The organism is Streptomyces sp. NPDC050546 (assembly GCF_044457425.1).
Taxonomy (GTDB): Bacteria; Actinomycetota; Actinomycetes; order Streptomycetales; family Streptomycetaceae; genus Streptomyces.
Genome location: NZ_JBITGX010000019.1, coordinates 56104 through 112748, shown reverse-complemented (window position 1 = coordinate 112748; position 56645 = coordinate 56104). Strand labels below are relative to the sequence as shown.

General features: G+C 70.3%; 51 protein-coding genes (1 of these 51 running past the window's edge). 14 read left to right on the top strand and 37 right to left on the bottom strand.

All coding sequences use genetic code 11. From position 1 onward, the window contains the following. Positions 1 to 149: 149 nt before the first annotated feature. The 3 genes from ACIBK5_RS36095 to ACIBK5_RS36085 all read right to left on the bottom strand — a co-directional run bounded on the left by ACIBK5_RS36095 (position 150) and on the right by ACIBK5_RS36085 (position 2648). Positions 150 to 989: a hypothetical protein gene (locus ACIBK5_RS36095; RefSeq protein ID WP_399026452.1), complete on the bottom strand. Its 840-nt coding sequence runs from the start codon at positions 987 to 989 to the stop codon at positions 150 to 152. Between the two features lie 58 nt (positions 990 to 1047). Further along, positions 1048 to 1734, bottom strand: coding sequence for a hypothetical protein (locus ACIBK5_RS36090; RefSeq protein ID WP_399026450.1), 687 nt, complete (start codon positions 1732 to 1734; stop codon positions 1048 to 1050). A 173-nt stretch (positions 1735 to 1907) separates the two neighbouring features. Then, entirely contained in the window at positions 1908 to 2648 is a 741-nt protein-coding gene (locus ACIBK5_RS36085; RefSeq protein WP_399026449.1) for a hypothetical protein, read from the bottom strand. A gap of 1291 nt (positions 2649 to 3939) precedes the next feature. Between ACIBK5_RS36085 and ACIBK5_RS36080 the strand changes: the two genes are divergently transcribed. Next, positions 3940 to 4203 (top strand): hypothetical protein, encoded by a 264-nt coding sequence (locus tag ACIBK5_RS36080; protein ID WP_399026447.1) that lies wholly within the window; start codon positions 3940 to 3942, stop codon positions 4201 to 4203. Between the two features lie 88 nt (positions 4204 to 4291). On the opposite strand, the gene ACIBK5_RS36075 is transcribed toward ACIBK5_RS36080, so the two are convergent. The 15 genes from ACIBK5_RS36075 to ACIBK5_RS36005 all read right to left on the bottom strand — a co-directional run bounded on the left by ACIBK5_RS36075 (position 4292) and on the right by ACIBK5_RS36005 (position 18784). Further along, on the bottom strand, positions 4292 to 6733 hold the full coding sequence (locus tag ACIBK5_RS36075; RefSeq protein WP_399026445.1) for a Flp family type IVb pilin: 2442 nt from the start codon (positions 6731 to 6733) through the stop codon (positions 4292 to 4294). 292 nt (positions 6734 to 7025) lie between these two features. After that, positions 7026 to 7673, bottom strand: coding sequence for an OmpA family protein (locus ACIBK5_RS36070; RefSeq protein WP_399026443.1), 648 nt, complete (start codon positions 7671 to 7673; stop codon positions 7026 to 7028). 8 nt (positions 7674 to 7681) lie between these two features. Further along, positions 7682 to 8263, bottom strand: a complete 582-nt coding sequence (locus ACIBK5_RS36065; RefSeq protein ID WP_399026441.1) for a hypothetical protein — start codon at positions 8261 to 8263, stop codon at positions 7682 to 7684. A gap of 16 nt (positions 8264 to 8279) precedes the next feature. Further along, positions 8280 to 8903 carry a pilus assembly protein TadG-related protein gene (locus ACIBK5_RS36060; protein WP_399026439.1) on the bottom strand — a complete coding sequence of 208 codons (624 nt, stop codon included), beginning with the start codon at positions 8901 to 8903 and terminating at the stop codon, positions 8280 to 8282. Next, positions 8903 to 9136: a hypothetical protein gene (locus tag ACIBK5_RS36055; protein ID WP_399026437.1), complete on the bottom strand. Its 234-nt coding sequence runs from the start codon at positions 9134 to 9136 to the stop codon at positions 8903 to 8905. The genes ACIBK5_RS36060 and ACIBK5_RS36055 overlap by 1 nt, the downstream gene beginning before the upstream one ends. Before the next feature lie 145 nt (positions 9137 to 9281). After that, a complete protein-coding gene (locus ACIBK5_RS36050) occupies positions 9282 to 10250 on the bottom strand; it encodes a response regulator (RefSeq protein WP_399026435.1) in 969 nt (322 codons plus the stop codon). A gap of 25 nt (positions 10251 to 10275) precedes the next feature. Beyond that, the gene (locus ACIBK5_RS36045) at positions 10276 to 11856 is read right to left on the bottom strand and encodes a sensor histidine kinase (protein WP_399026433.1); all 1581 of its coding nucleotides are present in this window, start codon (positions 11854 to 11856) and stop codon (positions 10276 to 10278) included. A 10-nt stretch (positions 11857 to 11866) separates the two neighbouring features. Next, positions 11867 to 12754 carry a DUF5936 domain-containing protein gene (locus tag ACIBK5_RS36040; protein WP_399026431.1) on the bottom strand — a complete coding sequence of 296 codons (888 nt, stop codon included), beginning with the start codon at positions 12752 to 12754 and terminating at the stop codon, positions 11867 to 11869. 23 nt (positions 12755 to 12777) lie between these two features. Then, positions 12778 to 13722: a type II secretion system F family protein gene (locus ACIBK5_RS36035; RefSeq protein WP_399026429.1), complete on the bottom strand. Its 945-nt coding sequence runs from the start codon at positions 13720 to 13722 to the stop codon at positions 12778 to 12780. A gap of 9 nt (positions 13723 to 13731) precedes the next feature. Continuing rightward, complete coding sequence (locus ACIBK5_RS36030) at positions 13732 to 15069, bottom strand: CpaF family protein (protein ID WP_193481763.1); 1338 nt, start codon at positions 15067 to 15069, stop codon at positions 13732 to 13734. Between the two features lie 75 nt (positions 15070 to 15144). Further along, positions 15145 to 15498 carry a TadE/TadG family type IV pilus assembly protein gene (locus ACIBK5_RS36025; protein WP_399026427.1) on the bottom strand — a complete coding sequence of 118 codons (354 nt, stop codon included), beginning with the start codon at positions 15496 to 15498 and terminating at the stop codon, positions 15145 to 15147. Position 15499: 1 nt separating this feature from the next. Further along, positions 15500 to 15919: a pilus assembly protein gene (locus tag ACIBK5_RS36020; RefSeq protein WP_399026425.1), complete on the bottom strand. Its 420-nt coding sequence runs from the start codon at positions 15917 to 15919 to the stop codon at positions 15500 to 15502. Beyond that, positions 15916 to 17163: a CpaE family protein gene (locus tag ACIBK5_RS36015; protein WP_399026423.1), complete on the bottom strand. Its 1248-nt coding sequence runs from the start codon at positions 17161 to 17163 to the stop codon at positions 15916 to 15918. Before ACIBK5_RS36015 ends, ACIBK5_RS36020 begins: the two co-directional genes overlap by 4 nt. A 9-nt stretch (positions 17164 to 17172) precedes the next feature. Continuing rightward, positions 17173 to 17880 carry a Flp pilus assembly protein CpaB gene (gene cpaB, locus ACIBK5_RS36010; RefSeq protein ID WP_399026421.1) on the bottom strand — a complete coding sequence of 236 codons (708 nt, stop codon included), beginning with the start codon at positions 17878 to 17880 and terminating at the stop codon, positions 17173 to 17175. 70 nt (positions 17881 to 17950) lie between these two features. Then, positions 17951 to 18784: a hypothetical protein gene (locus tag ACIBK5_RS36005; RefSeq protein ID WP_399026573.1), complete on the bottom strand. Its 834-nt coding sequence runs from the start codon at positions 18782 to 18784 to the stop codon at positions 17951 to 17953. A 382-nt stretch (positions 18785 to 19166) separates the two neighbouring features. On the opposite strand from ACIBK5_RS36005, the gene ACIBK5_RS36000 reads away from it, so the two are divergent. From ACIBK5_RS36000 to ACIBK5_RS35980, 5 genes are read left to right on the top strand one after another with little or no spacing between them, the layout of a single operon-like run. Then, positions 19167 to 20726: a Flp family type IVb pilin gene (locus ACIBK5_RS36000; RefSeq protein ID WP_399026419.1), complete on the top strand. Its 1560-nt coding sequence runs from the start codon at positions 19167 to 19169 to the stop codon at positions 20724 to 20726. 20 nt (positions 20727 to 20746) lie between these two features. Continuing rightward, entirely contained in the window at positions 20747 to 21304 is a 558-nt protein-coding gene (locus ACIBK5_RS35995; RefSeq protein WP_399026417.1) for a hypothetical protein, read from the top strand. Positions 21305 to 21306: 2 nt separating this feature from the next. Next, the gene (locus ACIBK5_RS35990) at positions 21307 to 21741 is read left to right on the top strand and encodes a DUF3592 domain-containing protein (protein ID WP_399026415.1); all 435 of its coding nucleotides are present in this window, start codon (positions 21307 to 21309) and stop codon (positions 21739 to 21741) included. Continuing rightward, a complete protein-coding gene (locus tag ACIBK5_RS35985) occupies positions 21738 to 22127 on the top strand; it encodes a hypothetical protein (RefSeq protein ID WP_399026413.1) in 390 nt (129 codons plus the stop codon). The genes ACIBK5_RS35990 and ACIBK5_RS35985 overlap by 4 nt, the downstream gene beginning before the upstream one ends. A 31-nt stretch (positions 22128 to 22158) precedes the next feature. After that, complete coding sequence (locus tag ACIBK5_RS35980) at positions 22159 to 23847, top strand: chitinase (RefSeq protein WP_399026411.1); 1689 nt, start codon at positions 22159 to 22161, stop codon at positions 23845 to 23847. 12 nt (positions 23848 to 23859) lie between these two features. On the opposite strand, the gene ACIBK5_RS35975 is transcribed toward ACIBK5_RS35980, so the two are convergent. The 5 genes from ACIBK5_RS35975 to ACIBK5_RS35955 all read right to left on the bottom strand — a co-directional run bounded on the left by ACIBK5_RS35975 (position 23860) and on the right by ACIBK5_RS35955 (position 30308). Further along, on the bottom strand, positions 23860 to 24312 hold the full coding sequence (locus tag ACIBK5_RS35975; protein ID WP_399026408.1) for a hypothetical protein: 453 nt from the start codon (positions 24310 to 24312) through the stop codon (positions 23860 to 23862). A gap of 17 nt (positions 24313 to 24329) precedes the next feature. Continuing rightward, positions 24330 to 25634, bottom strand: a complete 1305-nt coding sequence (locus ACIBK5_RS35970) for an Nramp family divalent metal transporter (protein WP_399026406.1) — start codon at positions 25632 to 25634, stop codon at positions 24330 to 24332. Positions 25635 to 25794: 160 nt separating this feature from the next. Continuing rightward, positions 25795 to 26277, bottom strand: a complete 483-nt coding sequence (locus ACIBK5_RS35965) for an ATP-binding protein (RefSeq protein WP_399026403.1) — start codon at positions 26275 to 26277, stop codon at positions 25795 to 25797. Between the two features lie 97 nt (positions 26278 to 26374). Further along, positions 26375 to 27286 (bottom strand): anti-sigma factor RsbA family regulatory protein, encoded by a 912-nt coding sequence (locus tag ACIBK5_RS35960; RefSeq protein ID WP_399026401.1) that lies wholly within the window; start codon positions 27284 to 27286, stop codon positions 26375 to 26377. A gap of 43 nt (positions 27287 to 27329) precedes the next feature. After that, a complete protein-coding gene (locus ACIBK5_RS35955) occupies positions 27330 to 30308 on the bottom strand; it encodes a LuxR C-terminal-related transcriptional regulator (RefSeq protein ID WP_399026399.1) in 2979 nt (992 codons plus the stop codon). Between the two features lie 272 nt (positions 30309 to 30580). Between ACIBK5_RS35955 and ACIBK5_RS35950 the strand changes: the two genes are divergently transcribed. After that, positions 30581 to 31933, top strand: coding sequence for a M14 family metallopeptidase (locus ACIBK5_RS35950; RefSeq protein WP_399026397.1), 1353 nt, complete (start codon positions 30581 to 30583; stop codon positions 31931 to 31933). Between the two features lie 45 nt (positions 31934 to 31978). Here the strand turns inward: ACIBK5_RS35950 and ACIBK5_RS35945 are convergent, their stop codons facing one another. From ACIBK5_RS35945 to ACIBK5_RS35925, 5 genes are all read right to left on the bottom strand, one after another. Further along, positions 31979 to 32491 (bottom strand): hypothetical protein, encoded by a 513-nt coding sequence (locus tag ACIBK5_RS35945; RefSeq protein ID WP_399026395.1) that lies wholly within the window; start codon positions 32489 to 32491, stop codon positions 31979 to 31981. A gap of 65 nt (positions 32492 to 32556) precedes the next feature. Further along, positions 32557 to 34035, bottom strand: a complete 1479-nt coding sequence (locus ACIBK5_RS35940; RefSeq protein WP_399026393.1) for a GntP family permease — start codon at positions 34033 to 34035, stop codon at positions 32557 to 32559. Positions 34036 to 34133: 98 nt separating this feature from the next. Further along, positions 34134 to 34544 carry a RidA family protein gene (locus tag ACIBK5_RS35935; protein WP_184591008.1) on the bottom strand — a complete coding sequence of 137 codons (411 nt, stop codon included), beginning with the start codon at positions 34542 to 34544 and terminating at the stop codon, positions 34134 to 34136. After that, positions 34541 to 35302, bottom strand: coding sequence for an IclR family transcriptional regulator (locus ACIBK5_RS35930; RefSeq protein ID WP_399026390.1), 762 nt, complete (start codon positions 35300 to 35302; stop codon positions 34541 to 34543). Before ACIBK5_RS35930 ends, ACIBK5_RS35935 begins: the two co-directional genes overlap by 4 nt. After that, complete coding sequence (locus ACIBK5_RS35925; protein ID WP_399026388.1) at positions 35299 to 36333, bottom strand: sugar kinase; 1035 nt, start codon at positions 36331 to 36333, stop codon at positions 35299 to 35301. The genes ACIBK5_RS35930 and ACIBK5_RS35925 overlap by 4 nt, the downstream gene beginning before the upstream one ends. A gap of 148 nt (positions 36334 to 36481) precedes the next feature. On the opposite strand from ACIBK5_RS35925, the gene ACIBK5_RS35920 reads away from it, so the two are divergent. Further along, complete coding sequence (locus ACIBK5_RS35920) at positions 36482 to 37759, top strand: amino acid deaminase (RefSeq protein ID WP_399026386.1); 1278 nt, start codon at positions 36482 to 36484, stop codon at positions 37757 to 37759. A gap of 12 nt (positions 37760 to 37771) precedes the next feature. Continuing rightward, positions 37772 to 39385 carry an amidohydrolase family protein gene (locus tag ACIBK5_RS35915; protein ID WP_399026384.1) on the top strand — a complete coding sequence of 538 codons (1614 nt, stop codon included), beginning with the start codon at positions 37772 to 37774 and terminating at the stop codon, positions 39383 to 39385. A 22-nt stretch (positions 39386 to 39407) separates the two neighbouring features. Here ACIBK5_RS35915 and ACIBK5_RS35910 read toward each other — a convergent pair whose 3' ends face one another. Both ACIBK5_RS35910 and ACIBK5_RS35905 read right to left on the bottom strand, forming a co-directional pair. Beyond that, entirely contained in the window at positions 39408 to 40334 is a 927-nt protein-coding gene (locus ACIBK5_RS35910; RefSeq protein ID WP_399026382.1) for a serine protease, read from the bottom strand. 161 nt (positions 40335 to 40495) lie between these two features. Continuing rightward, on the bottom strand, positions 40496 to 41344 hold the full coding sequence (locus ACIBK5_RS35905; protein ID WP_399026379.1) for a hypothetical protein: 849 nt from the start codon (positions 41342 to 41344) through the stop codon (positions 40496 to 40498). A gap of 126 nt (positions 41345 to 41470) precedes the next feature. Between ACIBK5_RS35905 and ACIBK5_RS35900 the strand changes: the two genes are divergently transcribed. Continuing rightward, positions 41471 to 42682, top strand: a complete 1212-nt coding sequence (locus ACIBK5_RS35900; protein ID WP_399026377.1) for a pyridoxal phosphate-dependent aminotransferase — start codon at positions 41471 to 41473, stop codon at positions 42680 to 42682. A gap of 111 nt (positions 42683 to 42793) precedes the next feature. Next, a complete protein-coding gene (locus ACIBK5_RS35895; RefSeq protein WP_399026375.1) occupies positions 42794 to 43210 on the top strand; it encodes a hypothetical protein in 417 nt (138 codons plus the stop codon). 5 nt (positions 43211 to 43215) lie between these two features. Here the strand turns inward: ACIBK5_RS35895 and ACIBK5_RS35890 are convergent, their stop codons facing one another. From ACIBK5_RS35890 to ACIBK5_RS35880, 3 genes are all read right to left on the bottom strand, one after another. Next, on the bottom strand, positions 43216 to 43728 hold the full coding sequence (locus tag ACIBK5_RS35890) for a hypothetical protein (RefSeq protein WP_399026373.1): 513 nt from the start codon (positions 43726 to 43728) through the stop codon (positions 43216 to 43218). Between the two features lie 60 nt (positions 43729 to 43788). After that, a complete protein-coding gene (locus ACIBK5_RS35885) occupies positions 43789 to 45522 on the bottom strand; it encodes an Ig-like domain repeat protein (RefSeq protein ID WP_399026371.1) in 1734 nt (577 codons plus the stop codon). Positions 45523 to 45760: 238 nt separating this feature from the next. Next, positions 45761 to 47590, bottom strand: a complete 1830-nt coding sequence (locus ACIBK5_RS35880) for a phosphoenolpyruvate carboxykinase (GTP) (protein WP_399026369.1) — start codon at positions 47588 to 47590, stop codon at positions 45761 to 45763. Positions 47591 to 47917: 327 nt separating this feature from the next. Here ACIBK5_RS35880 and ACIBK5_RS35875 point away from each other — a divergent pair, with 327 nt between their 5' ends. Genes ACIBK5_RS35875 through ACIBK5_RS35865 form a run of 3 tightly spaced genes read left to right on the top strand, consistent with a single transcriptional unit; the run spans position 47918 to position 50057 of the window. Then, a complete protein-coding gene (locus ACIBK5_RS35875) occupies positions 47918 to 48631 on the top strand; it encodes a hemolysin III family protein (protein WP_399026367.1) in 714 nt (237 codons plus the stop codon). Between the two features lie 34 nt (positions 48632 to 48665). Next, the gene (locus ACIBK5_RS35870) at positions 48666 to 49292 is read left to right on the top strand and encodes a TetR/AcrR family transcriptional regulator (protein WP_399026365.1); all 627 of its coding nucleotides are present in this window, start codon (positions 48666 to 48668) and stop codon (positions 49290 to 49292) included. A gap of 33 nt (positions 49293 to 49325) precedes the next feature. Then, complete coding sequence (locus tag ACIBK5_RS35865) at positions 49326 to 50057, top strand: Mut7-C RNAse domain-containing protein (RefSeq protein ID WP_399026363.1); 732 nt, start codon at positions 49326 to 49328, stop codon at positions 50055 to 50057. Between the two features lie 72 nt (positions 50058 to 50129). Here ACIBK5_RS35865 and ACIBK5_RS35860 read toward each other — a convergent pair whose 3' ends face one another. The 4 genes in view from ACIBK5_RS35860 to ACIBK5_RS35845 are tightly spaced (each overlapping or abutting the next) and all read right to left on the bottom strand, a layout consistent with a single transcriptional unit that may run on beyond the window. Continuing rightward, complete coding sequence (locus tag ACIBK5_RS35860; protein ID WP_399026361.1) at positions 50130 to 52535, bottom strand: galactose oxidase-like domain-containing protein; 2406 nt, start codon at positions 52533 to 52535, stop codon at positions 50130 to 50132. After that, complete coding sequence (locus tag ACIBK5_RS35855) at positions 52519 to 53733, bottom strand: glycosyltransferase (protein ID WP_399026359.1); 1215 nt, start codon at positions 53731 to 53733, stop codon at positions 52519 to 52521. Before ACIBK5_RS35855 ends, ACIBK5_RS35860 begins: the two co-directional genes overlap by 17 nt. Continuing rightward, entirely contained in the window at positions 53730 to 55382 is a 1653-nt protein-coding gene (locus tag ACIBK5_RS35850) for an ArnT family glycosyltransferase (RefSeq protein WP_399026357.1), read from the bottom strand. The genes ACIBK5_RS35855 and ACIBK5_RS35850 overlap by 4 nt, the downstream gene beginning before the upstream one ends. Next, positions 55379 to 56645, bottom strand: partial view of a glycosyltransferase gene (locus ACIBK5_RS35845; RefSeq protein WP_399026355.1) — the 3' portion only. 53 nt of this gene lie beyond the right edge of the window; only the last 1267 of its 1320 coding nucleotides appear in the window; its start codon lies off the right edge, out of view; it ends in the stop codon at positions 55379 to 55381. Before ACIBK5_RS35845 ends, ACIBK5_RS35850 begins: the two co-directional genes overlap by 4 nt.

Here is a 56645-nt window from a genome sequence, read left to right as displayed (position 1 = left end):
CCGTGTCAGCTGCAGCGGACTTGCCATCGCCCGCGCTTCTGGAGCTGTCAGTGGGGCAAGGGTTCACGGTTGGCTCCCGGCGAGGTGGGGCCTCTCTTGAGCCCGCCAAAGGCATACAGCGGGGTGGAGGGAGGAGCGTCTCGAGCGTCTCACCAGGGCATGTGGCGAGGGACGCGGTTCTGCCACCAGGGGGCCGCTTCCACGTTGTCTTGTGTGGGCTTGGGCACGGTGTGCTCGCTGAACGTTTGGTCGAGGCGGGTGACCGCGTCACGGAGGGCATCCGCGTGCTCCTCGCCCAACTCCGGGACGACTCGTTCCAGGGAGTCTCTGGCCTCCAGGTCGCGGTGGAAAAGGTCAGCTCGGTAGCGATCCGACGGGGCCCAGTTCGAGGCGAGTCGATGGGTCAGCCTTTCCCACACGCGCAGGTAGCAGTGCACCTGGCCTTCTGCGCTCGCTGTCGCGCCTGGGGGGAGGGTGGCGAGGACGGTGTCGGAGAGGGGAGTGGGGATGGGCTCTCTGTCGAGGACCTCGGGGAGGACCTCGATGGTTGCCCGGGGCAGGCTGGGTACCTCCTCCTCAACCGCGTCGATCACGTGTACGGGTGGTTCGTCGTCCGAGGACAGCAGACGGGCGCGGACGGAGTGTCCCGAAGAGGTCGCCAGCCAGTACGCCGACGGCGGAAGGTCCTCCTCGGCTGGGTACAGGACGGGAACGCCCAGCGCTGCCGCCAGGCGTCGTGCGAGTTCGGGCTCGGGCGGCGCCTCGTTGACCAAGGCGTCCTCTACGTAGATGTCCAGGGCCAACGACAGGTCGCCGCGCAGTCTGATGTAGCCGCACAGGACAGGTGCGGCCCAGTCGCGTTGGCTCTGGTCGCCGTCCCGGTCGGCCACGTCCACATCGGCGCCCTCCGTCCGTACCGCCTCTGCCAGGGCCTCGGCGAGCGACGCGGGCGGAATGGACGCGCCGGCAAGGAGCAGGTCATAGATCATCGACAATCCCCGTTCGTACACCGTCTGCGCGGAAGAGCATGGCCTCGATCTGGTGCTGTCAGCGGCTCGTTCCGCCGCTCCCCAGGTCGAAGAGTGTGCTCTGTGCCGCTTCCGCGTTCTCCCAACTCGCCGGGCCGTCCGGCTTCACCGACAGCCGCTCCAGTGCCGTCCTGGCCTCCGGGCTGTCCATCGCGCCGAGCAGCTCGATGGCCGAGTCGGCGCCGATGTCCTCGGTCACGCAACGCTCGGCCAGTTCCACCGACCAGTCGGCGAAACGGCCCGGGGCAGGATCGAGAGTCAGCCAGCGGAACACCGAGTCGGTGATGTCGTCCCGCAGCGACGGGATCATGGCCAGCATCGCCGCTTCGACGTGCCGTACGACGTGCCGCTGCAGCGGATACAGCTGCGGTCGGTCCTGCCACGCACTGACCAGTGCGCCCACGCCGGACCATGTCACCGGGCTCGGGCGGGGCATGGCCTCCCCGACGGCCTGATGGAACTCCTCCCAGGCATGCCACAAGAGGCCGGGGGACGGGGGCTTCGGCACTCGCGGAGCCAGTTCCGGGTCTTCCAGGAGTACGGTCACCACTCGCCGGGCTTCCGCCAGTCGCTCGTCGGTGCGGGGCAGTTCCGCGATCCGGCTCCGGTCGCACTCGTCCCAGGGCTGTGGCAGGGAGCGCAGGGCGCGGGGCAGGACGTAGTCGCCCTCCGGATCGCGCCATCGTGCGACCTGCGGATCCCACATCTCCTCGGCATTCGGCTCCGTGCCCGGCTCACTTATCCGTGCGTCCCACCACCGTCCCGTCTCCGTCGTCCGCTCAGTCGTGGGGCATGGGTTCACGGCCGGCTCCCGGCCAGTGGAGAGGCTTCTCGACCTGCCCCTGGCGGCGGTCGAGATCCTCCCGCAGATCGGGGGTGTCATGGCACCCACTGCTGCGCGGTATTCCTCGTCGTGGCCGACAGGCTCGGGTCGAAGGCCAGTCGCGCCAGGGCTTCACGGCTGCCCGGCACGTCATGCGTGCGGTGGAGGAACCAGATGGCTTCCTGTACCGCGCTGCCGCGCCGGGCGCACCGCTCGGCGAGTTCCGCAGCCCAGAGGGCCGTTGCCGAGAGAACAGCCGGTTCCTTGTCACCTGCTGCTCCTCCGCCTTGTGGGAGGTCAGCGAGCCAGCGGAAGACGGCTGCGGTGACCCGGTCAGCGATCCTCTTGCACCAGACCTTGGGGAAGCACGCGGCGTCGATGCCTTGAAATTCGAACCCCAGCGACTGGCACTCGCGCCACGCCTCGTTCATTCGCTCGCGAGTGACCAGCCGCGGGTACGGCATCAGGGCGCGCACCACCTCGGCAATGGCACTGCAGTCCGCCGGAGCGTCACTGCACAACTGCGTGTCATCCGGCACCCGCTCGACAGTCAGACACCCCTCCAATGCTGAGCGCGCCTGGGCGAGGGTCTGTGAATCCGGGGCGGTGGTACCCCAGCCGAAGTCGTTCTGCCATGAATACGGAAGGTCCTGCAGCCCTTCGGGCAGCAGCGGCTCCTCTTCGCGGGTGTCTTCCCGGGCACGAACGTCGTACACCGAACGGCGTAGCCCGAGAAGCCTGGAACGCACATGCGGGCGGAAGTCCCGGACCTCGTCGTCGTTTACGAGTGCCCTCAAGGCTTGTTCACCGCGCGGACGACCGAGTGAGACAAGCAAGCGCACCGCCGCCTCGAGTGACCCGGGACGTGGTCGGCATGATTCGGGTCAACCAGGCGTCTGCCTCGTCCAGTATGTGGTCATCGCGGTCTTCGTAGAAGTCCCGTAGTTCTTCGTCCCAGTTGTGCACGCTCTGCCGTCGGTCCGGCAGGCAGGCGCGCAGCACGTGCCGAGCCTGCTCAAGTCCCTCGTCCGTGGGGGCAAGTTCCTCCAGAGCCTGAGACCTGCGGTATGTCAGATCGTTCCAAGGCGGTGGCAGCTCTCGCATGGCAGCGGGCAGCAGGTAGGTGTCCACAAGTCGCTCTCCGTCCGTGCCCCGGCAGCTTCCCGAGACGCTGGCGTCATGAGACGCCCAGGTAATCCATCGCTTCCTTCGTGGTCTTCCGCCTGCTCGGGACCCGCAAGGGAACTCGCGCACTGTGTGCGTCTTCAAGCAGGCCCTGCTCGTGCTGCGCTGGTGCATGAGGGACCCACCGTATTGGCCGCCCACGCGCCTGGTCTGTCCACCGCCCTGGTGAGGGCTGCGGCAGCCGGGACACCCACCTATAACGAGCGAACGGCCTGGTGGCGTTCTGGTGCTTCGGGCGGCACGCTCAGCTTCGCACCGTGGGTGCCGATCGAGAGAGCATCCCCTGAGCCGCTTCCGCGTTGTCGCCACTCGCCGGGCTGTCCGGCTTCACCGACAGACGCCCCCAAGCCACCCTGGCTTCCGAACTCCCCAGCGCGCGTCCAGCAGCCCAACGGTTGACTCTGCGCCGCTCTCCTCGACCACTCAACGTTCGGCCGACTCCACCGTCCAGTCGGCGAAGCAGCCGGGGTCGGGGTCGGGATCGGTGTCAATGGCCAGTCAATAGGCCCCTCAGCGGCCGTATTGGATAGAGTCGCTTTTATGAGTACCGACTTGTATGGATGGCTGGAATGCAGGCCCCAGCCTGGGCGCTATGGCACTGAACACGTGCTGTGGGAGCCCTTCTCCGAACTCCGGCACCTTCATTGGGCCCGTGATTACATGTCGTGGTCAGCGCTCTTTGACGTCCGGAGTGTGGAGCCTGTCAGAGCTCTCTTCCCTGAGCGCGGGGCCCCCGCAGATATCTCGGACACAGTACGAAGGGATGCGGACGATTTCGAAGGCCACAGTCATTCGTGGTTCTCGTGGCGTGAACTGTCGGCTGTCGACTGGAACGCCCCCTGCACCGACGGCCCGTCTCGGTACTGGGCCCGGCGCTGGTCCCGTACCCATGAAGGGTCCCTCGTGCCTGAGGGATTGGCCGCACTCCCCGATGAGCTGTACGACTCAGCCGCCGCCAAGTTCGGAGAAGGCAACATCGTTCCCTCCCGGTGGCCCGCCGACGGAGAGCTAATGCTCGGCAACGAGGTGTACCGACCTGTCGTCCCTGCCTATCGCGACCTGGTACCGACCGACGGACCATGGCAACCTGTGTGGAATGTGATGGGTACGCTGTCCGAACTCCATGGCGAGGACAACGTCCGCCTCGTCGTCTGGTTCGGCGGCTGAACGGAAACCTGGGGGGCGCCAGTCGTGCGTCACAGGGTGACGGCTTCCGAGCCGTCACCCTCCTCCTTGGCTTCGCCCCGGCCTACCGTCATTCCAGACCTAGGTATTCCAACGCCCCCTCGGGGTTGTCGTTCAACCGCTTCCAGTCGATTTCCTCACCTCGGCTGTACTTCGTCTCCAGCGCCCGCTGCATGTCACCCAACTGCTTGGCCGTGAAGCTCGCATCACCGATACGTGCGTCAACTCCCTTCTCGTTCATGAGCTGGGCAGGAGAGGCCTTCTGACCCTTGATGGGCCGGAAAACCTCAGTCCATTTATCGGGCTTGTCGATCTCAACACGAGCCGCTCTGTCCGGATTCGCCTTCTTCCACTCAGAGAGTGTGTTGATCTTCCCGACGAATTCCGGCTGACGCGTCGGGTTCACCGTGTTCTTCACTTCGACCAGGTGCACCCTGCCGTCCTGCCCCTTGTACAGGACATCGGCGTCCGGCACGTTCGACACATCCACGGTTTCTCCGGGCGCTACCTCGACCTGACGCCGATTGTGTTCCGAGCCGACCGCGGTGTGCACGATGCTGTCGGGTGCCGCGTCCTCCGAGGCTCGCCGCACACCGCGCACCTCAGCAAGCATCTCCTCGAGCCTGCTGGCGGTACGCGCGTTGGTCACCTCCGAGCCGAGCTTGCTCGCGCCCGCCCGGTCGACGTTCTTGCGTCGTGCGAGATCAGTGAGCTCGTCGAGCGCGGCCGCCGCCTGGTCCTTGCCGATCTCCTTCTTGCCAGGGTTCTTCTTGGCGTTCCTGACAAAGTCGTCAATGTTGCGCTCGTCAATACTGAGCCTGCCCTGCTTGATGGCGGCCTTCGCCGCCTCCGCCTGGGCCTCCAGCGCATGTTGCTGTGCCTCGTCCGCCTTCTCCCGGGCATCCTGGGCCCCCTCCTTGGCCTCCTCGTCGCAGCCGCCCTCGGCGAGGATGACGTACGGGGAGTCGGACGGGCCGGCGGCGAGGATCGTGGTGCCTGTGCCGGAGGAGCCGGCGAGGAGGCCAGTGGTGGTCCCGGGTGGGCTGCCGCCGAACGGGATCCGGTGGGCTGGCGCCGCGATGGTGCAGCCCGACTCGCGGGCCTGCTTCTCTGCCGCGTCCGCCGCCTCGTCGGCGTCCTTCGCCGCCTTCCGAGCATCCTCGGCGTCGCCCGCCTTCGCCGCCTTGCGCGCTCTCTCGGCTGCGTCGGCCGCCTTGTCGAGGGATTCACCGACCTCTGCCAGCTTCTTGAACTTGGTGAACTTCGTGATCGTCTTCGGGCTGAATATGCCGACGACGTTGACCACGGTGTTGCCGATGGAAGCGCCGTAGTTGCCCTTCTCCCAGTTCTCCTTGTCCACGAACGTGTCGATCGCCAGGTCGGACACGAAGTCCTCGGGCGAGTTGACCCAGCCCCATACGGAGGAGACGTAGTTCCCCTTGTCCCACTCCTTGCCCAGCTCGTCGGCCTTGTCGCCCCACCAGTCCGTGGTGTAGCCCTTCAGGCCGTTCCAGCTGTCCTTGATCGAGCCGACCGGGTCGCTGACGAAGTCCATCGTGCTGGCCAGGAAGCTCTTGGTCGGGGCCACGAAGAATCCACGGACATGGTCCATGAACGTTCTGTCGTGACGTTCCTGGTCATGTACGTCGTCCCAGAGCGACCTCTCCTCGAACGGTCCCGGAGCGAGTGGGACTGTGTCGTTCGTCCCCGCGCCCTCATAGGTGATGATCCGAGTCGACCACGCCGGACCGCCATCGCTGTCATTGTCGCCTGTACCACCGCCGGCACTCGTGCCTTCCTGGCCACCCGAACCGCCGTCGGTGCCCGAGTCGCCTTCGGACCCCGTCTCGCCGTTCGCGCCCGAACCACGGTCTGCCCCCGCGCCGCCGTCCGGGTACGCGCCGTTGCCTCCGTCGGTGCCGGCTCCCGAACCGCCATGCCGGGCACCGTCGTTGCCCCCCGCATCCGTCTCCGTACCATCGCCCTGCGGAGCGGCGCAGGCCGTACCCGTCACCGAGCAGACCGCCGACTGAATGCCGTCCGCGATGCGCCCGCCGAGGCCGCCCACCGAGAGCGCGAGGATGATCGCGGCGACGACCGCTACGAGCCCCGCGTACTCCACCGCGGTCTGGCCCTCGTCGCGGCGCCAGCGGATCATCCTCGCGATGCTGAACGCCCGCCGCTCCTCCCTGTCCTGAGGAGCGGCTTGGAACCACTCCCGCGACGTGGCCTGACGCAGCAGCACGATGACCGCCACCGGCATCGCCGCCTGCGTGAATCCCCGCAGATCACCGTGCATCAGCGTGCCGAAAGACAGCCACACGATCCACGCCTGTACGGCGATCAGTGCGCGGCTCGTCCAGACCCCGCCCCGCCACAGGCGCCGGGCCAGGTAGACCCCCGCCACACTGGGCAGCGAGTCGTACACCAGGATCCCGAAGATCTCCCCGGAGTAGTACGACACCACCGACAGCACGGTGATCACGTACAGCACCGTCAGCGCGAACTGCACCCACAGCAGTACCTGCGCCCAGCCCAGCTCCCGTGGTAACGGCGAACGCCGGTCCCAGGAGGGGGAGTTCTGCGCACCCCAAATGCCACTCGGGGGTATTGAGTTACCGGCACCGGACATGTGTGACCTCGGTTCGCGGGCGGGCATTCAAGGCGGGCGCCCGGCCGAGGCTAATGAGAATCGATCAGTGGCACATGGGCCCCCGGGCCCACCCTCGGCCCAACTTGAACCGCAGGGCCCGTTCCTGCCTGCCGTGGCGAGAGGCGGGCCCCGGCGAGTGGGTGCTGGTGACTCAGCTCTCCGTGCGCGGGAAGGAGACCTCGACCCGGCGGTTCTTCTTGCGGCCGGGTTCCGAGGAGTTGTCCGCGATCGGGTACTGCTCGCCGTAGCCGCGTACCTCGTAGGTGACGTCGGAGTCGGTCAGTTCCTGGTCCAGGACGTTCTGTACGGCGTCGGCGCGTTTCCGTGACAGGACGTCGCCGTGGGCGGAGGAGCCGAGGTTGTCAGTAAAGCCGAAGACGCGGATCTTCGTCGCGTTCTGCGTCTTGATCTCCTCGGCGATCGCGGAGATACGGGACTTCGCCTCGGCGCTGAGTTTCGCGCTGTCCTTGCCGAAGAGGACCTCGGCCTGGAGGGCGAACTTGACGTCGGCGTTGGTGTCCTCGCGGCGTTCGTCGCCGCTCTGGTCTTCTACGACCTGTTTGATGTCGAGGACCTTGGCGGAGGCCAGGGTGGCGCCTTCGGGGAGTTTGAGGTCGGGGTCGTTGGGGTCGACCTCGACTGGAGCGGAGGGGGAGGCCTCGGTGCCGGGGGGAACGCCGGGCGTTTCGTCGGCGTGGGCCGAGACGGCGCCGTAGATGTTCGTGGCGACCATGAGGGTGGCGGCGGTGAGGACCAGGGCGAGGCGTGGGGTCGCCGTTCGGGTACGCGTAGGGGTCATGGCGGGCCTCACCCGGAGATCTTGATGGTGCCGCTGGAGAACGTCGGCAGTTGCAGAGCGACATCGGTCGTGTCGGCCGGTGGGGCAGGGAACTGCATGAACACGGGGAGCGTCTGCCCGGCCTCGAGGGTTGTGAGACCCGTTGTCGTCAATGGGCGCCCGTCGGTGTCACGAAGGACGTAGTAACGCTTCTTGCCCTTGGAGTCCACGAGTGTGGCACCGCCGAGCGACTGACCGTGTTTGATGACCTCGGTCTCGTCGCCACTCGTCTGAGCGGGGATGGCCACCGACTCCCCTCCGTCGTTCTTCAGGCTGCCGCTCACCGTGACGAAGCCGCCCGCGTCCCTCTGGGCAGAAGTGATCTGCAGAAGCAGCCCGTCCGTCCCTTTGAGTTCAGCGAGAGGCGTCTTCGCCTCTCCCTCTTGAGCACTCGGCTTGGATCCACTGTCTTTGGATGCGGACGCCGACGGACTCGATTTGTCATCGTTGTCACCACCGCCGCCACAGCCGACCACGCCGAGGGCAAGTCCGGCCGCAGCGGTCAGTGCGACCATCCCCCTGCGGGCCTTCGCAGTGAACCGAATGCTCATCTCTCTGCTTCCTTCATCACTCGTCGTTCGCTTGTGGTTCGGCCAGGTGGACGTCGAAGAGGTCCTCGGGTTTCGGCAGAACATCGAGATCGTCCGGGTCCAGCTCCCACTTCTCGTCGCCGTCGCACAAGAGCTGCGGCAGTACGTCGGGGCCGGCGTCCTCGGCCGGGGGGTCGACATCGCAGCGTGCCTCGATCACAGCGTCGGCGGAAGCGCGCGCCTTTCGATTCGCCTCGCCGGGAACGATCGAGTCCCCCATGGGCTTGTTGGTCCGCACTTCGACCGAAAAGCGCAGAGGGCCCCCCGGATTCCCGCAGCCGAGCACTGTGGCGTCGTTCTGTGCGGCGAGCTGATGCGCACGCCAGCATGACTCACGGAGCACCTCGGCGTTGCCGTCGAAGATGGCCTGCCACTTGTTCGGGTCGAGTACGTCCTTCACCCACGCGCCCGCGAGTTGATCCCGCTTGTCCTGAGCCGCCGCGAGAGCCGCCGCGTCGGCGGCCGTCTGGGCGCCGTTCCTGTTCGCCGCGGCCTGGCCGACCGCGAAGTACGCGAACGCGAGAAAGAGCAGGCCCCCCACCACCGTGATGTAGATGGGGAAGGCCTGCCCTGCGTCGCCGTACCGGCGAGGTCGTCGCATCAAGGAGCGACCTTGGCGATCTGCGCTTGGATCTTGGTGAGGATCGTCTGCCCGATGTTCGTACCCGTAATAGCCAGCACGATCGCCACCACCACCGCGATGATGCCCAGGTACTCGACCGCCGTCTGCCCCTTGTCGCCGGCGCGGCGCTGCATCGCCTCGGCCGTGGTGTTCTTCCAGCCGTTCACGCGGACCTTGGTCGCGACGGCGGTCTTCAGCATCAGGTCGCTCATGGTGTTCCCCTCCGGTTTCGGCTGTGTCGCTTTCGACAGGAGGAACGTACGGCGGGGCACCCCGTCCGTCAGAGGGCCCCAGGGCCCAATTCCGGGCCCAATCGCGCGGGCCCGACCAGCTCTTCGCCCAGACCGTCACCGATGGTCACCCCAGTCCTCGGTGTGAGTCCGGTGCCGTGCCGATCCATTTCGCGGCGGCCTCGGAGCGGCTGGTGCTGTGGAGTTTGGCGAAGATGCGGTTGATGTGGTTCTTGACGGTCTTCTCGCTGATGAAGCACGTGGCGGCGATCTGCTGGTTGTTCATGCCGGACGCGATGAGGTCCATGATCTCCGCCTCCCTCGTGCTCAGTTGGAACCGCGACCTGTCCGGAGCGGCAGGACGACTACTCGTCGTCCATCCAGACGATGACTGTCCCACATGCGGTTGCACTTGCGAAAGGTTTTCTGGAGAAGTGGGTGGAGGCGAGACGGGAGGTGGATTGAAGTTTGCTGGTGGAGCGGGTGGTTGAGATTGAGTATGCGGATTTGCGGAGGCGGAAATTCCGTATGCAGTCGCATTTGATGACTGGCCAATGCCCTCGGGGAGGGCCTGCGTCGGCGCCTGCTCCTGGCGGAGCTGGGCCAGCAGGGCGCCCGCCGCCGTGGGGGTGAAGTGGGCCCTGCCCTCCTTGATGTCCCGTACGGCCTCGACCAGCTGGTCGGCCGTGAACTCGCCGTGGACCAGGTAGCCGCCCGCTCCTCGTCGCAGGGCCTCCTGGACGATCTCCGACTCCCTGCTGTACGTCAGCATCACGACCGGGGCGATCCCCACCAGGTACGGGAGTGCCGAGATGCCGTCCACGCCGGGCATGCGGACGTCCAGGAGGACTACGTCCGGGCGGTGCTGGTGGGCGGCCTCGTAGGCCTGGCGGCCGTCCGCGGCCTCCGCTACGACCGTGATGTCCGCGCGGCCGGAGAGGAGCGCGGTGAGACCCGCGCGGACCACGGGGTTGTCGTCCGCCACGACGACCCGGAGGGTGCGGCTCGGCTGGGCGGGCCGCGGGAGGTCGGCGAACGGGTTCTGCAGCGGCTGTGGTGCACCGGGGGGTGGGGGTGGGAGCGGCTGGTCCGGCATCGGGGGCCTCCTCTCGTGTCGTGGGTTATGCGGTGAGGGTGGTCAGGGCGGCCAGGGGGAGTTCCAGGCGGACTTCCGTGCCCTGGGGGTGGCCGCCGCGGCCGATGCGGATGCGGGCGCCCACCGAGGCGGCGCGTTCGACCATGCCGACCAGGCCGAAGTGGCCCGCTCGGCGGAGTTGTTCGAGCGTCGTGCCGGGCGGGAGGCCGCGTCCGTCGTCGTACACGCTGATGCGGAGCAGGTCGCCGTGGACGCCCGCGCTGACGTCGACGCGGCTCGGGTGTGCGTGGCGGTGGGCGTTCTCCATGGCTTCCGAGGCGATGGTGAGGAGCTGGCGAGCCACCGCGGGCGGGACGGGGGGTACGGAGTGCTCGCCGGTGGGGCGGTAGACGGCGGGGAAGCCGGTGCGGGTGCTGAAGTCGCGGGTGCGGGCGGCGAGTTCGACCAGGACGTCCGTGGCCTGGGCCGGGTCCGATTCGCGGCGCAGGTCCGCCAGGAGTTCGCGGGATTCGGCGGCTGCCCGGCGGGCCGAGCGGGCGACGAGTGCCGCCTGTTGTCTGATCAGGGTCGGGTTCATCCGGTCGGCGCCCGTGGAGCCTTCGAGGCCGTCGGCGGCCAGCGCCACGCCGTGCAGGGTCTTGGCGACCGAGTCGTGCATTTCGCGGGCCAGCCGGGCGCGTTCGGCGCTGACCGCTTCCGTCACGGCGAGCCTGGCCTGGACGGTGGTGAGGGCCTGGGTGGCCGCGCCGAAGCGGAGCATGAGGTTGCGGAGGCTGGAGCCGACGGCGCCGGCGACGACGCAGAGGCCGGGCAGGAGAGTCGCCTCCGCGAGGCCGGGGGGTGGGTTCTCCTGTGCCGCGTGGATGAGGAGGAGGAGCAGGGCCTGGAGGCTGGCGAAGACGGCCGCGCCTCGCCAGCCGTAGACGAGGCCGGCCAGGAGGGGGGTGCAGACGCTGACGTAGGCGAGGGTGCTGTCGGGGCCTGCGGAGATGAGGAGGAGGGCGCCGAAGAGGGTGTCCGCGGCGAGGAGGGTGGGGTGGCGGAGGAGGAGGGGGCCGAAGCGTTCCCAGTCCCTGAAGAGGGCGTAGGAGGTCATGAAGGTGACGACTACGGCTGCGCCTACCAGGCGGGTGGGGACGCCCTCGTTGGCGTTGAGGAGGGCGGTGGGGGTGGCCAGGGCGATCATGGCCAGGCGGAAGCCGAAGACCTGGCGGCACATTGCCTGCAGGGCGTTGATCTGGATGGGGATCGCCGGGTTCGCGGGTGCGGGAGCGTCCCGGCCTTCGGCCGGGATCGGATTCCCACCCGTACCACCCGTGCGGCTTTCGTGGGCGCGTGCGGGTGGCCCCAGTGGGGGCTGATCAGCATCGGCGACTGACCCACTATCCCCGGTCGCGGCTGCCGCCGCAGCAGCAGTCCCACCCCCCTGAACCCGCTCCACCGGCTCCCACCCCGGCGGCAACGCCGGTGTCGCCGATGTCACCGGAATGTCCGGCGCGCCCGTGCGGACGTGGGACGGGAGGACCGTGCCCGCCGGTGGCGTGGTGATCTCCGGTGTCTTGGGGCGGCGGCGCAGCAGCCCGGCGCGTTCCCCTGTCATCGACATGCCTAGCCCCCTACTTGCCCGTCACCGAGCCGAAGTCCGTGCCCGAGCCGAGGATCAGGCCTGCGCCGAGGAGGAGCATCGTGGCCGGGACCATGAAGGTCGTGATCATCATCGTGGCCTTGGGAACGGCCCGGGCGGCCTTGCGGCGGGCGTTCTGCGCGTCCGTGCGCCGCATGTCCTTGGCGAGCGACACCAGCGTGTCGACGATCGGCGCGCCCAGTTCCTCGCCCTGCTGCAACGCCGTGACGAACATGGCGACCTGCTCGGAGTCATTACGGCGCCGCAGTTCCGCGAAGGCGTCGCGGCGGCTCATGCCGAGGTCCATCTGGCGGAGGGTGATGCGCAGTTCGTCCGCCCAGGGACCCTCGTACTTGGACGCGACCCGGTCCAGGGCCTGGCGGAAGCCGAGGCCGGCGCTCACCACGACCGCCAGGACGTCCAGGAAGTCCGGCAGGGTCCGTTCGATGACGTCCTTGCGGATGCGGATCGCCGACCAGATGCCGACCTCCGTCCAGAACGCGCCGAAGGCGAGCAGCAACAGGGCCACCAGGAGCTGGCCGCGCATGAGGAACACCAGGAAGCCGACCCCGCCCAGTGCCCCGTAGACCGCCCGGCGCGCCGCGTAGCGGTCGATCGTCAGGCCGCCCGGGTTGCCCGCCAGGTCGATCTTGCGGCGGTACTTGGCCACCTGCTTGGGGCCCATCAGGCGCAGCACCGCGGGCGCGTAGCGCATGCCCATGCGGTCGATCAGCGAGTCGACCGCTCCCGTGCGGGTGGAGCCGACCTCCAGGGCCAAGGCGAGGTCGCCGGGCAGTTTGGCCTCGGCGCGGTACATGCGGATGCCGGCGAAGATGCCCCAGACGCTGAGGCCCATCAGCAGGGCGAGAAGCAGTCCCATGGATTCCGTTCCCTCCTGGCTTCTCAGACGTCGATGCGGGACAGGCGGCGGATCAGGACGAAGCCGACGGCGTAGAGCGCGAAGGCGATGATGACCGCTCCCTGGCCGAACGGGGAGCCGGTCATGCGGTCCAGGGCGCCGTCCTTCACCCCGTTCATGAGGAAGAGCGAGCCGACGCCGAGGACCGGGACCGCGTACGACGTCATGTTCACCTGGGAGAGCTGGGTGCGGACCTCGCGTCGGGTCTCCTTGCGCTCCTCCAGGGTCTCCGTGAGGTTCCGCAGGGCGCTGACGACCTGGCCGCCCGCCCGGTTGGACAGGACGAGGGTGGTGACGAGGACGACCAGTTCACGGGACGGGAGCCGGTCCGCCATTTCGTCGAGTGCGTCGTCCAGCGACGCGCCCACCGCCAGCTGCGCGGAGACCTTGCCCAGTTCCTCGCCCGCCGGGGCCTCCATCTCCTCCGCCGCCATGCCGATCGCCGTGCGCAGGGCCAGTCCCGCCTGGGTGGCGTTGGCGAGGATCCGGGCCATCTCGGGGAGCTGGTTGATGAACTTCTCGATGCGTTTCTGGCGTTGCCAGTTGAGGAACTGCACAGCGACCCCGATGCCCAGCAGACCCGCCAGCGGTCCGAAGAACGGCGCCAGGGCCGCCTGGCCGGTCAGCCACAGGCCCGCGACCGTGGCGAGCATGTAGACGAAGAACTCACCCGGGGTGATGTCCAGGCCCGTCGCCGCCAGGCGGAGTTCCAGTTTCCTGCCGAGTTTGGTGCGCCGCAGGCGGCGATCCAGGTTCCGGAAGTGGCGGCGACGGCCGCCGGCCGGGATCTGGCCGGTGGCGGACAGGCGGTCGACGAGCGCCTGGCGCTGTGCCTTGCCCGTGGCGTAGGAGTGCAGGCCGACGACCGCGAGGACGCACGTCAGCAGGGTGACGCCCGTGGTGAGCGTGATGAGCGTTTGCAGATCCATCGGTCGGTCCTACCTGGCTTCTCGGGTGGCTAGCTGGTCCGCCGACCGGGCGATGCCGAAGGCCTGCGGGAGGGGCTGGCTCGCCATGTAGAGGCGGTCGGCGGTGCGGCGTGGGACGGGGAAGTACTCGAAGGCGCCGTGGATACGGCCGTCGGAGCTCATGGGCCGCGCGTTGAAGCGGGCGACCGTGACCAGCCGGTACGGGTCGCTGCCGTGGCTGTCCATCAGGGCGATCTCGGTGATGCGGCGGGCGCCGTCCGCGAACCGGGTGAGCTGCACGATGACGTCCACCGCGCTGTTGATCTGGTCGTGCAGTGCCACGAAGGGGATCTCCACGTCCGACATGGAGGCGAGGGTCTGCAGGCGCATCAGCGCGTCCTCGGCGCTGTTGGCGTGGACGGTGGCGAGGGAGCCGTCGTGGCCCGTGGACATGGCTTGCAGCATGTCGAGGGACTCGCCGCCTCGGACCTCACCGACGACGATGCGGTCGGGGCGCATGCGCAGGGAGTTGCGGACCAGGTCGCGGATCGACACCTGGCCCTTGCCCTCGACGTTCGGCGGACGGGACTCCAGGCGGATGACGTGGGCCTGCTGGAGCTGGAGTTCGGCCGAGTCCTCGATGGTGATGATGCGTTCGCCCCCGGGGATCAGCCCGGAGAGCGCGTTCAGCAGGGTCGTCTTTCCGGTGCCCGTCGCGCCCGAGACGATGACGTTGAACTTCGCCTGCACCAGGCCCGCCAGCAGATACAGCATGTGCTCGTCGAGCGAGCCGAGGCCGATCAGCTCCTGGAGCGTGAAGGAGCGCGGGAAGCGGCGGATGGTGAGGGTGGCGCCCGTCAGGGACAGGGGCGGGATGATGACGTTGACGCGCTCGCCGGAGGGGAGGCGGGCGTCGACCATCGGGTTCGACTCGTCGACACGGCGGTTGACCGTCGAGACGATCCGCTCGATCGTCTGCATCAGCTGGTCGTTCGAGGCGAAGCGCAGGGGCAGTTGCTCCACCCGGCCGCCGCGCTCCACGAAGATGGCGTCCGGGCCGTTCACCATGATCTCGGTGATCGAGGCGTCCTCCAGGAGCGGCTCCAGGATGCCGAGGCCCAGCGCCTCGTCGACCACCCTGCGGATCAGCTGCGAGCGTTCCACGGTCGACAGGACCGGGCCCTCGCGGCTGATGATGTGCCCGAGCACCCGCTCCAGCCGTGCCCGGCGCTCGGCGGCGGCCAGCGAACTCATCTCCGCGAGGTCGATCTCCTCGAGGAGCTTGGCCCGGTAGGAGGCGACCATGTGGCCGTCCTCGCCCCGGTTGCCGTTCTCCTCGGGGGTGTTGATGCGTGCTCGCAGGCTCATGAGTGCGGTGCTCCTAGCTCGTCTTTCAGTGGTCGAGGCTCGTCTCTCAGTGGTCGAGCGCCGTCGTGGCGGTTTTCAGTGGTCGAGCGGCATCGTGGCGGTCTTGACCGCCGGGTCGAAGTCCCAGCCGGGCACCAGGGACGGGATCTGCACGGTGGCCGTGACGGTGACCTCGTCCGCGCCGTACGACGCCGGACAGCCCGTCACCTCGAGCCAGCTGCTCACCGCCGCCCGGCAGTCCGCGTCGTACGGCCCCTCCAGCGACGCACTCCGCGCCCCCGTCCGGGCCGCCGTCCCCGCCTGCTGGGCCGTGTACGCGATCAGACCGAGCTGTACGGCCGCCAGCCCGACGAGGATCAGGATCGGCAGGAAGCCGATGTACTCGATCGCGACCTGGCCCCTGTCACGGCCCTTGTCAGGACGCGCCATCTCAGTCCGCCTCCTCGACCGCACCGGCGTGGCCCCTGACCGGGAACGGCACGGAGAGCGTGCCGGGGAAGAGGATGGGGACCTCCAGCCTGACGTCGGCCGTCACATAGCCGGAGCCGCCGCAGGTCACCTCGGCGCCGGAGCGCCACGCGTCCGACAGGTGCTTGAGCCCGGCCGCCTCGCACGCGCCCTGCCGCGCTCCCGGCTCCGCCGCCGTCGCCTGCCGTACCGCCTCGTCCGCGGCGTTGCCCGCGAGCGTGAAGGTGTAACCCACGAGGACGACCTGCCACAGCGCCACCAACGTCACGATGATCGTCGGTGTCATCCCGAGGAACTCGATGGTCACCTGGCCCCGATCCCGATCCCGATCCCGGTCCCAGTCCCGGCCCCGGTCCCTTAAACGCACCTTCGGCACTGTCATCCCTCCCTCCGCCGTCGAAAGTTCACCGATCCCCGGTCGCCCCGGAGCCTGCCCGCCTTCTGCGCACCGTCCGGGACCTTGACCAGGCCCAACTCCCCCGCCAGGCCCCACAGGGCCTGCTTCACCGCGCTCTTGTTCTCCAGTTCGTGGATACGCCCCGCGTCCACGACGCTCTGCAGTTCCTTGAAGTTGGCGGGGACGACGGTGGCGGCGACCGCCGTGCCGGTGATCTTCTGGATCAGGGGCGGCTGGATCTCCGTACCGCGGCTGTGCCGGTTGACGACGACGGTCGTCTCCTCGGCCTTGCGGATCTGCAGCCGGTCCCACATCCGTACCGCCCGCTTGGCGCCCCGTACGGCGACCACGTCCGGCGTGGTGATCAGCAGGGCCCGGTCCGCCATCTCCACGGCCGCCGCGCCCGCGCCGCCGATCTGGGCGCCGCAGTCGATGACGACGATCTCGTAGCGGGAGCGCAGCGCGCTGACGATCTGGCGGGCGGCGCGGTCGGTGACGTCCTCGCCGCGTTCCCCCTCGGCCGGGGCGAGCAGCAGGGCGAGGCCGGTGTCGTGGCGGAAGACCGCGTCGGCCAGGACGCGCGGGGAGATGTCCGTGATGGCGGCCAGGTCGACGACGGAGCGGCGGAACTGGACGTCCAGGTAGGAGGCGATGTCGCCGGTCTGGAGGTCCATGTCGACCAGGGCCGTGCTGCGGCCGGAGGCCTGGGCGGCCAGGGCGAGCTGGATGGCGGTCAGGGTGGCTCCGGCACCGCCCTTGGCGCCGCTGACGGTGACGACGGTGCCTCCGACGCCGGTGAAGACGTCGCCGCCGGCGCCCAGGTGCCGACGTACGCCGACGGACCACTGGGCGACCGCCTGGACGCGGCTGGCGAGTTCCTCGTAGCTCAGGGGCAGGGCGACCAGGCCGCGGGCGCCGTAGTCCATGGCGGCCTGGAAGAGGCCGGGGCTCGCGTCCGAGGTGACGAGGATGACGCCGACGGCCGGGAAGCGCAGGGCCACTTCGCGGATCAGCTCCAGCGCGGGCACCGGGCCGATCCGCTCGTGCACGACCACGACCTCGGGCAGTTCGTCGACGGACTCGGCGGCGAGCCGCGCGAGGGTGTCGATGAGCTGGGTGGAGTCGGCCACCGGGGCCACCGGCTCGGCGTCCGGGAGCTGGCTGAGCAGCGTCGTGATGGACCGGACGGCGTCCGCTTCACCGACTGCCGGGAGGATCCTCGTGGGCATGCGGGCCTCTCACTTGTCCTTCGCGAGTTCGTACGTCCGGTCCTGCTCCGGGACCGTGGTGTCGCTGCCGGGCGCGACGAGGGCGAGCCGGACCCGCTGGGCGAACGACTCGGCGTAGGTGATGCGCTGGGCGTCGAGGGCGGACAGCGCGAAGGTGATCGGGACGGCGTCGGTGGGCTGCTGGGTGCGGTTGTTCTCGTCCGGCCTCAGCGCGGTCAGATCGCCCACGTCGATGACCTTGGCGTTGGTCACGATGATCTTCGACTGGTCGGGGTCGCCCTCGCGCTTGCCCTCGAACGTGGCGTACACGTTGACCGAGGAGCCGGGCGTGATCTTGCCGGCCACGCCGGTCGCCGCGTCGATCATGATGGCGACCTCCTGCTGGCCCGGCTGGAGGGCGGGCTGGCGGACGATCATGTCGGACTGGAGCAGGGAGCCCGAACGCAGCGTCGTGACGGCGATCTTGCCCTGGATCTCCCGCAGATCGGTGACGGCGTTGTTGGACAGCCACCGTTCGGGCATCTTGATCTTCTCGAACTGGCCCGTGGTGAGCGTGGTGTAGGGCGGCACGTCCGATTTCAGCCGGTAGGCGGTGACCTCGGGGCCGACCTTGGACTTCACGTCGCCTATGACGGAGAGCACGCCGGTGAAGGCGCCCAGGGCGCAGACGACCGACAGGATCAGGAGAATCACGCCGCGGCGCTGACGGGAATTCATGAACCGGACAACCTCGTTGGGGATAGCGGTCGGGCGGGATCGGAGCGGTGCCGGCGAGCGGTGTCGGGGCTCACCCGGCGGCCGTTCGGTTCTCGAGCTGTTTGGGAGGCGGACTCTCGTGGGCGGGTGGCGTGGCCGAACAGAACACGCAGCGGTCGCCGATGACGTCGATGCCGCACCAGTGGCATCTGCTGCGCCGTACGGACGTGACCAGCTGGTAGAGGACCGAGAGGTCGGGCAGATAGCTGCAGAACTCGATCAGCTTGCCGGTGCCCCACCAGCCGGGCGACTCGGCCGGCAGCGGGATCTCGCGCAGCCCCTGCACCTTCCAGGAGGGGGCGAGGGTGGCGGTGACCCAGTCGGACTGGAGCTGCCCCTTGGCGACCAGCATCCAGGTGCCGAACTCAGGGCCGGGGAGGGCGGCTTCGGGGGTGATTCTGACGAGCTGCGGCTCGGGGTGGGCGAGGACACCGAACTGGCTGCCCGGGACCCAGGACTTGGCGTGCGACTTCAGGCCGACGGGGACGCGGTCGAGGCGGGTGACGGAGTTGAGCAGGGCCCCGGCGTGGATGTAGTGGACGAGCAGCCGGCCCGCCGAGGCGAGCACGCCGGGGCTGATGTCGCAGGACGCCAGCTGTCTTAACTGGCGGGCCAGGACCGCCAGTCCGAGCGGGGGCAGGTCCGGGCGGAAGAGGGCGATGCGGTCGCTCTCCATGAGGGAGCGCAGGGTGTGCAGCCGGCGCTGCACTGCGGTGGGCGCGGCCTGGGAGCACACCACGATGACGTGTCCATGCTGCTCGACCAGGGTCTGCATCTCGGCGAGCGCCTGTTCCAGGGGGCGCCGGTCGATGTCCCGCAGCACGACGGCGGGCAGGGTGCGTTCGTCCTGTGGCGGCAGTGCCATGTCGGCACTCGTCACGGCAATGGCAGTTGGCACGCGCAGCTCCCCGTTTCCCCATGCCCGTCGGCGCGCCGGTGTGACTCCGGCACACTTCGGTGACTTCACTGCGTGACTACCTCAGCACTGTATCCACGGCTCTGTGACCGGAGAACAGCGTTTGTGTAGCTGGAGAGCAACTGTCGTTGCACAAGATGCGTCAAAACGGGGCAGGTTGAGCATCTCGCCGGTCGGGGGTCAGGGCCCGGGGGGGCCTGGGCGGTGGGCCCAGAGGGCCCAGCGTTGACGGTGGGTCTCCGTTTGGGCCCTGAGGCCCACGCCCGGCGTGGGGGCGCGTCCCTACGCTCGCCGTCCACGGGAACGTGGTTCGGGTGAGGAGGGGTGCCGTATGGCCGGCGGGGGCGACATACGGACGTACAGGGACAGACTGGTCTTCGACGATCGCGGCGCGACCGGCACCGAGTATCTCGGGATGGTCGTCGTCAGTGCCGCGATCGTGCTCGCGGTCTCGGCCACCGGCGTGGGACAGCTGATCTACGACAGGATCGCGGCGCAGGTCTGCAAGGTCGCGGGCGGCGGCGACTGCGCGGCGGGCACGACCGGGCCGGGCAAGCCGCTCACCGACGCCGACTTCGAGCCGGCGCTGTGCCAGGTCTCCTCCGTCACCGACAAGGCGGGCTCCAAGGCGAAGATCTTCTTCTGGGAGATCGGCAAGGAGTACGGCTTCCAGGAGCAGCATCTGAAGGCGAAGACGGACGTCAACGGGGACGGCAAGGTCGACGACAGCGACCAGTTGGTCTACCTGACCTTCACCGACGCCGCGTCCGTCGCCGCGAAGAAGGACTTCAAGCCGGGCATGAAGGTGGGCCGGTTCGGCGCCGACAAGGTGGAGCTGGGCCTCGGCATCAAGGTGACCAACGGCGACACCTGGGTCTTCCAGAGCCCGGAGGAGGCCCAGCGGTTCCGGGACGACGTGGAGAAGCTCCAGATGTACGAGATGCGGCGCACCATGCCGGGCGGCGCGGAGGCGAGCCTCGGCGACAGCATCGCCTACCTCTTCGGGACGGGGCCGCTGAAGGACGAGGAGGACACCCAGAACCGCATCAAGGACAACCTCGGCGACAACCGGAAGATCACCTACGGCAAGGTGGGCCTGGAGGCCTCGGCGTCGGCGGGCCTGAAGATCTCGGCGGGCGACGAGAAGAAGCTGAGCGCCGCGCTCGGCGGCACCTTCAAGTACTCCCCGGAGGTGACCTGGACCGACAACGCCTACAAGAACACCAAGTCGTACACGTACTCCTCGTCCATCGAGTACGGCTCCAAGGTGGGCTACGAGGCGGGCCCGCTCAGCGGCGAGTACGCGGCGAACACGACGCAGACCGGCACCATCACGGTCACCTACGACAAGAAGACCAACAAGCTGGTGCGCATCGACATGACCCGGACCGTCGAGAAGGGCGGCCAGAAGGACGGGGCCAAGGTGGGCGGCGACAACGGCAAGCAGGACGGCGACAAGCGGGGCGGGAACGCCGGGGTGAAGGGCACCGACTCGGGGATCGGTATCGAGATCGTCACCAACACCGTCACCTTCGACCCGGGCCCGGCCGGCGACAAGGACCGGGCGGTCGGCGAGCGCTGGCTGGACAGCAACAACGAGCAGGTCGCCACGCCCTTCCAGTACATGTTCGACGACCACGCGCCGACGGCCCGGCCGGGCGCCGACGACCCCTTCGGGCAGCTGATGTTCGACCAGGGCAAGTCGAGCCGGATGACGTACACGGGCGAGGTGAACGCGGCCGAGTACGGCTTCGAGTTGAATCTCGGGCTCAGTCTGGGCATGACGATCAGCACGGAGAAGAAGTCGGAGACGCTGACCGATGCCCAGTTCCTGGGGGCGCCCCGCGGGGACGGTCGCTCCTACCTTCCCTACAGCTACTGTGCGAACTGACGAGACGGGAGCCCGATCCGATGAAGACCCGCCGTGCCTGCCTGGCCGCCGCCCTGCTGACCGCCGTGGCCCTCACCGGCTGCGGGAGCTCCGGTTCCGGCGGGGCCTCCGTGCCCGACGGCTGGGGGACGCTGAAGACGAAGGGCGTCGACGTGTCGTATCCGAAGGGGTACGAGGAGCAGAGCGCCGCCGAGCGGGGCAAGCACAACGCGGCCGCCGCGGTGCGCGCCCAGGACGGGAAGAAGGTCTCGGTCATCACCGTGCAGCTGGGCTTCACCGAGGCGAACTCCGCCGAGCAGGCCGCGATCGCCGCCGAGGCGGGCATCCAGCTGGGCGCGGACGTCAAGGGCCAGAAGGACGTGGAGCTGGCCGGCACGGACGAGGCCAAGCGCATCGACTTCTCCTTCAAGGCGACCGGCGAGGACGGCGGCCCGGCCAAGGGCACCCCGGTCGAGGGCGTGATCCTGACGGGTCTCGACTCGTCCGAGCAGACCTTCGCGGTCCGCGTCGACGCCCAGCAGGGCTCCCTGCCGGACGGGGACCTGGACCGGATCATCGACTCGGTCGAGGTGCACTGACCGTGGAGGTGCCGGGCGCCGGATACGTCGTACTCACGCTGCTGGTCGCGCTGTTCGGCGCGCTGGTGTGGAAGTACGCGCGCCGGCTGGTGACGGTGACGCGGGTGCTGCGCGCCGGTGTCCGGGCGGACGGCGAGTGCGTGCGGGTGGAGACGGAACCGTACAACCGCTCCGACGCCAGGCGGCACTTCTTCGCCTTCCGTACGGCCGACGGCACACGGGTCGAGTTCGAGGACCTGGCGGGCTGGTCGACGACGGAGGGCGCCCGGGTCACCGTCACCTACGATCCCCGCGACCCCGCGCGCACGGCGACGGTGGCGGGCCGGGGCAGCTGGTCCCCGGTGCTCCAGTCGCTGGCGCTGGTCGCGGGCTGCGGCCTGGCCGCACTGGGCTTCGCGGTTCTTCTCTACTTCGAGATCTTCGGGAGTGGTCGATGACTCTCGTCCGCTGCTGGGCCGTCGGCATCGTCGTCCTCGTCGTCAGCGAGTACGTCCAGATGACGCTGGTGTACGGCCCCTTGGTCGGCCCGGAGGGCGTCGGTTCGTTCGGGGCCGCGCTGGGGCTGGTGCATCTGCCGAACCTGGTGTGTGTCGTGCTCGCGACCTGGGCGGCGGCTCGGGTGCATCCGGAGCCGTGGCGGGAGGTGCCGGCGCGGCATCTGGCGGCGGCGTGCGCGGTTCCGGCGGCGGCACAGGCGCTGCTGCTGACGCTGCGGCCGGAGGTGCTGGATCTGGCGGGCCTGGCGTTCTGGATGTCCACCGGGGTGCTGCTGGCGGGTTGTGCGGTGGGACTGCTGCTCGACAGGTTGGTCTGGACCTCTTGACAGTGCCGTTGGTCTGGACCATTTTCTTGTCATGTCCAGACACAGACGATCCATGCGGCTGTGGTCGGGTGCCGTCACGGCTGCCCTGGCCCTCACCCTCACGACCGTCGGCCAGGCCTCCGCCGCCGACGTCAACAACGCCAGGAACGCCGGCTTCGAGTCGGGCCTGAGCGACTGGACCTGTTCCGCCGGCAGCGGTACGGCCGTCTCCTCCCCGGTGCACGCCGGCACGGCCGCGCTGAAGGGGACCCCGGCGGGGCAGGACAACGCCCGGTGCGCCCAGACGGTACGGGTGAAGCCCGGCTCGACCTACACCCTGGGCGCCTGGGTCCGGGGCGGTTACGCCTACCTCGGCGTCACGGGCACGGGCACCACGGACGTGTCCACCTGGACCCCGGACTCCTCCTCCTGGAAGCAACTGTCGACGACCTTCAGGACGGGCTCGTCCACGACCTCGGTGACGGTGTACACGCACGGCTGGTACGGGCAGGCGGCGTACTACGCGGACGACGTGTCGGTGTTCGGGCCCGACGGGGGCGGCGGCACCGACCCCGGCCCCACGGTCCCGGCCACGCCGGGCGGTCTGAACATCTCCGGTACGTCGTCCTCGTCGGTGTCCCTGGCGTGGAACGCGGTCTCGGGGGCAACGGGGTACACCGTCTACCGCGACGGCACGAAGGTGACGGCCGTCTCCGGCACCTCGGCGACGGTGACCGGTCTCGCGGCCTCCACGTCGTACTCCTTCCAGGTCGCGGCGACCAACGCGGCGGGCGAATCGCCGAAGTCGGCGGCGGTGACGGGCCGGACGAACGCGCCGACCGGTCCCGGCCCGGCCCTGCCCAAGCACGCGGTGACCGGCTACTGGCAGAACTTCGACAACGGGGCCACGGTCCAGAAGCTCGCCGACGTCCAGTCGCAGTACGACATCATCGCCGTCGCCTTCGCTGACGCCACCTCGACGCCGGGCGCGGTGACCTTCAACCTGGACTCGGCCGGTCTCGGCGGCTACACCGTCGACCAGTTCAAGGCCGACATCAGGGCCAAGCAGGCGGCCGGGAAGAAGGTCATCGTCTCGGTCGGCGGCGAGCGCGGCACGGTGGCGGTGAACGACGCGGCCTCGGCGGCGAACTTCGCGAACTCGGTGCACTCCCTGATGCAGACGTACGGCTTCGACGGCGTCGACATCGACCTGGAGAACGGCCTCAACGCGACCTACATGACGCAGGCGCTGCGCTCGCTCTCGGCGAAGGCGGGCTCGTCGCTGATCATCACGATGGCGCCGCAGACCATCGACATGCAGTCGACCTCGAACTCGTACTTCCAGACCGCGCTGAACATCAAGGACATCCTCACGGTCGTCAACATGCAGTACTACAACAGCGGTTCCATGCTGGGCTGCGACGGCAAGGTGTACAGCCAGGGCTCGGTGGACTTCCTGACCGCCCTGGCCTGCATCCAGCTGGAGGGCGGCCTCGCCCCGTCCCAGGTCGGGCTCGGCCTGCCCGCCTCGACCCGGGGCGCGGGGAGCGGCTATGTGTCGCCGTCCGTCGTCAACAACGCCCTGGACTGCCTGGCCAAGGGCACGGGGTGCGGGTCCTTCAAGCCGTCCAGGACCTATCCCGGCCTGCGGGGCGCGATGACCTGGTCGACCAACTGGGACGCGACCGCGGGCAACGCGTGGTCCAACGCGGTGGGTCCGCATGTGCACGGGCTGCCGTAGGACCAGGCGACCTCATCCCGTCGGACGGTAGTGGCCAAGGACCCAGGCCAGCTGCGGGAACCACTCCTGGAGCCGTGTCCTGGGCTTGGCCTCCACCACGCACTCGTAGAACCTGCCGTCCATGTGGACCACCGAGACCATCAGGGCCTTGCCGTCGGGGCTCGCCCGGTAGTGGACGCCGCGGATCTCGGGCCAGCGGAACTCGATCGTCTGCCCGGACGACTCGAAGGCGACGCCGGTCGCGTCGACGACGACCGCGTTGCGTTTGTCGACGGCCAGGAAGTCCGGGCCGGCCGACGCCGGTTGCTGGGGCGGGGGCGGGGTCTGGGCGTACGGGGGTGGTGCGGGCGGGGGTGGTGCGGGCGCGTACGGGGAGGGCGGGGGCGCGTAGGAGGGCTGCGGGGGCGCGTACTGCGGTGGGGGCGGGCCGAAGCCGGGGCCGGGTGGCGGGGGCTGCTGGGTCATCCGGCCATTCTCCTGCCTCAGAAGAAGTCAGCCCACGGCTGGTCCCAGACCTGCTTCACGCACAGAACCAGGAACAGCAGGCCCGCGACGGCGAGCATCACGTTGCTCAGCGGGCCGTTGCGCCACTCCCTGGGCGTGCGGGCCGAGTTCAGGAGCCAGATCAGGGTGCCCGCGAGGAAGGGCATGAAGGCCGCGCCCAGGACGCCGTAGATGATGACCAGGCGGAAGGGCTGGCCCTCGAAGAGGAGGATCATGGGCGGGAAGGTGAGCCAGAGCAGGTAGGCGCGGAAGGGCCAGGAGCGTTCGCGCGTCCCCGAGGCGACCTCCTCCCCCTTGGCCTGTCCTGTGCCCGACAGTCGCGCCACGAAGTCGGCGAACATCAGGCTCACTCCGTGCCAGACGCCGATCAGCGAGGTGAACGACGTGGCGAAGAAGCCGATCAGGAAGAACTTCGCCGTAGCCGCGCCGTACTCGGCCTCCAGGATGTCGCCGAGCTGGATCAGGCCCTTGTCGCCGCTCGCGATCGCGACGTTCGCCGAGTGGAGCATCTCCGCGCCGACGAAGAGCATGGCGATCACGAAGATGCCGGTGGTGAGGTAGGCGACGCGGTTGTCCAGGCGCATGACCTTCATCCAGCCGGTGTCCGTCCAGCCCTTGGCGTTGACCCAGTAGCCGTACGCCGCGAGCGTGATGGTGCCGCCGACGCCGCCGATCAGGCCCAGGGTGTTGAGGATGGAGTCCTTCTCGTCGGGCAGGACCGGGAGGAGACCCGCGAAGGCGTCGCCGAGATTCGGGGTGACGCGGATCGCCAGGTACACCGTCACCACGAACATGACGCCCACCAGGACCGTCATGACCTTCTCGAACACCACGTACTTGTTGAACCAGACGAAGACCAGACCGACCAGACCGCAGGCGATGCCCCACCACTTCAGGTCCATCACGTCCGGGAACAGCGCCTGCAGCGGCAGCGCGCTCGACGACATCGCCGCCGCGCCGTAGACGAAGCCCCAGACCACGACGTACACGGCGAAGAACCAGGTGGTCCAGCGGCCGAGGCTCGCCCAGCCGTCGAACAGGGTGCGTCCCGTGGACAGATGCCAGCGGCCCGCCGCCTCGGCGAGTGAGATCTTCACCAGACAGCCGATGATCGCGGCCCACAGGAGGGTGTAGCCGAAGTTGCTGCCCGCGATGAGCGTGGCGACCAGGTCACCGGCGCCGACACCGGTCGCCGCGACGACGATGCCCGGCCCGATGTACTTCCAGCTCGCCTTACGGGGTTGGGATTCCTGCGTACCCGTGTGATCCGTGGTCTCGGCCATACAGATCAAGAAACCGCAAAGCCCCCGTCCCGACAAGAGGGCAGGAGCGCAATCGCCCTCAGGGGCGCGGGGAACGGCGCGAGCAACCACGCCCTACCCGCAGCCCGGAGACAGGCCGAGGCGGCACAACGCACCGCCAACGGCCCACCCCAGCGGAGCGTCACGGCTGTCGCCGACCACAGCCGTCCGCCCCGCACGTGCCGAGCTCGAACCACACGGTCTTGCCCGGCCCGTCCCGGTGGCAGCCCCAGCGCTGGGCGAGCGCGTCCACCAGGAACATCCCACGGCCGTTCTCCCCGGTGCCCGCGTCCAGCACCCGCGGCACCCGGCGCGCCGCGTCGGCGACCTCGCAGCGCAGTACGCCGTGCGCGGCGAAGAGGGTCAGCCGGAAGCCGGTCTCGGCGTGCACCAGGGCGTTGGTGGCCAGTTCGCCGACGAGCAGTTCGGCCACGTCCGCCACCTCACCCTGCTCCGCGAGCCCCCAGCCTTCCAACTGCCTGCGGACCTCCGCGCGTGCCTCGCGGACGGCGGAGAGCCGGGGCGCGTACTCGACGCTCAGGTGGCCCGCTCCCAGGGGTGGCTGGGGGAACGGACCGTACCGTGCGTCGGGGTCCGGGAGGTGGCGCCCGGAGAGTTGCAGCATGGGTCCAGGGTGATCCCCGGGGGCGGTCCGGCGCAGGGGGAGGACTACCCGATCCCCTACCTGCTTGTGCAGGTGGGGGCGGTGTGTGGTGGCGGCGTCAGGCGTACTGGAGGCGGACCGTGGCTCCCTCGGTGTCGTCGCGGATGTCGACGTACGCGCACACCTGGCGGGCGTACCACAGGCCAGGACCGGGTTCCGGGCCGGTGGCCGGTGGCGGGACGAAGCCGGCGAGCGGGTCGTCGATCCGGCGGGCCGAGCGCAGTTCGCAGACGCAGGCGGGCGCCTCTCCCCACAGCAGGGCGGTGCCGTCGAGGGGGGCCAGGGCCGCCGCGGTCTCCGCGACGGCGGTGGCGAACAGTTCGGCGTCCGCGGCGGGCAGTCCGCGGTTCTCCGCCCAGGACTGCACGCCCGCGGCGTGCGGCTGTGCGAGACGTTCTGCGTCGAGCGGGGGCAGCGGCAGCGGTACGGCGTCGAGTTCGGCCGCTAGCCGTACCGGGTCCTCGTACACCTCCGTGCCGGGGTGCGTACGGCGGGCCGCGGCGACGACGGCGGGCCCGGCGGTGCGGGTGTCGTAGGCGCACAGGGCGGTGGTGGCCATGGGGCCGAACAGGGGGTTGGCGAGGGCCTCGTAGCGGATCCACTCGGTGGTCTCGCGGGCCGAACGGCCGGCGCGGCCGCTCCACACGGGCTCCATGAGGAGGTGGATCCGGCCGCCAGGACCGGCGTGGGCGGCGAGGTAGGAGGCGGCCCGGGCGACGGCGTTGGCGGCGGAGCCGGTGTACCAGTCGGTGTGCGGGATACAGGTGATGTCCTTGGCGTCACCGCCGAGGGCGTCCCGGAGCAGGTCCAGGTTGCGGGGGTCGGCGATGGCCACGGGCGGTGGTTCGCCGGGGGCGGCGAGGCCTTCGCCGAGGAAGGGCAGGGCGGCGGCCACGAAGTCGTCGTCGGAGTCGAAGACGGCCATGCGGTGGTCGAACGGGGTGGGTGTGGAGGGCTGTCGGACGGTCATGTGTTCCCCTCGGGAGATGGGTGGGTTGTCCGGTACGGGAGGGTCAGCGCCGCGCCGTCACCCAGGCGGCGATCTGGCTGCGGTTGCTGAAGCCGAGCTTGCTGAGGATGCGTTCCACATGGCCTTCGGCGGTGCGGCGGGCGATCACCAGGCGGTCGGCGATCTGCTGGTTGGCGAGCCCCTCGGCGACCAGCCGGGCGACCTCCGTCTCGCGGCGGGTCAGGCGGACCGTGGTGTCGTCGTGCGGGTCCGGGGAGTCCCCGGGGCGGGGGCGGGCCGGCTCCTGGAGCGCCTGGCCGACGAGTTCCGCGAGGCCGAGGCCGCCGCCGCGCCGGTGGGCCCGCCCGAAGGCGTCCCGGCCGAGGGCCCGGCAGGCCCGTTCCTCGCTGTCCCGGCGTACGGAGTTGAGGGTGTGCGCGCCCCAGCGGCCGGTGTCGATGTCGGCCCAGACGCGGTCGGCGCCGCCCATCAGCAGGGCCGCGTGCCGGTGGGCGCCGCGTTCGGCGGCGATCGACGCGAGCAGGTCGAGGGTCAGGGCGATGCCGATGATGTCGTGGACGGCGTGTTTGAGCCGCAGTGCCTCGCGGGCGTGCCGCTCGGCCCGGGGCCAGTCGCGGCGCACGGTGTGCGCGAGGGCGAGGATGCGCAGCACGTACGACCGTACCCACTGCTCGCCGTGCCGCTCGCACAGCCGCAGTGCCTGCTCGCAGACCTCGACGGCGCGGTCGGCCTCGCCGAGGAAGCCCAGCGCGCAGGCGAGTTCGACCTGGTCGAGGCCTACGAGGCTCAGGTGCTGGCCGGGTACGGGGCCGCGGGCGACGGTGGTCTCGAAGTGCCGTAGCGCGCCGGGCAGGTCGTCGCCGAACAGCCGGATGACGCCGATGACGTACTCGGCGTGGGCGGCCTCGGCGGTGTCGCCCAGGGCACGGGCGAGGGCGAGGGCGTCCGAGGCCTGGCGGCGGCCCCGGGGGAAGTCCTGGTTGGCGGCGGCCAGCAGTCCGGCGACCCAGAGGCCGCGGGCCCGTTCCCGGGTGGGTTCGGGGCTCGCGGCCAGGGCCCGTTCGAGCCAGTACAGGCCCTCGCGGGGGGCGCCGCAGGCGTGCCAGTAGAACCAGAGGGTGCCGGCGAGCCTGAGTCCGGCGCGTTCCTCGCCCGGGGTGGACAGGCTGAAGTCGAGGGCGGCGCGCAGATTGTCCCGGTCGGCGCGCAGCCGGGCGACCGTCTCCGGCTGCCCGGGCCCGAACCAGCCGCGCTCACAGTCCTCGACCCGCCGCAGCATCCGGTCCCGCTGCCGCCTGCGCACGGCCCCCTCCTCCCCCGCCGTCCGCCGCAACCGCTCCAGCCCGTACTGCCGCAGGGTGTCGAGCATCCGGTACCGCACAGCGCCGGGCCCCGGCTCCCGGCACAGCACGGACTTGTCCACGAGCCCGGCGACGGCGTCGAGAACGTCCTCGGTCCGGAGCCCGGCCGGTCCGGCCCCGGCATGCCGGCCGCCGGGGACGGGCACGCCCAGGGACGGCATCACACCGCCCGGACACGAGCCGACCGCGACCGGGGGCAGCGGCACGCCGTCGAGGCCGGGGACGGCTGGGGACGGTGTCACCCCGCCGGGGAAGGGCACGGCCAGGGACGGCGGCTCACCGGCAAGGGCGGGCGCCATCACGCCACCAGGGCCGTCACCGGCGCGGAGAGCGGTCAGGGGGTAGCGGGGCAGCACGGGTGGCGGCGCGATGCCGTCGGCCGGGCCGGGGGCGGGTGGGGCCGAGGTGACGGGTCCGGGGAAGAGTGGGGCCGGGGTCACGGGTCCGGGGAAGGGTGGGGCCGGGGTGACGGGTCCGGCGGCGAGCGGCGGCAGCGTGGTGGTCCGGGTGAGCGCCTGCGCGGTGTGCGGGCGCTCCACGGCCGCGCCTCCCCGCCCGGCCCCACCGCCGAAGCCCGTCGCGCCTCCCCGCCCGGCCCCACCGCCGAAGCCCGCCGCGCCTCCCCGCCCGGCCCCACCGCCGAAGCCCGCCGCGCCTCCCCGCCCGGCCCCACCGCCGAAGCCCGGCGTGCTGCCCTCCGGCAGGAGAACCCCGGCCGGTGCCAGGCCCGTTTCCCACCCCGCGTCCCTCTCCCCGGTGTCGTCCGCGCACACCGCCTCGGCCGTCTCCAGGTCGAAGCTGCCCGCCAGGACGGACAGCCGGGCCCACACCGTCCGCTCGGGGCCGGTGCACAGGTCGTGGCTCCAGGCGACCGCCGCCCGCAGGGTCTGGTGGCGGGGCAGGGCCGCGGGGCTGCCGGTGGTGAGGAAGCGGTAGCGGTCGTCGAGGCGGTCGAGGAGCTGGTCGACGTCGAGGACGCGCATCCGGACGGCGGCGAGTTCGATGGCGAGGGGAAGGCCGTCGAGGCGGCGGCAGAGGCGGGCCACGGAGGCGAGGTTTCCGGGGGTGAGGCGGAAGCCGGGGACGACGGCGGCGGCACGGTCGGCGAAGAGCGTGAGAGCCGGGTAGCCCTCGGCGGCGGACAGGTCGCCGTCGGGGTCGGGCACCGGCAGCGGCCGTACCTCCAGCAGATGCTCCTCGGTGAGGCCGAGGCGGTGCCGGCTGGTCGCGAGGATCCGGACTCCCCCGGTGCCGTGCAGCAGGGCCGCGGCCAGCTGGGCGCACGCGCCCGCCAGATGCTCGCAGTTGTCGACGACGAGGAGCAGCCGCCGGTCCCGTACCTGCTCGACGAGGGCGTCCAGCGGCGGCTGGGCGGAGTGGTCGTGCAGCCCCAGCGCGTCGGCGGCGGCGAGCGGGACGAGCGCCGGGTCGTGCAGCCCGGAGAGGTGTACGAAGCGCACGCCGTCCGGGAAGGCGCGCTGCACACGGGCCGCGATGCGCGCGGCGAGCCGGGTCTTGCCGACGCCGCCCGGTCCGGTCAGTGTCACCAGCCGTGCGCGGGCCAGCAGTTCGCGGCCCTCGGTCATCTCGCCACGCCGGTCGACGAAGCTGGTCGTCTCGGCCGGCAGGTGGTTGTCCCGTCGTGGCGCTGATCCGCCCATGATCAGCCAGTCCTCTGGGGGGTGTGGTCCGAGGATCCGGACAATCCGGCTCCCCTTGCGCGGATCCTCACTCTCTCCCCTGGCTTACATATATGCACGCGCGAGTCACACCCGCGGGTGTACTTCAGCCGGGACACCTCGACCGCCGCACCGCACGCGTACACTGCGCGACCGCTTTCAGTCTTGACCTGCTCATGCCATTAGCAGAACGATGTGCGCCACCCGCACTACGTACGTCGCACGAACAACCCCACCTCCCACAAGGAGATTTCATGCGACTTCGCATACGAGGCTCCGGGGCCGGCACCGGCAGACGCACCGCCGCCCTCGCCGCCCTTCTCGCACTCGCCCTAGCGGCGCCCCTGTCGGCGACGGCGCCGGACGCCACCGCCGACAGCGCCCCCAAGGCGGCCCCTTCGGCCGATGACGTCAGGCAGTACGAGGTCCATCTGCACGCGACGGCCAAGGACCGCACGGCACTTCAGCGCACGGGCGTGACCGTGGACGAGTCCCATGGTCACGGTGTCGTCGTCTCGGGTCGCGCGGACCAGATCAGGAAGCTGCGCGCACTGGGCTACGAGGTCACCGCGCTCGGCGCGGTGCCCGACCGGTCCGCCGGCGAGGACGACGTCCGGATCTACGACTTCCCGTCCGCCGACTCGCGCTACCACAACTACGCGGAGATGACGACCGAGATCAACTCGATCGTCTCGGCCAACCCGTCGATCGCGAGCCGGCGCGTGATCGGCAAGTCGTACCAGGGCCGGGACATCGTCGCCCTCAAGATCAGCGACAACGTCGCCACCGACGAGGCCGAGCCGGAGGTGCTGTTCACGCACCACCAGCACGCCCGCGAGCACCTGACCGTCGAGATGGCGCTCTATCTGCTGCGCGAGCTGACCTCCGACTACGGTTCCGACTCACGCGTCACCGGCATGGTGAACAACCGCGAGATCTGGATCGTCCCGGACCTCAACCCGGACGGCGGCGAGTACGACATCGCCACCGGGTCGTACCGCTCGTGGCGCAAGAACCGCCAGCCCAACTCGGGTTCGTCGTACGTCGGCACGGACCTGAACCGCAACTGGAACTACCGCTGGGGCTGCTGCGGCGGCTCCTCCGGCTCGGCGTCCTCCGACACCTACCGGGGCACGGCGGCGGAGTCCGCGCCCGAGGTGAAGGTCGTCGCCGACTTCGTGCGCAGCCGGGTCGTCGGCGGCAAGCAGCAGATCAGGGCCGGTGTCGACTTCCACACATACAGCGAGCTGGTGCTGTGGCCGTTCGGCTACACGTACTCGGACACGACGACCGGGATGACCGCGGACGACAACGCGGCGTTCAAGGCGGTCGGGCAGAAGATGGCCGCGAGCAACGGCTACACGGCGGAGCAGTCCAGCGACCTGTACATCACGGACGGGTCGATCGACGACTACCTCTGGGGCACCCACAAGATCTTCGGGTACACGTTCGAGATGTATCCGAGGTCCGGTGGGGGTGGGTTCTACCCGCCCGACGAGGTGATCGAGCGGGAGACCTCGCGTAACCGCGATGCGGTGTTGCAACTGCTCGAGAACGCCGACTGCATGTACCGGTCCATCGGGAAGGAGACTCAGTACTGCAGTTAGGTGCGCCCACGCGGCGGAGCCGCACATCCGCCACGCCTCGCGCCCCTACTCGGCGTTCTCGTCGAAGTAGGCGTCCAGAACAGCGTCCAACTGCTCGTCCCACTCCGTGAAACGGCTCCTGGCCGGTGCCTCGATCTCGATCGGGTACCAGCGCCGGTCAGGAGTGTGGACGGTGACGGTGTAGCGCTTGCCGAAACGGGCGGTCTCCGTCTCGACCGCGCCGATCTCGTCCCAGCGGAACTCGCACTCCTGGTCGTCCAGAAAGAGGCGTACGCCTCTGTGGTCGGCGACCAGTTTCGCGCGGCGGTCGGAGGCCTCGAAGACGGGACCGCCTTCCGGTGCGGCGTCCTCCACCGGCTCCGGGGCGGCCTCTTCGGCCTCCCCCGATACCTCGGCCTCCTCGGCGTCTTCGGCCTCCGCGACCTCGGGTTCCTTCTCCGGCCCGTCGTCCTCCGGCTCCGTCCGTCCGGACGCGGGTGACGTGAGCCCGGGGATGAAGGCCGGGTCGAATCCGGCGCCTTCCAGGGGCTGGCTGCTCGAACCTATGCGCTGCTCCACAGCGGAGCAGTATGGTCGACAAACCTGTGCCGCACACAGCCAGCCCCGGCATCGTTATGAGACGCCTACACGAACAGGCTCAAAACCGCCGCCACGACGAACCCGGCGACCGAGAGCACACTCTCCAGCACCGTCCATGTCTTGAGCGTGTCCCGCTCGCTGATGCCGAAGTACTTCGCCACCATCCAGAAGCCCCCGTCATTGACGTGCGAGGCGAAGATGGAGCCGGCCGAGATGGACATGATGACCAGGGCGACGAAGGCCTGGGAGTGGTCACCCTCGGAGAGGAGCGGGGCGACGATGCCCGCCGTCGTGACGATGGCGACCGTCGCCGAGCCCTGGGCGACCCGCAGGACCACGGAGATCAGGTAGGAGAGGACGATCACCGGCAGGCCCACGTCGTTGAACGTGTCGGAGAGCGCCTGGGCGACGCCGCTGGCCTTGAGGACGGCGCCGAAGACGCCGCCCGCGCCGACGACCAGCAGAATGTTGCCGACCGGCTTGAGGGACGCCGTGGACACCGTCTCCAGTGACTTGCGGGACCAGCCGCGCCGGATGCCGAGCAGGTAGTACGCGAGGAACAGGGCGAGGGTGAGCGCCACGAAGGGGTTGCCGAAGAACTCGATCACCGAGCGGAGCGTGGAGGGGTCGAGGGCGATCGAGGAGAAGGTCGCGGCCAGGATCAGGACCAGCGGGGTGCCGATGATGCCCAGGACCGTGCCGAGGGAGACCGGCTGCTCGCGCGGCTCGGTGCCGGTCGCCCGCTGCTCGTCGAGGACCGCCTGCTTGGCCTCCTCCGAGGCCTCGACCATGTCCTGCGGCACGGCGACGAAGATGCGGCGGCCGATCCACGCCGAGTACGCCCACGCGGCCAGCACGGCGGGCAGACCGCAGACGACGCCCATGAGGATGACCCAGCCGAGGTCCACGTGGAGGAGACCGGCCGCGGCCACCGGGCCGGGGTGCGGCGGCAGGAAGGCGTGGGTGACGGAGAGGCCGGCGAGCAGGGGCAGACAGTAGAGCAGGATCGACTTGCCCGAGCGCTTGGCGGCGGCGTAGACGATCGGTGCCAGGACGAAGATGCCGACGTCGAAGAAGACCGGGATGCCGAAGATCAGGCCCGTGAGGCCCATGGCGAGCGGGGCGCGCTTCTCGCCGAACAGGCCGAGCAGACGGCCCGCCAGCACCTCGGCGCCGCCGCTGACTTCGAGGATCGCGCCGAGCATGGTGCCCAGGCCGATGATGATCGCGACATGGCCGAGGATGCCGCCCATGCCGGACTCGATCGTGGAGACGGCGTCCGACTTCTGGACCGTGCCGAAGAGTTCGGTGACCGACAGACCGGCCGCGAGGCCGACGGCTATGGAGACCGCGAGCAGCGCGACGAACGGCTGAAGTCTCGTCTTGATGATGAGGAACAGCAGGAGCCCGATACCGAGGGCGGCGGTGAGCAGCAGTCCGGCCGTGCCGTCCACGAGGAGGAGCAGGCCTCCGGTGTGGGGTGGGGCCTCGGCAGGGGCGGACGCGGCGAGCGGAAGGGACATTCGGGGGTCCTCTACGTAAATGCATGCAGCTTCTGGGTAGGGGGGAGCGCGGCGCGGCGCACCGAAGGCGCCGCGCCTCAACAAACGGGGGGGGTGGGTCAGCCGAGTACGGCCAGCGCGTCGATCTCGATGAGGAGACCCGCGGGCAGGCCGACGTAGACCGTGGTGCGCGCGGCGGGCGGCTGGGTCAGGCCCTGCTCCTCGAAGTACGCGTTGTAGATCGCGTTCATCTCGGCGAAGTGGTCGACGTCGGTGAGGTAGACGCGGATCATCATCACGTCGTCCCAGCCGGAGCCGCCCTCCTCCAGGATCGCCTTGACGTTGGCCAGGGTCTGGAGGGTCTGCTCGCGCAGGGTCGGCCCGGCGGGCGTGGGCGCCTTGCCCTCCTCGGCGGGCAGGAAGCCGACCTGGCCGGCGACCTGGAGGATGTTGCCCTTCTTCACACCGTGCGAGAACTTCGCCGGCGGCGTGGTGTGGGTCTTCGGGGTGAGTGCGATCTTGTCCGTCATACGGTGCCCTTCACTGGTGTTCTGCCGGAGTACTCCCCGCTGATGGCGTCCGCCGTACGGCGCACCAGCGGCAGGAGGGTGAGGAGTTCGTCGGCGGTGACGACGACGTTCGGCGCGGAGACCGACATCGCGGCGACGACCCGGCCGTCGGCGCCGCGGATGGGCGCCGCGACGCAGTTGATGGACTCCTCGTGGCCGCCGAGGTCGGTGGCCCAGCCCTGTTCGCGCACCTTCTCCAGCTCGCGCAGGAACGCGCCGGCGCTGGGTGTCGAACGGGACGTGTACGTGGGGTAGTCGAGCTTCTCCGTCACGGCCCGCCGCTCGTGCTCGGGCAGGTCGGCGAGCAGCAGCTTCGCGACCGCGGCGACGGTGATGGCGACGGGCTTGCCGATCCGGGAGTACATCCGCACGGGGTAGCGGCTCTCGACCTTGTCGATGTAGAGGACCTCGTTCTCCTCGTACACGGCGAGGTGCACGGTGTGGCCGCAGCTCTCGTTGAGGCGGACCAGGTGGGGGTGGGCGATCTCGCGGACGTCGAGATTCTCCATCGCTTCCTGGGCGAGCGCGAAGAGGCGGGCGCCGAGGCGGTAGCGCTGGTCGGACTGGCGGTAGACGAGGCCGTGCTCGTGGAGGGTGCGCAGCAGGCGCAGGGCCGTGGACTTGTGCACGCCGAGGCGGTCGGCGACCTGCCCCAGGTCGGCGGGGCCCTCGGCGAGCAGCGGCAGGATGCTCAGCGCGCGGTCGACGGTCTGGCTCATGGCGTACGTACCTCCTCGTCGGCCCGCTGTGCCTGAGCGGTCCAGCCCGGGCCGAGTCGCAGTCTCCCCCATGCGGCGTCGTCCAGGGCGGCGAGCCGGTCGGCGTGCTCCCGGGAAGGGGGCGTGGCGTGGTCGCCGGGGACGGTGAGCGCGGCGGCGGCCATCAGATGCCCGTGCCGCAGCCGGTCCCGGACGGGCAGGCCGCGCAGGGTGGCGGAGAGGAACCCGGCGGCGAAGGCGTCGCCGGCGCCGACCTCGGCGACGACGTCGACCCGCGGGGCGGGCACGAAGGTGACGTCCCGCCTCTCGAAGACGGTGGCTCCCGCGGCGCCCTGCTTGACGACCAGCACCTCGGGTTCGGGGAGGGCGGCACGGACGGCCTCGGGACTGTGCAGCCCCCAGGCCTCGTCCTGTCCCACGAAGACGAGGTCGGCGCCCCGCGCGAGGTCCCGCAGCACCTTGGGGGCGTCGGTGTCGCCCCAGAGTCCGGGCCGGTGGTTGACGTCGAAGGAGACCAGGGGGCGGCCGGGCCTGCGGGCGGTCAGCTCGCGCATCAGGTCCAGGCAGCTCGCGGAGAGCGCGGGCGTGATCCCGGAGAGGTGCAGCACGCGCCCGGCGCGCACCGCCGCCGGATCGGGGTCCGTCACGCTCATCGCGGACGCGGCGGAACCGGCCCGGTAGTACGCCACCTCATGCGCGTCGGTGGCCCGGTCCCCGGCGGTGCGGAAGTAGATGCCGGTGGGGCGGCCGGGGTCGCGCCGGACGTGTGCCACGTCGACCCCGTACCCGCCGACGGCCTCGACCAGGTGATCACCGAAGGGGTCGTCGCCCACCCGGCTCACCCACCGCACGGAATGCCCGGCGGCGGCCAGCACACACGCCACGTTGGACTCCGCTCCGCCGATGCCACGGTCGAAGGAGGGCACGTCGGCGAGCCGCCCCGGCCGGGAGGGCAGGAACGTGACCATGGACTCGCCGAGCGCGACGACGTCCACGACGTCGGGGGCGTTGCAGGGTCCGGTGGGGGTCACGATGCTCGTAGCTCCTCGTCGAGGCGTCGGGGTGGCCGGTGGCCGGTGGCCGTTTCATTGACCGCGGGTGGCCGAGATGTTAGACAGCGTTCAGCGACATACGCAATGCAGATTGCAGAGAATGCAACACAGCTGATCAGGAGGCTCCATGCCAGCCGACACCGCCGCCGAGTCCCTCGCCCGGCTCGCCGCCGAGCGCGTCGACCACCGCTTCAAGGGCCTCCCGCCGGACGCCGACGGACTGACGGTGGGCGAGCTGGCGGACCAGCGCCGCAACCTCTTCACCGGCGGCTTCGCCACGCCCGTGCTCGCGCTGTCCGCCGAGCGTCTGGAGCACAACCTGAGGCTCATGGAGACGTACGCGGCCCGGCACGGCCTGGCCTTCGCGCCGCACGGCAAGACCTCCATGGCGCCGCAGCTCTTCCAGCGGCAGATCGAGCACGGGGCGTGGGGCATCACCCTGGCGGTCCCCCACCAGGCGCGGGTGGCGCGCGCGTTCGGGACCCGGCGGATCTTCCTCGCGAACGAGCTGGTCGACGCGGCGTCCCTGCGCTGGGTCTCCGCCGAGCTGGACGCCGACCCGGACTTCCGCTTCGTCTGCTACGTCGACTCCGTGCGCGGGGTGGAGCTGATGGACGCGGCCCTCGGCGGTTCCGTGCGGCCGGTGGACGTCGTCGTCGAACTCGCCGCCGGGGAGGGCGCCCGGACCGGGGTCCGTACGGAGGCGGAGTGCGCGGCGGTCGCGGACGCGGTGGCGCGCACCCGGACCCTGCGGCTCGTCGGTGTCGCGGGCTACGAGGGCGAGGTGCCGAAGGCCGACCAGGAGCGGGTGACGGCGTGGCTGCGGCGGCTGGTCGCGCTCGCCGCAGGCTTCGACGAGGCGGGGCGCTTCGAGGGCCTGGACGAGATCGTCGTCAGCGCGGGCGGCAGCGCCTGGTTCGACGCGGTCGCCGAGGTCTTCGCTGAGATCCCCGGGCTCTCCCGTCCCGTGCTGAGGTTGCTGCGCTCGGGCGCCTACGTCTCGCACGACGACGGCCACTACCGCAAGCTGACCCCGTTCAACCGGGTCCCCGAGGAGGGCGCCCTGGAGCCGGCGTTCCGCCTGTGGACGCAGGTGGTGTCACGGCCCTCCGCCGAGCAGGCCTTCGTCAACGCGGGCAAGCGGGACGCGGCCTACGACCTCGATCTGCCCTTCGCGCAGGTGGTCCGCAGGGACGGCGCCGAGCGCCCGGCCACCGGGGTGTCGGTGACCGGCCTGTCCGACCAGCACGCCTGGCTGAGCACCACGCCGGAGGCGGATCTGGAGGTCGGGGACTGGGTCGGTCTCGGTCTGTCCCATCCGTGCACGTCGTTCGACAAGTGGCAGCTGATCCCGGTCGTGGCGGCGGACGGCACGGTCGTCGACTACGTCCGTACGTTCTTCTAGGAGGCCCGCGCGATGGAAGAGCTCGTCATCCGGGACGCCGAGGTCGTGGACGGCTCCGGCGGACCCTCGTACCGGGCCGATGTCGTGGTCGGCGGCGGCCGGATCGTGTCGATCGTCAAGGAGGCGGCCGCCGCCGGATGCCAGCGGCCGAAGGCGCGCCGGGAGCTGGACGCGGAGGGGCTTGTCCTCTCCCCCGGCTTCGTCGACATGCACGCCCACAGCGACCTGGCCCTGCTGCGCGACCCCGACCACAGCGCCAAGGCCGCGCAGGGCGTCACCCTGGAGGTCATCGGCCAGGACGGGCTGTCGTACGCGCCGGTCGACGACCGTACGCTCGGCGAGGTGCGCCGGGCGATCGCCGGGTGGAACGGCTCCGGTGACGACATCGACTTCGACTGGCGGTCGGTGGGTGAGTACCTGGACCGGCTGGACCGCGGGATCGCGGTCAACGCGGCCTATCTGATCCCCCAGGGCACGGTCCGCGCGCTCGCCGTCGGCTGGGAGGACCGCGAGGCGACCCCCGAAGAGCTGGACCGGATGCGGCGGCTGGTCGCCGAGGGCATGGAGCAGGGCGCGGTCGGCATGTCGTCCGGGCTGACGTACACGCCCGGGATGTACGCGCAGGACGCCGAACTGACCGAGCTGTGCCGGGTGGTGGCGTCGTACGGCGGCTACTACTGCCCGCACCACCGCTCCTACGGCGCGGGCGCGCTGGAGGCGTACCGGGAGATGGTCGCGCTGACCCGTCAGGCGGGCTGCTCGCTGCATCTCGCCCACGCCACCATGAACTTCGGCGTGAACAAGGGCCGGGCGCCGGAGCTGCTGTCCCTCCTGGACGAGGCGCTGGCGGCCGGGGCCGACATCAGTCTCGACACCTACCCCTACACGCCGGGCTGCACGACGCTGGCGGCCATGCTGCCGAGCTGGGCGAACGAGGGCGGCCCCGAGGCGGCCCTGAAGCGGCTGGCGGACGAGGAGACGGCCGAGCGGATCCGCCACGACCTGGAGGTCACGGGCTCGGACGGCTGTCACGGTGTGCCCATCGAGTGGGACACCATCGAGATCTCGGGCGTGGGCGATCCGGCCCTGGCCGAGTTCGTCGGCCGGACGGTCCGGGAGTCGGCGGACGTGCGGGGCGAGACCCCCTGGACGACCGCGCGCGGGCTGCTGCTGGCCGACCGGCTGGCCCCGACGATCCTCCAGCACGTCGGCCACGAGGAGAACGTCCGGGCGATCATGCGCCACCGGGTGCACACCGGCGGCTCGGACGGCATCCTCCAGGGCGCGAAGCCGCACCCGCGCGCCTACGGCACCTTCCCGCACTATCTCGGGCACTACGTGCGGGAGTTGGGGGTGCTGTCGCTGGAGGAGTGCGTCGCGCACCTCACCTCGCGCCCGGCGGCCCGGCTGAGGCTGCCGGACCGGGGCCTGGTGCGCGAGGGGTACGTCGCGGACCTGGTCCTCTTCGACCCGGCGACGGTAGCGGCGGGGTCCACCTTCTCCGAACCCCGCACGCTCCCGACGGGCATCCCGTACGTCCTGGTCGACGGCCGCTTCGTGATCGAGGACGGCCGGCGTACGGACGTCCTGGCGGGCCGGGCGGTGCGCGGAACCGCCCGCGGGTGACCACCCGGCCCGGCACCCTGCCTTACGGCTTGGGCAGGGTGCAGCCGCTCGCGTGCAGGTCGAGCTTGCTGTCGGTGCCGAAGCAGGCCGGGACCTGGTAGGTCTGCTGGCCGTAGTTGATGCCCTTGCGGACGGTCACCTCGCCGTTCGCGTCGACCTCACAGGGGTTGTTCACCGTGCAGCGCTCGCCGTCCTCGTTGCCGGTGTTGTTGATGGCGACGACCTTGCCGGTGGCCTGGTCGACGATGGGCGAGCCCGACGTGCCGCCGATGGTGTTGCAGGCGGAGGTGTAGCGGACCGAGTCCTTGAAGGTCCAGTCGCCTTCCTTCAGGTTGTGGGCGAACCCGTCGATGTCGCAGCTGTAGATCCGCTTCCAGTAGCCCGAGGGGATGCTGATGGCGGTGCCGGCGACCGGGTGCGAGTCGTTCAGCGTCAGCGCGTTGATGCCGTACGAGCTCTTGATCTGCCCGTACGTGGTGGTGAGCTGGTAGAACGCGACGTCCGTGTCGGTCATCGTGCCGTACGCGAGCTTGGCGGCGCGCAGGGTGGCCACGCGCGAGCCGGAGGCGTTGAGCAGGCCGAAGGTACGGCTGGAGGCCTGGTCGACGCGGACCTCACCGGGGCCGGGGAAGCCGCCGTCGAGGCAGTGGCCGTTGGTCATCACCAGAGCCGGGTCGTTGTCCTCGGAGTCCGGCATCCGCACGACGGAGCCGGAGCAGTTGCTGAGCGCGACGGTGCCGGCGAAGTTCACAGCCTTGGCCGACGGGCTCCTGAGCCCGGACAGGGTCTCCGTTGCGGACGTGACCACGTCCGAGACGGCGGACGTGACCTTGCCCGTGTCCGCGGCCTTGCCGACGCCCTGGGGGGCGGCATCGGCAGCGGTCGCGGGAGCCGCGCCGGCCCCGGCTATCGCCAGGGCGAAGAACGCGGCGGCGAGAGGTTTTCTCATGGGGGGTCCCCTCTTGCGACGGAGGCGGCCGGAAAACTTCCGGCCGCCCGCAGTGTTGTCATGCGCATTGTGATCGTCGCAAGGCGGGCGGGGCAAGGAGTTGTTGCCGTCCGGGGCCGGTCAGTTCCGCCCGACCCTACTCAAACCCCCTGACCGACCGGTCACTTGGGTCCCTTGGTGCCTCCGGGGCCGCGTCCGGGCTTGTCCCCGGACCTGCCCGGGGCCGACGTGGCGGCCGTGGGGTCGGACGACGCCGGGGCGCCGGGCGTGGAGTCGCCGGCCGAGGGACTCCCGGAGTCGGACGGGTTCCGGCTCGTCGCGCCGGACGGGCTCGCGGACGCGGCGCCGGACGGCTCGTCCCCATCCGACGGCCGGCCTGAGAGCGGGGCGTTCGGGGGCGTCGCGGGGCCGGGGCCCCCGGGCGTCGCCGACGGCGACTCCCCCGCGGTCGGGCCCGTCCGGCCGCCCTCGCCGTCATGTGGACTGCCCGAGGGCGAGTCCGGGAAGGAGAGACCCGCGATCAGCGCTGCCGCGGACACGGCTCCCACGGCCCCGGCCGCGACCGCCACGCGCCGGGTACGCCACGGCCCCGGGCGCCGCCGGGAGCGGCGGCTCGGACCGGACCGGCCGTGCCCCGGCACGGCCGGCAGCTCGCGGGTGTCGGCCGGGCCGGGCGCGGGGGCGGCACCGGGCGCGTCCACCGTGTGACGCCTGACGTCCGTGCCGCGCTCGGTCCGTGCGCCATCGGCGGGCGAGCCGTGCTCGGCGGGCGCGCCGTACCCGGCGGCCGAGCCGTACCCGGCGGCCGAGCCGTACTCGGCGGCCCGGTCGGTCTCCACATCCCGGGAGTCCGCGGTGTCGCCGGCCTCCTGCCAGCCGTGCGCCGCCGCCGGATCGGCGTACGCGTCGTACTCCGGGGGCGGTGCGGCCCGCGGCAGGTACACGTTCGGCGGCGGGCCCGGCGGCTCGCCGCTCGTCGCTCCGTCGGCGTACTCGGATGGCTTGGACATGGCGGCGCATTCTAGGTACCGAAGGTGCTGGTGGGACAGCGTGCGGCGATATCGACCCAAATTGCCGTGTCTCACGTGGCGGAAAACACGAGCCGCGGGGCGTTACCGGGCCGTAAGCTCCCTGACATGCAGGTGATCCAGTCGACCAAGCTCGCCAACGTCTGTTACGAGATCCGGGGCCCGGTGCTCGAGGAGGCGATGCGACTGGAAGCGGCCGGTCACCGCATCCTCAAGCTCAACACCGGCAACCCGGCGGCGTTCGGCTTCGAATGTCCGCCCGAGATCCTGGAGGACGTCCTCCGGAACGTGTCCTCGGCACACGGGTACGGGGACGCCAAGGGGCTGCTGGCCGCACGCCGCGCGGTCGTCATGCACAACCAGACCCTCGGCATCGAGACGGACGTCGAGCACGTCTTCATCGGGAACGGCGTCTCCGAGCTGATCGTGATGGCGATGCAGGGGCTGCTCGACGACGGCGACGAGGTCCTCGTACCGGCGCCCGACTACCCGCTGTGGACCGCCGCCGTCTCCCTGTCCGGCGGCACCGCCGTGCACTACCGGTGCGACGAGCAGGCCGACTGGATGCCGGACCTGGCCGACGTCGAGCGCAAGGTCACCGACCGCACCAAGGCGATCGTGATCATCAACCCGAACAACCCGACCGGGGCCGTCTACGACGAGGCGATGATCAAGGGGCTCACCGACATCGCCCGCCGCCACAACCTGCTGGTCTGCTCGGACGAGATCTACGACAAGATCCTCTACGACGAGGCCACGCACACCCCGACCGCCGCCGTCGCCCCCGACCTGCTCACCCTCACCTTCAACGGCATGTCGAAGGCGTACCGGGTCGCCGGCTACCGCGTCGGCTGGATGTCGATCTCCGGGCCGCGCGCGCACGCGGACTCCTACATCGAGGGCCTGACGATCCTGGCGAACATGCGACTGTGCGCCAACATGCCGGGCCAGCACGGCGTGGTCGCGGCGCTCAGCGGACGCCAGACGATCAACGACCTGGTACTGCCGGGCGGCCGGTTGCGTGAGCAGCGGGACGTGGCGTACGAGCTGCTCACCCAGATCCCGGGCGTGACCTGCGTGAAGCCGAAGGGCGCGCTGTACCTCTTCCCCCGGCTCGACCCCAAGGTCTTCAAGATCAAGGACGACCGGCGCATGGTCCTGGACCTGCTCCGGCGCGAGAAGATCATGGTCGTCCAGGGCACCGGCTTCAACTGGCCGGAGCCGGACCACTTCCGGGTGGTGACCCTGCCGTCGGTCGGTGACCTGCGGGACGCGATGAGCCGGATCGGGCATTTCCTGGACGGCTACAGCCAGCCCTGACCGGAGACCGCGCTCACACTGTGTGTGCAGCCGGTCCGGTTTTGTGAACAACTCAACTTTAGACGAAATCTAAGCTAGGATGGCTTCCTGAAGCACTCAGGAGGCCGTCCCATGTACGAACCGATCCGCGCCAAGTCGGTCCACAGCACGATGGCCGGCACCACCGCCGACTTCCCCCACCGATCGCGTGAGGAAGAGCTGGACATCCAGCTCGCGGGCCATCTCGCCGCGCTGCTCGCCGTCACCGACGAACTGCGCACCGCGGCACCGTCGGCCGGCCTGGACGCCTCGGCGGAGCGGCTCACGGAGCAGGTGGCCCGGCTGAGGGGTGGGCGTACGCCCACCCGCGCGTCCAGGGGCCGGCGCGAGCGGAGCGCCGTGGCGCTCCACCGGCGGGCTCACGCCCTGGCGGGGCGTGCGCTGGTCGTCGCCGCGTCCCGGGCCGATACCGCCGCCGCCATCCTTGCCGCCGAGTGCATGGATGCCCACTCGGCGGCTCTGGAGCCGCGCACACTCACGTCCCACTGAGCCCGTCACGGGCTCCCTTCGACGGCCCCGGTCCGCGCGCACCCGCAGCGACGCGCGGACCGGGCGCCACAGCACCGACTTGCCGCGCTCAGCGGCGCAATGCTTCGACGGGTGAGGGCGATCAGAGCGAGCGTCACCGCGGTCACCGCACAGACCGTCATCACGGGCGCGACGAAGCCGGGGACGGCCGCGGCGTACGAACCACCTGACGACATGCGGCAGTCGAGGGCGGGCGGCAGGTAGGACACGCTGTAGCCGCTCACCTGCCCGTACAGCGAAGGGTTCGCGTCCTGGCAGGCCTGGGCGGTGCCGCTCTCGTCGAGGAAGAGCGACACCAGGCCCCAGACCCAGGCGACCGCGGCGAGGGCCCCGGCGAGCGCGGCACCGCCGCGTGCCACGCCTCCCGGGCCGCCCCTGCTGACCGCGGGGAGGCCGTACCCGACGAGACCGAAGGCGGTCACGGCGGCGACGACGAGGCAGAGCAGCAGGGGCAGGGCGGCGGGGTACGAGGAGGTCATGGCGACCACCTCACCCGCCGCCGAGCTTCCGGACAAGGTTGTTGCACTGCTCGATGATCCCTAGCGCCTGACGTAGACCTCCGCCGACGCCGTCGATGCCTCGTGCAGGGCGTCGCCCGGCCAGCTGACCGTGTAGGTCACGTCGCGGTGGGTGCGGGGGATGTCGTTGATGGTGAAGGTGCCGTCCGCGGCGACGGTCACCGACGAGAGCGTGCCGGTGCCGAGGCGGTCCTCGCGGACGACCTTGAGTACCGCCCGGTCCGCCAGGGGCTTGCCCTGGGCGGTGAACGTGCCGGTGATCTCGATGCCGCCGGACATGGTCGCCTCGTCGGGGGCGGTGAGGGCGATCGCGCTGGAGGCCTTGCCCACCGTCACCGTGTGGGTGATGTCCGTGGCCGGACGGTGGGTCAGGTCGCCGAGGTAGGAGACGGTGTACGTGGCCTCGCCGAGGCGGTCGGGCTCGTCGAGGACCGTGAAGGTGCCGTCCGCCTTGACGGTGGCGGTGCCCAGATCGTGGGTGCCGCTCGCGTCGGTGCGGGTCGCCTTCACCTTCAGCGGCTCGGCGGGCGCCGGCCCGTCGTGTTCCAGCCGGCCGCGCACGGCGAGCGGCTCGCCCGCCACGGCCTGGCCGGGGCTGTGGGTGAGGCCGCCGGTGAAGCGGGCGTCGTACTGGACGGCGGGCGGCTTGATGATGTGCAGCCAGTACTGACCGCCGGCCGCGTTGGTGGTGACCGCGAACAGCCGGGACCCGTCCGCCGCCCACTCCATGCCGCGCGGCACGACCCGGTCGCCGTCGAGGCTGCCCTCGAAGACGAACTCCAGCGGGGTGGTGGAGTCGCCCGGGTCGGCGGGCTGCACCAGCAGGTCGGGCACGGCACCGGTGGCGGACGCTCCGCGGGCGATGTACTTGCCGTCGCCGCTGAAGGCGACCGCGCTGGCGGTGGCCCCGTCGGGCAGAGCCCGGTAGCCGGTCGCCGCGTCCGACAGGTCGCCGGTGTTCAGCAGCCTGGTGCCGGCCGTGGCGTCGGCGAGGGCGACCTTGCCGCCGTCGGCGGAGAACGCCAGGTCCTTGAGGTTCAGGGCGCCGTTGCCCTGACCGTCGGCGAAGCGCCGCGCGGCGTTGCGGACGAGGGCGCCGTCACTGGTGTCGTACACGGCGAGGAAGGGGTCGGCCGCCTTCGCGCCCAGCGGCTGGCCCATGAGCATGCGGTCCCCGGCGCCGGCCTCCAGCAGCAGATCGCCGTAGTCGTTCCAGCCGGTGCGGGTGTGCTGGCCGTTCACGATCCCGTCGAGGTGGGTCTCGGCGGTGGCGCACTGGGAGGTCGCGGACGCGTAGGGCGTCGTGAAGTAGAGCTGGCCGCCGGACTGGGCGACCTCCCGGCCGCAGGTGTCGGTGCTGACGGAGGCGACGGTGGTGCGCTGGTACGTGGTGGTGTCGAAGGCCTCGATACGTTCGCGCAGCCCCGCGTACAGCGTGTTGCCGTCGGCGCTGACCGCGAGGCCGGAGACATGGGCCTGGTTGGTGGTGAGGGTGGTGAGGCGCTCGCCCTCGAAGCTGTAGACGGCGATGGTGCCGGAGTTGAGGTAGTAGCCGACGTTGCTGTCCGCCACGAAGACGCGCTGGTGGACGTTGTCGACGGCCAGCGCCGAGTACGACGAGATCGGCAGCTTGGCCACGGCGTCCGAGGCCGCCGCGTGCGCCGCGGGTGCGGCGGCGACGGTCAGTCCGGTCCCCGCGAGTAACGCGGCGGACAGCGTGGCAGCGAGCCGTCTGGAACGGTGTGCGGTATTCAACTGTGCCCCCCACAGGCTGTTTCGCGGCCCCACCGGGACCGGTGGGGCGCCTGTAGAGCATGAAACAGGTGTGAAGATTCGGTGAGCAAGGGGGCGCGACGGGAACGACGAAGGCAGGGGCTCGCACGCCGTTGTGCGAACCCCTGCCTCCGGTACTGCTGTCACCGCGGCCGGCCGTGACGATGTTGCTGGTCAGGGCACTCTCGGTAGACCGGCCGCGGAGTCTTGGGTGCGGGTCTCAGCCCAGGCGCTTCACCAGCGCGCGGTACTCGTCCCACAGTTCCTTCGGCGTGTGCTCGCCGAAGGTGTTGAGGTGCTCGGGGACCAGCGCGGCCTCCTCGCGCCAGACCTCCTTGTCGACCGTGAGCAGGAAGTCCAGGTCGGCTTCGGACAGTTCGAGGCCGTCCGTGTCGAGGGCGCCCTTGGCGGGCAGGACGCCGATCGGCGACTCGACGCCCTCGGCCGTGCCGTCCAGGCGCCCCACGATCCACTTCAGGACACGGGAGTTCTCGCCGAAGCCGGGCCACACGAACTTGCCCTGGTCGTCCTTGCGGAACCAGTTGACGTAGTAGATCTTCGGCAGCTTGGACTGGTCCTTGTCCTTGGCCACATCGATCCAGTGGGCCATGTAGTCGCCCATGTTGTAGCCGCAGAACGGCAGCATCGCGAAGGGGTCGCGGCGCAGCTCGCCGACCTTGCCCTCGGCGGCGGCGGTCTTCTCGGAGGCCACGTTGGCGCCGAGGAAGACGCCGTGGTTCCAGTCGAAGGACTCCGTCACCAGCGGTACGGCGGTGGCGCGGCGGCCGCCGAAGAGGATCGCCGAGATCGGCACGCCCTTGGGGTCCTCCCACTCCGGCGCGATGATCGGGCACTGCGAGGCCGGGACGGTGAAGCGGGCGTTGGGGTGGGCGGCCGGGACGCCGGACTCCGGGGTCCAGTCGTTGCCCTTCCAGTCCGTCAGGTGGGCCGGAGTCTCCTCCGTCATGCCCTCCCACCAGATGTCGTTGTCGTCGGTGAGGGCGACGTTGGTGAAGACGGAGTTGCCCCAGAGCGTCTTCATCGCGTTGGCGTTGGTGTGCTCGCCGGTGCCCGGCGCGACACCGAAGAAGCCCGCCTCGGGGTTGATGGCGTAGAGCCGGCCGTCCTCGCCGAAGCGCATCCAGGCGATGTCGTCGCCGATGGTCTCGACCGTCCAGCCGGGGACGGTCGGCTCCAGCATGGCGAGGTTGGTCTTGCCACAGGCGCTCGGGAAGGCCGCGGCGACGTACTTGGCCTCGCCGCGCGGCGGGGTGAGCTTGAGGACCAGCATGTGCTCGGCCAGCCAGCCCTCGTCACGCGCCATCACGGAGGCGATGCGCAGGGCGTAGCACTTCTTGCCGAGCAGGGCGTTGCCGCCGTAGCCGGAGCCGTAGGACCAGATCTCGCGGTCCTCGGGGAAGTGCGAGATGTACTTGGTCTGGTTGCAGGGCCAGGGGACGTCCTCCTGGCCGGGCTCCAGCGGGGCGCCCAGGGTGTGCACGGCCTTGACGAAGAAGCCGTCGGAGCCGAGCTCCTCCAGCACCGCCTGGCCCATGCGCGTCATCGTGCGCATGGCGACGGCGACGTACGCCGAGTCGGTGATCTCGACGCCGAGCGCGGACAGCGGCGAGCCGAGCGGGCCCATGCAGAAGGGCACGACGTACATGGTCCGGCCGCGCATCGAGCCGCGGAACAGCCCGCCCTGGCCCTCGGCGCCCTGGAAGATCTCCCGCATCTCGGCGGGGGCCTTCCAGTGGTTGGTCGGGCCCGCGTCCTCCTCCTTCTCGGAGCAGATGAACGTCCGGTCCTCCACGCGGGCGACGTCGGTGGGGTCGGAGGCCGCGTAGTAGGAGTGGGGGCGCTTGATCGGGTCGAGTTTCCGGAAGGTGCCCTTCTCGACGAGCTCCCCGCACAGGCGCTCGTACTCGGCCTCGGATCCGTCACACCAGACCACGTTGTCCGGCTGGGTCAGCTCGGCGATCTCGTTGACCCACGAGATCAACCCCTGGTGAGTGGTGGGGACGGTGGGAGCCGCGATGTCGCGCGCCACGATTGCTCCTAAATGAGGGATTTTTGGTGATGTGGAGGCCCCGTGGGGGCTGCGACCCGGATGCTTCACGGTGAAACTTGGCGCTCATCCGGTGCCGACCGCACTCATTTGATCATCCGACGTCCGCGCCCATCTGTCCAGAGGAGCGCACAGGTGAGCAACGTGAGGATCGCCACGGTTTCTCACGACGCTTTGCGTGCACGTTGGGTTCATATGACCGTCCGTTTGCGTAACCATCGTTCGGCGACGGTGAGAGGATGGCCACTCTTCGTCGGCCAATCAGCTGGACTGATAGGTCACTTACGGTTCCGTAGCTACCATTCGGCCATGACTGCGTTCGTCCCCGACGCGCCCTCGGATACGCCGGCCGACGGCCGTGGCCCGGTGGCGCTCTCCTTGCCGCACCCGGTGAAGCCCAAGCTGCGCGGCTGGCTGCACCTCGGCATGTTTCCGGCCGTTCTCGTCGCGGGCCTGGTGCTGACCGCCCTCGCCGACTCGTCCAGAGGTCGCGTCGCCTGCGGTATCTACGTACTGACGGCGTGCCTGCTGTTCGGCGTGAGCGCGCTGTACCACCGGGGCAACTGGAGTCCGCGCATGGACGGCGTGCTGCGCCGTCTGGATCACGCCAACATCTTCCTGATCATCGCGGGCACCTACACACCGCTGACCATGCTGCTCCTGCCGGGCGCGAAGGGTCAGTGGCTGCTGTGGGGCGTCTGGGCCGCCGCGGCGGCCGGGATCGTCTTCCGCGTCTTCTGGGTCGGCGCCCCGCGCTGGCTCTACACGCCGTGCTACATCGCGATGGGCTGGGCGGCCGTCTTCTACCTGCCGGACTTCATGCGGACCGGCGGGATCGCCGTTCTCGTCCTGGTCATCGTCGGCGGGCTGCTCTACAGCGCGGGCGGCGTGGTCTACGGGATCAAGAAGCCCAACCCGTCACCGCGCTGGTTCGGCTTCCACGAGGTGTTCCACTCCTTCACCCTGGCGGCCTTCATCACGCACTACGTGGGGATCTCACTGGTGGCGTACCAGCACGCGTAGGCAGTGAATGCCTTTTGACAGTTACTGTCATGTCATGACGGCCCCGCGCACCACCCCCGCCGACCGCCCCCCGCTGGGACTCCGGGAGCGGAAGAAGATCAAGACCCGCCAGGCGATCCGCGGCGCGACCTACGCGCTGATCGAGGAGCAGGGCTACGACGCCACGACGATCGAGCAGATCGCCGACCGTGCCGAGGTGTCGCCGTCGACCGTCTTCCGGTACTTCCCTGCCAAGGAGGACATCGTCGTCACCGACGAGTGGGACCCGGTGATGCTGGAGGAGCTGCGGGCCCGTCCGGAGGACGAGTCGTGGGCCGATGTCCTCAGGCATGTGATGCGCAGGGCACTCGACCTGAGCCTCGCCGAGGAACCCGAGGTGACCCGGTTGCGGACACGGCTCGGGGTCGAGGTTCCGGCGGTCCGCGCCCGCATGCTCGAGAGCACCGCGGCCACCGGCGAACTGCTCCGCACCGTCCTCGCGGAACGCTCCGGCCTCGATCCCGACGGTCTGGAGCTCCGCGTGTTCGCCATGTCCGTGATGGGCGGGCTGATGGAGGTCTCCCACTACTGGGCCGAGACCGGCCACCGCGACGACATCCGGGACCTCGTCGACCGCGCCCTCGACGTCCTGGAACACGGCCTGCCGACCGGAAAACCCTGAGGCGGCGGCCCCTCGCCGTGTCATCCTGACCCGGTGAACGGTCCCGAGATCCACGTCGAGTTCGCCCCCGAGCTGCATGTGTTCGTCCCCCGGGCCCGGAGTGCGGGCACCGTACGGGCCGCCACCGACGGCGTCTCCAGCCTCGGCCATGTCGTCGAGTCGCTGGGCGTACCGCTGACCGAGGTGGGCGCCCTGGTCGTGGACGGCCGCGAGGTGCCCTTCTCCCACGTCCCGGCGGGCGGCGAGTCCGTGACCGTACGGTCCGTCGCACGCCCCCAGAAGGTCCCGGGCGCTCCCCTGCGCTTCCTCCTCGATGTGCACCTCGGCACGCTGGCCCGCCGGCTGCGGTTGCTCGGTGTGGACACCGCCTATGAGTCGACCGACATCGGCGACCCCGCGCTGGCCGCGCTGTCGGCCGCCGAGCAGCGGGTGATGCTGAGCCGCGACCGGGGGTTGCTGCGGCGGCGGGAGCTGTGGGCCGGGGCGTTCGTGTACAGCACCCGGCCCGAGGAGCAGCTCCGGGACTTCCTGGACCGGTTCCGGCCCGAGCTCCTTCCCTGGACGCGGTGCACCGCCTGTAACGGGGTGCTGCGTGAGGCGACCAAGGATGAGGTCGCCGACCAGTTGAAGCACGGCACGCATGCGTCGTATGACGTGTTCGCGCAGTGCACGGCGTGCGGCCGGGCCTATTGGAGGGGTGCGCACCACGAGCAGCTGGAGGCGATCGTGGAGCGGGCGATCGCGCTCCGCGCGGAGCGCCGTTGATGTGAGCGCCGCGGGGAACTGCGGGCCGTCTGGGGCTGGTCGCGCAGTTCCCCGCGCCCCTAGGAGGGGCGTTCAGCGTCTGGTCAGGTCTCCCTTGCCGCAGGCGGTTCCGTCCCTGTCGCGGTCCAGGCCCAGGGGGTCGTCCCTGCCGTTGATCTTCAGGCGGCCGTAGTCGTTGGCCTTGAGCCACGCGCAGCGGGCTGCCGTCGTCCTCTTCACCTCCGCCGGGAAGTCCGTCGGCACGCAGACGTTGATCGAGCCGTAGTGGCGGTCGCAGCCGGAGACGGTCGGGCCGACCTTCTGCGAGGTGCGCTTCTTGCCGGGCCCCGCGACCTTGCCCTTCGGCGCGTCGGCGAAGTCGTGGACATGTGCTGAGGCGTCCGTCGCCTTGAGCGCCTGCGGGCCCTGGAGGTGCACCCACTCGGCCACCGACGGCACTCCGTTGGCGTCGACCGCGAAGAGCATGTACCAGCCGGGCGGGGCCAGGTTGGGGTTGCTCGTGACGTTCAGGTCGACGTTGTCGCCGTCGACCGACAGCGGCAGGTCCACGAACCGCTGGTTCGGGTCGGAGGAGTGCGTCACGGCGGCCGGGCGGATCAGCTCGGCCTTGGCGATGGGCCGGTCGACGGTGATCCGCTGGGTGTCGCCGTAGTTCCACTCGGCGTCGATGACGGAAGTGATCTCCGGGCGCGGGCCCTTGAACAGGTAGGGCGGGCTGTACACCGACACGTCGTGGTTCCAGGAGCCGTTGCCGGGGTTGTCGCCGGTGGTCATCACACGGCCGTCGGGGAGCAGGAACGCCGAGGAGTGGTAGCCGCGTGCCTCGGGGTCGACCGCGACCGGGTCGAAGGTCTCCGACTCGGGGTCGAAGATCGACGTCTCGTACACCGGGTTGGCGCGGTTGTGCAGGGCGCCTCCCGTCTCCAGCACCTTGCCGTCGGGCAGGAGCACGGCCGAGACGTACATCTTGCCCTGGTTCCCGGTCTGCGGGACCGGTCCGTCGCCCAGGTCCACCGTGCCCTGCGGGATCGGCGGCCCGGCCACGTACGAGGGGTTGGGCTGCTTGAGGTCGATGATGTCGGTCAGGCGGTTCGCCTCCGGGTTGGAGTCGATGTTGCCGCCGCCGAGGGTGAGGACCTTCTGGTCCTGCGCCGGGGGCAGCAGCACACTCGCCGACTGGTCGCGCTCGTCCTTCTTCTGCAGGCCCGGCACCTGGGTGATCGTGTTGGCCTCGTAGTCGTAGAGCGCCGAGCCGGTGCCCGGGATGTTGTTGCCGAAGACATGGCTGCCCGAGTAGAAGAGGCGGCCGTCCTGCATGAGGATCATCGACGGGTACAGGCCCCAGTAGGACCAGGTCTGGTTGACCTTCCAGGTCGGCTGCCAGCTCTGCTCGGCCTGGGAGAACAGCTCGGCGGTGACCGAGCCGGTGGAGTCCTCGCGCAGTCCGCCGAAGGAGATGACGTCACCGTTGCCGAGGATCGTGGCCGACGGGTACCAGTGGCCGTCGTTCATGTCGTTGGTCCTGGCGTAGGTCTCGGTCTCCGGGTCGAAGATGTACGAGTCCTTGTAGCCCTGGTAGCCGACGCGGCCGTCCGCCGACGGATAGCCCTTGTTGCCGCTCATCACCAGCACGCGCCCGTCCTGGAGCTGCACGTGCCCGGCGCAGAACATGTCCTTCGGCGTGGGGACGACCTTGTAGGAGCCGTCCGCCGGGTCGTAGACGGCGCTGGTGAAGGTGCCGGCCTCGAACATCGACTCGTCGTTGCCGGAGCCCGCGATGAGCAGGACCTTGCCGTTGTGCAGGACGACGGAGTGCATCGAGCGGACCGGGTTCTGTGTGGGCAGTACGTCCCACTTGCCGTTCGCGCACTGCTCGGCCGTGCCCGTGCACCGCGGCGGCAGGACCGGGTCGGGGACCTGGTCCATCGTGTAGTCGTCGGTGGTGGCGGAGCCGGTGCCGTAGACGGAGACGCCCCAGGAGATGCGGTCGGTGCCCGCCGGGACCTCGGGGGTGCGGACCGTGGCCTCGGTCCAGTTCCCGGCCATGTCCAGCGTCTTGAGGTCGGTCCAGTACTGCCAGCCGGCCGTGGTGTCGTGCCGGAAGAGGGTGACGGCCGCGTCCGGGGTGGTCGTCTTGTACCAGAGGCCGAGGTCGTACTGCTTGCCCGGCGTCACCACCGGTGCGCAGTCGGCGGACTCGGTGATCAGGGCCTTGCGGTCGCCGTCGGCGCGGCGGGTCAGCTCGACCTTCATGGCCTTGCCGCCGGAGTGCGCGTCGGTCGTCGTGCTGAAGGTGAAGTCGTTGTCGCCCCAGCCGGACTTCTCCCAGCAGTACGGCATGTCACCGGTGCCGGCGGTCTCGAAGCCCGGGTTCTTGATCAGGTTGGCGGCGGAGGCGGTCCCCGGAGAGGTCAGCAGCAGGCCCGAGGTGAGGCCCGCCACGGCCAGGAGTGCGGTACTTCTACGACGTCTCTTCACACGACTCTCCTTGCTGTGCGGAGCTCCCGCGCACGGGCGTCTCACGTCCCCGGCGCGGCAGATAGACCAGCGCTTCGGTCCCCGCGAAGCGCAGGACGAAGGTCGTCACCAGCGCGAGCGCGGTGGCGGACAGCACGCCCAGGTGGAACTGGTGCACGAACAGGGCGATCAGCGGGATGCGCAGCACCAGATCGGCGTTGGCGAGCAGCGCGAACCGCCCGGCCCGGTCCCACCAGCGGCGGTGCCGGCGCCGTTCGCGGAACAGCAGATGCTCGATGAGCAGGAAGTTCCAGGCGACGCCGAGCTGGTTGGCGAGGATCTCCGCCGGTACGTAGTGCATGCCGAGCGCGGTCAGCGCCCACAGGCCGAGCAGGTTCGGCAGGAAGCCGGTGAGCCCGATCAGGCCGAACCCGACCATGCGCGCCCCTGGCGAGGCGGTACGCAGCCCCGCCAGGTGGCGCAGGAAGCGGAAGCCTTCCTGGGCGGTCGACTTGGACTCCCCGGCGAACCGGTCCTGGAAGACGAAGGGCACCTCGGTGACCGTGCGCGGGCGGCTGCGGACGACGAGTTCGAGGAGGATCTTGTAGCCCAGCGGCTGGAGCACCTCGGCCGTGACGGCGCTGCGGCGGATCGCGAAGAAGCCGCTCATCGGGTCGCTGATGCCGCGCAGCCGGCGCGGGAACAGCGCCTTGGTCAGCCAGGTCGCCCCGCGCGAGACGAACACCCGGTAGCTGCCCGCGAGCCCGGCCCGGCTGCCGCCCTTGATGTACCGGGAGGCGACGACCAGCCCGGCGTTGGCGCGTTCGCCGGTGGCGACCAGGTCGGGCACGAGGGACGGCGGGTGCTGGCAGTCGCCGTCCATGACGACGATCCAGTCGGAGGTGGCCGCCTTCATGCCCTCGACGACCGCGCCCCCGAGCCCGCCCACCGGCTCCTCCCGGTGCAGCACGGTCACCGGGAACGGGCAGTCCCGCGCAGCCTTCTGGATGACCTCGGGCGTGTCGTCGGTGGAGTCGTCCACGAAGACGACCTCGCAGGGCAGCCGGGCCGGGACGGCCTCGGTGATCCGGTGCAGCAGCTGCCGTACGTTCGCCGACTCGTTGAACGTCGGTACGACGATGGTGACGGCGCCCGGTTCGGGGATCTCGGTGGTCCCGGTCTCGACGACCTCACCGGGGACGGTGGACTCCTGGCTCATCGCGCGCCTCCGGCGGACGTCTGGATCTGGCGGATCTCGATGCGGTCCTCGCCGGTGCCGAAGGTGGCGACCGGGTCCGAGTGCTCCATGGCGGCCTTGACGTTGGGCAGGTCGGCCGCGTCCCGCCGCACCGTCGGCGAGGCGACCACGTAGTCCAGGTCCTTCCAGCCGCGCGGCATCGTCTTCGTCACCGCCGGGTCGAGGTCGGCCTTGTAGAACCAGATGACGCCGAGCCCGGGCCGGTAGCCCTGGTGCACCAGGTCCAGCCAGAGGGCGTCGTCCACCAGCACCCGGGTGCGCTCCGGGTCCTCGACCTCCGTGGCCAGCCACTTCGAGGCCGCCTGGTAGCCGGCGTTGGCGTCGGTGGTGACGGCGATGCGGGCACCCTCGTACCAGCGCGGTACGACGTAGGCGCCGGCGGCGAGGGCCAGGACCGCGGCGAGCGCGTACCGGCCCAGACTGACGTACCGTTTCTCCACGTCGGAGCGCCGACGGCTCAGCACCGCGTGGGCGACGGAGGCGGTGCCGCCGGCGAGGACGAGCGCGAGGAACGGCAGGGCCTGGATGACGTACATCGCGGGCAGATAGCCGTTGGGGCGCAGGGCCAGCGCGGCGAAGATCGCGACGGCCAGGGCGGGTCCGGCCAGCGCCCGGGCGGTGACCGACCAGCGCCAGGTGACGAGCAGCAGCAGGGCGCCCGCGAGTCCGCCGAGGGGCAGGATCCTGTCGTAGTAGAGCCACGACTGGAGGACGCCCCAGGAGCCGGAGCCCTGGTCGAGGATGAAGCCCGAGCCGGGTCTGGTCATCTGGTACTTGACGCCGTCCCAGAGGGAGACGTGCCCGGCGCCCGGCAGCAACTCGCCCTTGAGCAGGGCGAACAGCGGGTACGAGAAACCGATCAGCGCGCAGGCCGTGACGGCTCCGGTGAGGGCGAACTTGCGGGTGTCCTTGTGGCTGTGCCGCCACATGGTGAGGAACAGGGCGGGCAGGACGACGAGCATCGTCTCCTTGGTGAGGACGGCCGTGGCGGCCGCGATGCCCGCGCCGAAGTGGTGCCAGAGATGGCGGCTCGGGGACGCGGCCAGGGTGAAGGCCAGCAGCGTCCACATCACCGCGAGGTTGTCGAGGAAGATCTCCCGCTGGAGGACCACGGACAGCGGCGAGAGCCCGAAGAAGACCATGCCGAGCCCGGCCGCCCAGCGGGGCAGCGCCAGACGGCGGCCCAGCACATAGACCAGGACCGCGCTGATGCCGCTGATCAGCAGCATCGCGGCGCGCATGGTGCCCACCGTCATCGACTCGGGGCTGATCAGCGCGGGGATCCAGGTGAGTACGGCGATCTGGATCCAGCCGAGCGGCGGGTGGTCGTACCAGTAGGTGTAGTGGGCGAGGCCGTTGCCCTGCTGGACCGACCAGGCCTGGGCGAGGTAGGTGCCCTCGTCGTCGCTGAGGGCCGGGTAGTCGGCGATGTTCCAGCCCTGCACGGTGAGGGTCGCGACCAGGAGGACACCGCACAGGATCAGGTCGGGCCGGGAGGAGCGCAGCCGGCTCGGCGGCTCGGGTGTGCGACGGGCCGGACCGGCGCCCGGCACACGCTGCCGCTGCGCGGGGACCTTCGGGGTGGTCGCCGCGGGAAGGGTGGAGGTCACGCGGGGACGTCCTCTCGGGTCACGGGTACGTCCTCGACGTCCTCACGGGTGTGCGGGGCGTCCGCCCGGGTCGCGGCCGTCGCGTCGAGATGCGCGCCGACATGGGTCGTCAGCTCCCAGTCGTTGCGGCCGCGCTGCTCACGCCATACGGCGCGCACGGCCGCCCCGGCGAGCAGGACCTGGTAGAAGGGGCCGCCCAGGACCAGCTTGAGGTAGTGCGCGAAGCGGACGCGCAGCCCGTACTGCCTGCCGAAGTCGTGCAGTCCGACGATCTCGAAGACGAAGGTGACCAGGGCGGTGACGGCCGGCAGGAAGGTGATGAAGGCGATGCCGACGGGCACGTCCAGGAACAGCGCGACCGCCACGTTCAGCGGGATGACCAGGCCGGTGAAGGCCTGCATGAACGGGGTCATCAGGGTGTAGCGGGCGAGCAGCCGCTGCCCGAGGGTGGGCAGTTGCTTCCAGTCCTTCTTCCGGTACACCTGGAGGAACCCCTGGTTCCAGCGGGTGCGCTGCTTCAGCAGGGACATCAGCGAGCCCGGGGTCTCCTCCCGGGTCACCATGTCGGAGTCGTAGGCGACCACGACCTTCTTGCCGACGCTGGAGAGCCTGACGCCCAGGTCGCAGTCCTCGGCGAGGCAGTTCGGATCCCAGCCGTCGGCCTCCCTGAGGACGTCCGTGCGGACGAAGACGGTGTTGCCGCCGAGCGGAATGAAACCTTTCTGCGCGTGCAGATGGAGCCGCGAGCGGAACCAGAAGAAGTACTCCAGGCAGTTGCGCAGGCTGTACCAGCTGGAGTGGAAGTTGATCAGCTGCACACCGCCCTGGACGACGTCCGCGCCGGTGGTGCGGAAGGCGTGGTCGACGTGCGCGAGGAGCTCGGGGTGGACCTGGTCCTCCGCGTCGAAGACCCCGACGACGTCGCCGCGGCAGTGCGGCAGGGCCGTGTTCATGGCCTTCGGCTTGTTCTTCTTCTCGTGCGTGTCGACGACGACACGGACCCGTGGGTCACGTGCCGCGGCCTTCTCGGCCACCTCGGTGGTCTCCGGATCGTCGTGCCCGACGATCACGATGATCTCGAAGTCGGTGTGGCTCGACTCCAGCAGCCGCTGGATCGTGTGGTCCAGCACCGCCTGTTCGTGCCGGGCGGGCAGCAGCAGCGAGAAGGAGACGTGCTCGTCCCCGTCCGGGCTGCTGAACCGCGTGGAGGCGAGCACTTCCGGCGTACGCCAGGCGTGCATCTGCCACCACAAGGTGAACGCC

Bases quoted from the DNA above. Each gene is read 5' to 3' on its own strand.
- ACIBK5_RS36055 (WP_399026437.1), bottom strand. From the start codon at position 9,136: ATGAGCGACCTGATGCTGAAGACCGCCGTCGCGACCAAGGTCCGCGTG.
- ACIBK5_RS35900 (WP_399026377.1), top strand. From the start codon at position 41,471: ATGCAGGTGATCCAGTCGACCAAGCTCGCCAACGTCTGTTACGAGATC.
- ACIBK5_RS36095 (WP_399026452.1), bottom strand. From the start codon at position 989: ATGATCTATGACCTGCTCCTTGCCGGCGCGTCCATTCCGCCCGCGTCG.
- ACIBK5_RS36000 (WP_399026419.1), top strand. From the start codon at position 19,167: ATGGCCGGCGGGGGCGACATACGGACGTACAGGGACAGACTGGTCTTC.
- ACIBK5_RS35910 (WP_399026382.1), bottom strand. From the start codon at position 40,334: ATGAGAAAACCTCTCGCCGCCGCGTTCTTCGCCCTGGCGATAGCCGGG.
- ACIBK5_RS36040 (WP_399026431.1), bottom strand. From the start codon at position 12,754: ATGGGACTGCTTCTCGCCCTGCTGATGGGCCTCAGCGTCTGGGGCATC.
- ACIBK5_RS35975 (WP_399026408.1), bottom strand. From the start codon at position 24,312: ATGACCCAGCAGCCCCCGCCACCCGGCCCCGGCTTCGGCCCGCCCCCA.
- ACIBK5_RS35870 (WP_399026365.1), top strand. From the start codon at position 48,666: ATGACGGCCCCGCGCACCACCCCCGCCGACCGCCCCCCGCTGGGACTC.
- ACIBK5_RS35915 (WP_399026384.1), top strand. From the start codon at position 37,772: ATGGAAGAGCTCGTCATCCGGGACGCCGAGGTCGTGGACGGCTCCGGC.
- ACIBK5_RS35995 (WP_399026417.1), top strand. From the start codon at position 20,747: ATGAAGACCCGCCGTGCCTGCCTGGCCGCCGCCCTGCTGACCGCCGTG.
- ACIBK5_RS35960 (WP_399026401.1), bottom strand. From the start codon at position 27,286: ATGACCGTCCGACAGCCCTCCACACCCACCCCGTTCGACCACCGCATG.
- ACIBK5_RS35930 (WP_399026390.1), bottom strand. From the start codon at position 35,302: ATGAGCCAGACCGTCGACCGCGCGCTGAGCATCCTGCCGCTGCTCGCC.
- ACIBK5_RS35855 (WP_399026359.1), bottom strand. From the start codon at position 53,733: ATGAGCCAGGAGTCCACCGTCCCCGGTGAGGTCGTCGAGACCGGGACC.
- ACIBK5_RS35890 (WP_399026373.1), bottom strand. From the start codon at position 43,728: ATGACCTCCTCGTACCCCGCCGCCCTGCCCCTGCTGCTCTGCCTCGTC.
- ACIBK5_RS36025 (WP_399026427.1), bottom strand. From the start codon at position 15,498: ATGGCGCGTCCTGACAAGGGCCGTGACAGGGGCCAGGTCGCGATCGAG.
- ACIBK5_RS35985 (WP_399026413.1), top strand. From the start codon at position 21,738: ATGACTCTCGTCCGCTGCTGGGCCGTCGGCATCGTCGTCCTCGTCGTC.
- ACIBK5_RS36050 (WP_399026435.1), bottom strand. From the start codon at position 10,250: ATGCCGGACCAGCCGCTCCCACCCCCACCCCCCGGTGCACCACAGCCG.
- cpaB (WP_399026421.1), bottom strand. From the start codon at position 17,880: ATGAATTCCCGTCAGCGCCGCGGCGTGATTCTCCTGATCCTGTCGGTC.
- ACIBK5_RS35935 (WP_184591008.1), bottom strand. From the start codon at position 34,544: ATGACGGACAAGATCGCACTCACCCCGAAGACCCACACCACGCCGCCG.
- ACIBK5_RS35965 (WP_399026403.1), bottom strand. From the start codon at position 26,277: ATGCTGCAACTCTCCGGGCGCCACCTCCCGGACCCCGACGCACGGTAC.
- ACIBK5_RS36030 (WP_193481763.1), bottom strand. From the start codon at position 15,069: ATGAGCCTGCGAGCACGCATCAACACCCCCGAGGAGAACGGCAACCGG.
- ACIBK5_RS36005 (WP_399026573.1), bottom strand. From the start codon at position 18,784: ATGGCACTGCCGCCACAGGACGAACGCACCCTGCCCGCCGTCGTGCTG.
- ACIBK5_RS35970 (WP_399026406.1), bottom strand. From the start codon at position 25,634: ATGGCCGAGACCACGGATCACACGGGTACGCAGGAATCCCAACCCCGT.
- ACIBK5_RS36065 (WP_399026441.1), bottom strand. From the start codon at position 8,263: ATGAGCATTCGGTTCACTGCGAAGGCCCGCAGGGGGATGGTCGCACTG.
- ACIBK5_RS35920 (WP_399026386.1), top strand. From the start codon at position 36,482: ATGCCAGCCGACACCGCCGCCGAGTCCCTCGCCCGGCTCGCCGCCGAG.
- ACIBK5_RS35875 (WP_399026367.1), top strand. From the start codon at position 47,918: ATGACTGCGTTCGTCCCCGACGCGCCCTCGGATACGCCGGCCGACGGC.
- ACIBK5_RS35980 (WP_399026411.1), top strand. From the start codon at position 22,159: ATGTCCAGACACAGACGATCCATGCGGCTGTGGTCGGGTGCCGTCACG.
- ACIBK5_RS36090 (WP_399026450.1), bottom strand. From the start codon at position 1,734: ATGTGGGATCCGCAGGTCGCACGATGGCGCGATCCGGAGGGCGACTAC.
- ACIBK5_RS35940 (WP_399026393.1), bottom strand. From the start codon at position 34,035: ATGTCCCTTCCGCTCGCCGCGTCCGCCCCTGCCGAGGCCCCACCCCAC.
- ACIBK5_RS36045 (WP_399026433.1), bottom strand. From the start codon at position 11,856: ATGTCGATGACAGGGGAACGCGCCGGGCTGCTGCGCCGCCGCCCCAAG.
- ACIBK5_RS35905 (WP_399026379.1), bottom strand. From the start codon at position 41,344: ATGTCCAAGCCATCCGAGTACGCCGACGGAGCGACGAGCGGCGAGCCG.
- ACIBK5_RS35950 (WP_399026397.1), top strand. From the start codon at position 30,581: ATGCGACTTCGCATACGAGGCTCCGGGGCCGGCACCGGCAGACGCACC.
- ACIBK5_RS36015 (WP_399026423.1), bottom strand. From the start codon at position 17,163: ATGCCCACGAGGATCCTCCCGGCAGTCGGTGAAGCGGACGCCGTCCGG.
- ACIBK5_RS35955 (WP_399026399.1), bottom strand. From the start codon at position 30,308: ATGGGCGGATCAGCGCCACGACGGGACAACCACCTGCCGGCCGAGACG.
- ACIBK5_RS36060 (WP_399026439.1), bottom strand. From the start codon at position 8,903: ATGCGACGACCTCGCCGGTACGGCGACGCAGGGCAGGCCTTCCCCATC.
- ACIBK5_RS36020 (WP_399026425.1), bottom strand. From the start codon at position 15,919: ATGACAGTGCCGAAGGTGCGTTTAAGGGACCGGGGCCGGGACTGGGAC.
- ACIBK5_RS36070 (WP_399026443.1), bottom strand. From the start codon at position 7,673: ATGACCCCTACGCGTACCCGAACGGCGACCCCACGCCTCGCCCTGGTC.
- ACIBK5_RS35895 (WP_399026375.1), top strand. From the start codon at position 42,794: ATGTACGAACCGATCCGCGCCAAGTCGGTCCACAGCACGATGGCCGGC.
- ACIBK5_RS36035 (WP_399026429.1), bottom strand. From the start codon at position 13,722: ATGGATCTGCAAACGCTCATCACGCTCACCACGGGCGTCACCCTGCTG.